General features: G+C 31.0%; 49 protein-coding genes (1 of these 49 running past the window's edge). 7 read left to right on the top strand and 42 right to left on the bottom strand.

From position 1 onward, the window contains the following. The 3 genes in view from AACQ14_RS12265 to AACQ14_RS12255 are tightly spaced (at most 34 nt apart) and all read right to left on the bottom strand, a layout consistent with a single transcriptional unit that may run on beyond the window. Window positions 1–694: the 5' portion of a TrmH family RNA methyltransferase gene (locus tag AACQ14_RS12265; protein ID WP_339363881.1), read on the bottom strand. The gene continues 92 nt to the left of window position 1, outside the view; 694 of the gene's 786 nt are visible here — the first part of the coding sequence; its start codon is at window positions 692–694; its stop codon lies beyond the left edge, outside the window. A gap of 11 nt (window positions 695–705) precedes the next feature. Continuing rightward, window positions 706–1,368: a potassium channel family protein gene (locus tag AACQ14_RS12260; protein WP_339363880.1), complete on the bottom strand. Its 663-nt coding sequence runs from the start codon at window positions 1,366–1,368 to the stop codon at window positions 706–708. Between the two features lie 34 nt (window positions 1,369–1,402). Then, on the bottom strand, window positions 1,403–2,785 hold the full coding sequence (locus AACQ14_RS12255; RefSeq protein WP_339363879.1) for a TrkH family potassium uptake protein: 1,383 nt from the start codon (window positions 2,783–2,785) through the stop codon (window positions 1,403–1,405). 372 nt (window positions 2,786–3,157) lie between these two features. Between AACQ14_RS12255 and AACQ14_RS12250 the strand changes: the two genes are divergently transcribed. After that, window positions 3,158–4,351, top strand: coding sequence for an FprA family A-type flavoprotein (locus tag AACQ14_RS12250; RefSeq protein WP_339363878.1), 1,194 nt, complete (start codon window positions 3,158–3,160; stop codon window positions 4,349–4,351). 50 nt (window positions 4,352–4,401) lie between these two features. On the opposite strand, the gene AACQ14_RS12245 is transcribed toward AACQ14_RS12250, so the two are convergent. Then, complete coding sequence (locus tag AACQ14_RS12245; protein WP_339363877.1) at window positions 4,402–5,040, bottom strand: CBS domain-containing protein; 639 nt, start codon at window positions 5,038–5,040, stop codon at window positions 4,402–4,404. Window positions 5,041–5,247: 207 nt separating this feature from the next. Here AACQ14_RS12245 and AACQ14_RS12240 point away from each other — a divergent pair, with 207 nt between their 5' ends. The 3 genes from AACQ14_RS12240 to AACQ14_RS12230 are packed head-to-tail and all read left to right on the top strand — an operon-like array spanning window position 5,248 to window position 7,061. Further along, window positions 5,248–5,607, top strand: a complete 360-nt coding sequence (locus tag AACQ14_RS12240) for a GntR family transcriptional regulator (protein ID WP_339363876.1) — start codon at window positions 5,248–5,250, stop codon at window positions 5,605–5,607. Next, window positions 5,608–6,297 carry an ABC transporter ATP-binding protein gene (locus AACQ14_RS12235; protein ID WP_339363875.1) on the top strand — a complete coding sequence of 230 codons (690 nt, stop codon included), beginning with the start codon at window positions 5,608–5,610 and terminating at the stop codon, window positions 6,295–6,297. Further along, complete coding sequence (locus tag AACQ14_RS12230; protein ID WP_339363874.1) at window positions 6,297–7,061, top strand: hypothetical protein; 765 nt, start codon at window positions 6,297–6,299, stop codon at window positions 7,059–7,061. Before AACQ14_RS12235 ends, AACQ14_RS12230 begins: the two co-directional genes overlap by 1 nt. 115 nt (window positions 7,062–7,176) lie before the next feature. On the opposite strand, the gene AACQ14_RS12225 is transcribed toward AACQ14_RS12230, so the two are convergent. The 22 genes from AACQ14_RS12225 to AACQ14_RS12120 all read right to left on the bottom strand — a co-directional run bounded on the left by AACQ14_RS12225 (window position 7,177) and on the right by AACQ14_RS12120 (window position 35,692). Next, window positions 7,177–8,196 carry a Gfo/Idh/MocA family protein gene (locus AACQ14_RS12225; RefSeq protein ID WP_339363873.1) on the bottom strand — a complete coding sequence of 340 codons (1,020 nt, stop codon included), beginning with the start codon at window positions 8,194–8,196 and terminating at the stop codon, window positions 7,177–7,179. A gap of 123 nt (window positions 8,197–8,319) precedes the next feature. Then, window positions 8,320–9,285, bottom strand: a complete 966-nt coding sequence (locus AACQ14_RS12220; RefSeq protein ID WP_339363872.1) for a sugar phosphate isomerase/epimerase family protein — start codon at window positions 9,283–9,285, stop codon at window positions 8,320–8,322. A gap of 31 nt (window positions 9,286–9,316) precedes the next feature. Then, window positions 9,317–10,399 (bottom strand): Gfo/Idh/MocA family protein, encoded by a 1,083-nt coding sequence (locus AACQ14_RS12215; RefSeq protein WP_339363871.1) that lies wholly within the window; start codon window positions 10,397–10,399, stop codon window positions 9,317–9,319. Window positions 10,400–10,478: 79 nt separating this feature from the next. After that, on the bottom strand, window positions 10,479–11,477 hold the full coding sequence (locus tag AACQ14_RS12210) for a LacI family DNA-binding transcriptional regulator (RefSeq protein ID WP_339363870.1): 999 nt from the start codon (window positions 11,475–11,477) through the stop codon (window positions 10,479–10,481). A 336-nt stretch (window positions 11,478–11,813) separates the two neighbouring features. Further along, window positions 11,814–12,791, bottom strand: a complete 978-nt coding sequence (pfkA, locus tag AACQ14_RS12205) for a 6-phosphofructokinase (RefSeq protein ID WP_339363869.1) — start codon at window positions 12,789–12,791, stop codon at window positions 11,814–11,816. A gap of 56 nt (window positions 12,792–12,847) precedes the next feature. Beyond that, the gene (locus tag AACQ14_RS12200; RefSeq protein WP_339363926.1) at window positions 12,848–16,309 is read right to left on the bottom strand and encodes a DNA polymerase III subunit alpha; all 3,462 of its coding nucleotides are present in this window, start codon (window positions 16,307–16,309) and stop codon (window positions 12,848–12,850) included. Between the two features lie 210 nt (window positions 16,310–16,519). Further along, the gene (locus tag AACQ14_RS12195; protein WP_339363868.1) at window positions 16,520–18,733 is read right to left on the bottom strand and encodes a methyl-accepting chemotaxis protein; all 2,214 of its coding nucleotides are present in this window, start codon (window positions 18,731–18,733) and stop codon (window positions 16,520–16,522) included. Between the two features lie 599 nt (window positions 18,734–19,332). After that, entirely contained in the window at window positions 19,333–21,051 is a 1,719-nt protein-coding gene (locus tag AACQ14_RS12190; protein ID WP_339363867.1) for a sigma 54-interacting transcriptional regulator, read from the bottom strand. A 193-nt stretch (window positions 21,052–21,244) separates the two neighbouring features. After that, on the bottom strand, window positions 21,245–21,883 hold the full coding sequence (gene dhaL / locus AACQ14_RS12185) for a dihydroxyacetone kinase subunit DhaL (protein WP_339363866.1): 639 nt from the start codon (window positions 21,881–21,883) through the stop codon (window positions 21,245–21,247). Between the two features lie 8 nt (window positions 21,884–21,891). Further along, window positions 21,892–22,875 (bottom strand): dihydroxyacetone kinase subunit DhaK, encoded by a 984-nt coding sequence (gene dhaK, locus AACQ14_RS12180; protein WP_339363865.1) that lies wholly within the window; start codon window positions 22,873–22,875, stop codon window positions 21,892–21,894. 14 nt (window positions 22,876–22,889) lie between these two features. After that, a complete protein-coding gene (locus AACQ14_RS12175) occupies window positions 22,890–23,360 on the bottom strand; it encodes an L-2-amino-thiazoline-4-carboxylic acid hydrolase (RefSeq protein WP_193774453.1) in 471 nt (156 codons plus the stop codon). Window positions 23,361–23,405: 45 nt separating this feature from the next. After that, on the bottom strand, window positions 23,406–24,113 hold the full coding sequence (locus tag AACQ14_RS12170) for an ABC transporter ATP-binding protein (RefSeq protein WP_339363864.1): 708 nt from the start codon (window positions 24,111–24,113) through the stop codon (window positions 23,406–23,408). A gap of 2 nt (window positions 24,114–24,115) precedes the next feature. Next, window positions 24,116–24,877: an ABC transporter ATP-binding protein gene (locus AACQ14_RS12165; RefSeq protein ID WP_339363863.1), complete on the bottom strand. Its 762-nt coding sequence runs from the start codon at window positions 24,875–24,877 to the stop codon at window positions 24,116–24,118. 1 nt (window position 24,878) lies between these two features. After that, complete coding sequence (locus AACQ14_RS12160) at window positions 24,879–25,934, bottom strand: branched-chain amino acid ABC transporter permease (protein WP_339363862.1); 1,056 nt, start codon at window positions 25,932–25,934, stop codon at window positions 24,879–24,881. 3 nt (window positions 25,935–25,937) lie between these two features. After that, window positions 25,938–26,813, bottom strand: a complete 876-nt coding sequence (locus tag AACQ14_RS12155; RefSeq protein WP_339363861.1) for a branched-chain amino acid ABC transporter permease — start codon at window positions 26,811–26,813, stop codon at window positions 25,938–25,940. 66 nt (window positions 26,814–26,879) lie between these two features. Beyond that, window positions 26,880–27,989 carry an ABC transporter substrate-binding protein gene (locus AACQ14_RS12150; RefSeq protein WP_339363860.1) on the bottom strand — a complete coding sequence of 370 codons (1,110 nt, stop codon included), beginning with the start codon at window positions 27,987–27,989 and terminating at the stop codon, window positions 26,880–26,882. Window positions 27,990–28,084: 95 nt separating this feature from the next. Continuing rightward, a complete protein-coding gene (locus AACQ14_RS12145; RefSeq protein WP_339363859.1) occupies window positions 28,085–29,365 on the bottom strand; it encodes an L-cysteine desulfidase family protein in 1,281 nt (426 codons plus the stop codon). 360 nt (window positions 29,366–29,725) lie between these two features. Beyond that, a complete protein-coding gene (locus AACQ14_RS12140; protein WP_339363858.1) occupies window positions 29,726–29,968 on the bottom strand; it encodes a hypothetical protein in 243 nt (80 codons plus the stop codon). Between the two features lie 313 nt (window positions 29,969–30,281). After that, a complete protein-coding gene (locus tag AACQ14_RS12135) occupies window positions 30,282–31,913 on the bottom strand; it encodes a glycoside hydrolase family 13 protein (protein WP_339363857.1) in 1,632 nt (543 codons plus the stop codon). 172 nt (window positions 31,914–32,085) lie between these two features. Then, the gene (locus AACQ14_RS12130) at window positions 32,086–32,979 is read right to left on the bottom strand and encodes a carbohydrate ABC transporter permease (protein ID WP_339363856.1); all 894 of its coding nucleotides are present in this window, start codon (window positions 32,977–32,979) and stop codon (window positions 32,086–32,088) included. A gap of 12 nt (window positions 32,980–32,991) precedes the next feature. Continuing rightward, entirely contained in the window at window positions 32,992–33,903 is a 912-nt protein-coding gene (locus tag AACQ14_RS12125) for an ABC transporter permease (protein ID WP_339363855.1), read from the bottom strand. A gap of 91 nt (window positions 33,904–33,994) precedes the next feature. Then, complete coding sequence (locus AACQ14_RS12120; RefSeq protein WP_339363854.1) at window positions 33,995–35,692, bottom strand: type 2 periplasmic-binding domain-containing protein; 1,698 nt, start codon at window positions 35,690–35,692, stop codon at window positions 33,995–33,997. Between the two features lie 260 nt (window positions 35,693–35,952). Between AACQ14_RS12120 and AACQ14_RS12115 the strand changes: the two genes are divergently transcribed. Both AACQ14_RS12115 and AACQ14_RS12110 read left to right on the top strand, forming a co-directional pair. Next, window positions 35,953–37,485 (top strand): response regulator transcription factor, encoded by a 1,533-nt coding sequence (locus AACQ14_RS12115; protein ID WP_339363853.1) that lies wholly within the window; start codon window positions 35,953–35,955, stop codon window positions 37,483–37,485. 15 nt (window positions 37,486–37,500) lie between these two features. Further along, on the top strand, window positions 37,501–39,216 hold the full coding sequence (locus AACQ14_RS12110) for a sensor histidine kinase (RefSeq protein ID WP_339363852.1): 1,716 nt from the start codon (window positions 37,501–37,503) through the stop codon (window positions 39,214–39,216). Between the two features lie 144 nt (window positions 39,217–39,360). On the opposite strand, the gene AACQ14_RS12105 is transcribed toward AACQ14_RS12110, so the two are convergent. The 4 genes from AACQ14_RS12105 to AACQ14_RS12090 form a co-directional block, all read right to left on the bottom strand. Then, a complete protein-coding gene (locus tag AACQ14_RS12105; RefSeq protein WP_339363851.1) occupies window positions 39,361–41,112 on the bottom strand; it encodes a class I mannose-6-phosphate isomerase in 1,752 nt (583 codons plus the stop codon). A 69-nt stretch (window positions 41,113–41,181) separates the two neighbouring features. Further along, window positions 41,182–42,120, bottom strand: coding sequence for an ROK family protein (locus tag AACQ14_RS12100; RefSeq protein ID WP_339363850.1), 939 nt, complete (start codon window positions 42,118–42,120; stop codon window positions 41,182–41,184). A gap of 106 nt (window positions 42,121–42,226) precedes the next feature. After that, the gene (locus tag AACQ14_RS12095; RefSeq protein ID WP_339363849.1) at window positions 42,227–43,384 is read right to left on the bottom strand and encodes an ROK family protein; all 1,158 of its coding nucleotides are present in this window, start codon (window positions 43,382–43,384) and stop codon (window positions 42,227–42,229) included. A gap of 337 nt (window positions 43,385–43,721) precedes the next feature. Then, the gene (locus AACQ14_RS12090) at window positions 43,722–45,314 is read right to left on the bottom strand and encodes a hypothetical protein (protein WP_339363848.1); all 1,593 of its coding nucleotides are present in this window, start codon (window positions 45,312–45,314) and stop codon (window positions 43,722–43,724) included. Between the two features lie 242 nt (window positions 45,315–45,556). Here AACQ14_RS12090 and AACQ14_RS12085 point away from each other — a divergent pair, with 242 nt between their 5' ends. Then, a complete protein-coding gene (locus AACQ14_RS12085; RefSeq protein ID WP_459112799.1) occupies window positions 45,557–46,111 on the top strand; it encodes a cupin domain-containing protein in 555 nt (184 codons plus the stop codon). Window positions 46,112–46,210: 99 nt separating this feature from the next. Here AACQ14_RS12085 and AACQ14_RS12080 read toward each other — a convergent pair whose 3' ends face one another. The 12 genes from AACQ14_RS12080 to AACQ14_RS12025 all read right to left on the bottom strand — a co-directional run. Then, window positions 46,211–49,135, bottom strand: a complete 2,925-nt coding sequence (locus tag AACQ14_RS12080; RefSeq protein WP_339363847.1) for an SH3 domain-containing protein — start codon at window positions 49,133–49,135, stop codon at window positions 46,211–46,213. 489 nt (window positions 49,136–49,624) lie between these two features. After that, the gene (locus AACQ14_RS12075; RefSeq protein ID WP_339363846.1) at window positions 49,625–49,753 is read right to left on the bottom strand and encodes a hypothetical protein; all 129 of its coding nucleotides are present in this window, start codon (window positions 49,751–49,753) and stop codon (window positions 49,625–49,627) included. 163 nt (window positions 49,754–49,916) lie between these two features. Beyond that, the gene (locus AACQ14_RS12070; RefSeq protein ID WP_339363845.1) at window positions 49,917–50,249 is read right to left on the bottom strand and encodes an SH3 domain-containing protein; all 333 of its coding nucleotides are present in this window, start codon (window positions 50,247–50,249) and stop codon (window positions 49,917–49,919) included. A 137-nt stretch (window positions 50,250–50,386) separates the two neighbouring features. Beyond that, window positions 50,387–50,767, bottom strand: a complete 381-nt coding sequence (locus tag AACQ14_RS12065; RefSeq protein WP_339363844.1) for a hypothetical protein — start codon at window positions 50,765–50,767, stop codon at window positions 50,387–50,389. Window positions 50,768–51,348: 581 nt separating this feature from the next. Continuing rightward, window positions 51,349–51,741: a 30S ribosomal protein S9 gene (rpsI, locus tag AACQ14_RS12060; RefSeq protein ID WP_113672502.1), complete on the bottom strand. Its 393-nt coding sequence runs from the start codon at window positions 51,739–51,741 to the stop codon at window positions 51,349–51,351. A 28-nt stretch (window positions 51,742–51,769) separates the two neighbouring features. After that, the gene (rplM, locus tag AACQ14_RS12055; RefSeq protein ID WP_113672503.1) at window positions 51,770–52,204 is read right to left on the bottom strand and encodes a 50S ribosomal protein L13; all 435 of its coding nucleotides are present in this window, start codon (window positions 52,202–52,204) and stop codon (window positions 51,770–51,772) included. A 221-nt stretch (window positions 52,205–52,425) separates the two neighbouring features. Beyond that, window positions 52,426–53,571, bottom strand: a complete 1,146-nt coding sequence (locus AACQ14_RS12050; protein WP_339363843.1) for a YibE/F family protein — start codon at window positions 53,569–53,571, stop codon at window positions 52,426–52,428. Between the two features lie 22 nt (window positions 53,572–53,593). Next, window positions 53,594–54,331 (bottom strand): tRNA pseudouridine(38-40) synthase TruA, encoded by a 738-nt coding sequence (gene truA / locus AACQ14_RS12045; RefSeq protein WP_339363842.1) that lies wholly within the window; start codon window positions 54,329–54,331, stop codon window positions 53,594–53,596. Between the two features lie 42 nt (window positions 54,332–54,373). Next, the gene (locus tag AACQ14_RS12040; protein ID WP_339363841.1) at window positions 54,374–55,165 is read right to left on the bottom strand and encodes an energy-coupling factor transporter transmembrane component T family protein; all 792 of its coding nucleotides are present in this window, start codon (window positions 55,163–55,165) and stop codon (window positions 54,374–54,376) included. Further along, window positions 55,162–56,022, bottom strand: coding sequence for an energy-coupling factor transporter ATPase (locus tag AACQ14_RS12035; protein WP_339363840.1), 861 nt, complete (start codon window positions 56,020–56,022; stop codon window positions 55,162–55,164). Before AACQ14_RS12035 ends, AACQ14_RS12040 begins: the two co-directional genes overlap by 4 nt. Further along, window positions 56,007–56,858: an energy-coupling factor transporter ATPase gene (locus AACQ14_RS12030; RefSeq protein ID WP_339363839.1), complete on the bottom strand. Its 852-nt coding sequence runs from the start codon at window positions 56,856–56,858 to the stop codon at window positions 56,007–56,009. Before AACQ14_RS12030 ends, AACQ14_RS12035 begins: the two co-directional genes overlap by 16 nt. Before the next feature lie 363 nt (window positions 56,859–57,221). After that, the coding region (locus tag AACQ14_RS12025; protein WP_339363837.1) for a bL17 family ribosomal protein at window positions 57,222–57,671 on the bottom strand (450 nt) is incomplete at its 5' end.

Below are 57,671 nucleotides of genomic sequence, written 5' to 3'. Positions count from 1 at the left end.
TCTTGATATTCTTATGAGCAAGCTCAGTTATGTTCTTTGACAGACCATTACCTTCATTGCCAATCAATATACCGACACCATGTGTTAAATCGCAATCATATATATTACTACTCCCTTGTAAATGAGAAGCTAGAATCTCAATACCTCTTTTTCTGAGAGTATTAATATCTTCTATCAAATTACTTTCTGATATGATAGGTACTCTGAATATAGACCCCATGGTTGCTCTAACAACCTTTGGGTTATAAACGTCCACAGAGCCTTTTGAAATTATTATACCGCTAGCACCAACTGCATCAGCTGTCCTAATAATAGTTCCAAGATTGCCTGGGTCTTGTATATTTTCTAATATTATTATTAGAGGCTTTTTATCCATTAAAATATTTAGTTCCATAGGAACTATCTTGATAATACCAAGTATACCTTGAGGTGTAACTGATCCAGATATATGTTTCATTATAGAATCACTGACTATCTCAATTCTAATATTTTCTTCAATCAATTCATTTACATAAGTACATTGATTCTCATAATATGTTTCAGTAACAAAAATTTCACTAATACGGTTCTTATCTATTTCACTAATTATTTTTTTGCCTTCAACAATAAATAAACCTTCTTTTTTTCTTGTTTTAGACTTATTAAGTAACTGTATTATTTTTTTCACTTTAGTATTCTGCATACTAGTAATCATATATTTCATTCCTAATGCTTTATTATATTTATTTTCTTAAGGTCTTTATTACTTCCAATTACAACTAGTACATCCCCTTCTTTTAGGGTTACATCAGGACCTGGTGTAATACTGATATTAGCGCCCTGTCTAATAGCCATAACATTAATTCCATATTTCGCTCTCATGTCAAGTTCTTTTAAACTTTTGCCTATCCATTCGTCTAATATGGAAACCTCTACTATACTATAGTCTTCTGATAATTCAATGTAATCCACAAAGTTTTCTGAGATTAGATTATTAGCTATTCTAACACCTATTTCTCTTTCTGGGAAAACAACTTTGTCTGCACCAACTTTTTCAAGAACTTTCTTGTGGATTTCATTTTGTGCTTTTGCAAGTACATAAGGAACTCCTAATTCTTTTACTAATATTGTTGCCATAATACTTGACTGCATATCATTTGATATAGCAATTATAGCTGCATCAAAATTTCTTACTCCCAAAGCACTTAATGCATCTTGGTCTGTAACATCTGCCTGTACAGCATGAGTTACCGTAGATGCTATATCTTGAATAATTTCTTCATTTTTATCAATTGCCAGAACATCGCAACCATTCATACTAAGTGTTTGTGCAACACTTTGTCCAAATTTCCCTAATCCAAATACTACAAAATCTCTTTTCTTAGCCATTAACATTTACCTTCCTTTCAATCTATATAATTATTTATCCAACCATTACTTTTTCATCTGGCTTTTTCATACTAGCTTTTGATTTAGCTCTCATTGAAAGAGCAACTGCCATTGTAAGTGGTCCAAGCCTACCAATAAACATAGTAATACAGATAACAATCTTTCCTATAGTTGTCAAACTTCCTGTTATTCCTAGAGTTAATCCAACTGTGGCAAAAGCTGATACAGTTTCAAAAAATATGTCCATAAAGCTTCCTGTTTCAGTTACAGATAATATCATAGTTACTGTAATAACAACAGTTATACCTATAGTAATTACAGCTAATGCTCTTTTTATTATATCTTCAGGTATAGTTCTCTCGAAAGCTTCTGTTCTTTCTTTTCCTCTAATACCTGATATAACTGTCAATATGATAACACCCATAGTTACTGTTTTTACACCACCTGCAGTACCTGCTGGAGAACCACCGATAAACATTAATATGATAGTCATGAATTTGGAACCATGGGTCATATCCCCTAGTGGCATAGTGTTAAATCCAGCTGTTCTTGGTGTAACTGCCTGGAACAGCGAACCTAATATTTTATTTTTCATTGATAGATTACCAAGAGTATCAGGATTAGTTGTTTCTAATACGAAGAAAAATACAAATCCTATTACTATTAATGAAAATGTTAAAATCAATACTATCTTAGTGTGTAATGTAAATTTTCTAAATGTGCTTTTTAAATTCCATTTATTCTCGAATTTCTGTTTTAGAACTCTAAGTATGTCAATCCATACAGTGAATCCAAGTCCACCTAATATTATTAGTAACATTATGGTTATATTGATTATAATATCACCAATAAAAGGACTTAAACTACTATCACCTACAATATCAAAACCTGCATTACAAAATGCTGATATAGAATGGAATATGGCTTTAAATATACCATATGGCCCATCCTTGGGAACAAATCTTATTGATAATAGTACAGCTCCGATTCCTTCTATTAATAGAGTACCTAATAATACATTCTTAGTCAGCCTTACCATACCAGATAGTGAATATTGATTTAATGCTTCTTGTATGATAAGTCTCTCTTTTAATCTTATTTTTCTTCCCATTATTATAAAGAACGTAGTAGCAAAAGTCATAAATCCAAGTCCACCGATTTGAATTAATATTATGATTACAATCTTACCAAACATACTCCAATATTCCAAAGTATTGACAACAACAAGTCCTGTTACGCATACAGCAGAAGTTGATGTAAACAGAGCATCTATAAATCCAATGCTATTCCCATCATTAGTAGCTATAGGTAGATTCAATAATATTGCTCCGACTATTATTAGAAATAAAAACCCGAGTACAAGTATTTGTGTAGGTTTTAAATCAATTTTAAATTTACTTATTCCCTTCTCATTCATTAGTTTATCCTCCGCTATGTTATTAAGATAAGATACGTAAAGCGTTCTTAATTAATTCATTATAACATAATATTCATTATGCACAAAGATAATTTTTAACCTGCTCACATGATTAATTATGATTTTATTGTACTTTTTTATTAAAATTTAAGTATTATACAGTAAAAAAATAATTATATTAAATATTTATATTAATGTTTAACTCATATTGACTTTAATCAGAAGCTGTGTTAATCTACTACTAAGTAATATTAATTATCAACTAACTATTAGTAAACAGAAAACAACTTTCTTAAACTTAAAATTAAAAGTATAACTTCTGTAAAAGTAAAAATACTATACATAGGATGTAATATATGAAAGGAGATTATTATGAATAAAGCTAAAGAAATAAACAAGGGAATTTACTGGGTTGGAGCACTTGATTATGATATACGTTTATTTGATGTAGTAATGTATACAGAGTATGGTACTACATATAATTCATATTTGGTTAAAGGCTCTAATAAAACAGCCTTATTTGAAACTGTTAAAGTCAAGTTTTTTGATGAATTCTTAGAAAGGTTAAATGAAGTCTCATCAGTAGATGAAATAGATTATATTGTTGTTAATCATACAGAACCAGACCATGTGGGTTCTATCGCTAAGATTTTGGATATTAATCCTGATGTAACAATAGTAGGAACAGCAATGGCAATAAAATTCTTGAAAGAGATTACTAATAAATCTTTTAAATCAATTATTACAAAAGAAGGCTCTACTCTTGAATTAGGCGACAGGACTGTAGAATTTATCATGGCACCATTTCTTCACTGGCCAGATACAATGTACTCTTATATAAAAGAAGAGAACACTTTAATTACTTGTGACTCTTTTGGATGTCATTACTGTGATGAAAAATTATTCAATGATAAAATTGAAGGCGACTTCTTAGACAGTTACAAATATTATTTTGATGTTATCATAGGTCCTTTCAAACCTTATGTACTACAAGCTCTTAAGAAAATCAGTAATATAGATATTGATATCATATGTCCTGGTCATGGTCCAATCCTTAGAAAAGATCTTGATAAATATCTGGAACTATATAAAACTTGGGCAACTGAAGAAAAAAGAGAAAAACCAAGCGTTGTTATAGCTTATGTATCAGCTTACGGATATACAGAAAAGATTGCACAGAAAATTGCAGAAGGCGTAAAATCTGTTGAAGGTCTTGACGTATTACTATATGATCTTGTAGAGACCAAAAAAGATGAAGTCATGAATGAAATCAATCTTGCAAAAGGATTATTACTTGGTTCTCCTACAATCGTATCTGATGCTCTACCACCAATATGGGATATCCTAACTTCCCTTAATCCAATAATCCATAAAGGGAAATTAGCTGGAGCATTTGGTTCATACGGCTGGAGTGGTGAAGCTGTTTCCAATATAGAAGGCCGTTTCAAGCAGCTTCGTTTTAAAATACCTGTAGAAGGTCTAAAAATTAAATTCAATCCTTCTGATGAACAATTAAAAGATGCTTATGAATTTGGTAAAAATTTTGGTGAATCTGTTATAGGTTAAAGAGTATTAAGGGGACTGTATCGTTATATAGTCCCCTATTAATTATATATTTAATTATTTTCACTGAATTCTCTTACTTCGAATCCATGACTGTTCAAACTTTTAACAACCTTACGTATATCGTTAGCTTTTACCCTTAATGTTATCTCTTGTAAACCTAATACTTCTGTATCAGCTTGAACAATATTTCTAATATTGCCCCCAGCTTTTGCAATTATATCAGTTATCTTAGCAAGTTTTCCTTTAAAGTCATATATGTAAATAACTAGTCTAGGTTCATTCATACCGTATATGAATCTAAACCTTTCCAATATAGCTTTTTTAGTTATTATTCCTAATAATTCTTCATCTTCATTAACAACTGGTATAAATCTTAATTTATTATTAGCAAAAAACATTGCAGCAGCTTCTTCAACCAGCATCTTAAGATCATTAACGGATGGAACTTTTGTTTTCATGAATTCTTTTACTTTTCTTTCTAGGAATTCCTTCTTATCTCCACCGTCTTCCTTAAAATAAGTTTCATATACATACTGTCTTGATAGTATACCTATGAATTTCTTTCCTTCCACTACAGGTAGAGAAAGCAGGTCATTCTCTTCAATAATCTTAAGTCCTTTTCCTAAAGTATCATCGGTTGAGATAGTATTCAGTTCTTCTGCTTTTTTAATAATTGTACCGATATTCATATAATCACCTCTTTTTATTATCTTATACTTATAATAGCTATTACTATATACTATAGTATTCTTTATTATCTATTATAAACCTTTTTTTATAAGATATATTTTCTTTTTTCTTTATTAAACAAAAAGGTGTTGACAAATATAATTTAATAGTGTACTATATACCTAGTGCACTAGTTATTACATGAAGTTTTTTATGGAGGTGGATAAGTGGATTTTAATAATAGTATTCCTATATATATGCAAATAATAAATGAGCTGAAAAAAGACATTATTACTGGGAAACTATCACCTGGAGAAAAACTCCCCTCAACAAGAGAGTTAGCAATAAAATATAGTATCAATCCTAATACTTCTGGAAGAATATATAAAGAGATGGAAAGGGAAGAAATCACTTTTACCAAGAGAGGTTTAGGGACTTTTGTTACAGAATCAGAGTCCAAAATAGAACAAATACGAAATGATATGGCAAAAGATTTGATTAACGATTTCGTGAAAGGTATGACAGAGCTGGGTTATACCAACGAAATGCTAATATCAATAATAAAAAAAGAAAGCGAGGAAAAATAGATGTTACTTGAAATTAAGAATCTATCAAAAGGTTATCTGTCAAAGAAAGCAGTTAAGAACATTTCATTAACTGTAGAGCAAGGTAAAATATATGGTTTTTTAGGTCCTAACGGTAGTGGTAAAACTACATTCATGAAAATGGTAGCAGGTTTGTTGAATCCATCTTCCGGAGAAATTTTGGTTGAAGGAAATAATGTTGGTGTGAAATCCAAGGAATTGACTGCTTATATGTCTACTGAGAATTTTATATATCCATATATGAAAATTAAAACTGTAGGTGAATTTTATAAGGATTTCTATAAAGACTTTAATATGGAAAGATACAAAGAATTAATTGCTTATATGGATCTTGAAATGGATATGAAAGTATCTTCCTTATCTTCTGGAATGGCTTCAAAGATGAAAATTGCTGTAACTCTTTCAAGAGATTCTAAATTGATTATGTTGGATGAACCACTGAATGGTATTGATTTAGTTGCTAGGGAAAAAATATTGAATACCATAGTTAAATGTGCTAATGATGATAATACAATTATTGTATCCAGTCATTTAGTTGATGAAATGGAAAAAATATTAGACCAAGTTATCTTCATTAAAAATGGTGAATTAGTACTCATGGGAGATGCTGAAACCGTTAGAGAAGAAAGAGGTAAATCTATTGTAGATCTTTATAAGGAGGTATACGCATAATGTTTAGATTAATGAAATATGAAGCACTGAAGAAAGCAAAATTAATTGTTATAGCCTTAGTTATGTTCGGTTTAATTGAATTAGCAATACTTTTTACTATCTATAAAGGCGGAATAGCCCTTGTATTCACTGTAATCTTAATATTTTTACTTGGTTTTGGAGGTCTGATATTCTTACTTATAGACAGTATCAATATGTACTCATCCGACTTATATAAAAAGCCCGGATACATGTTGTTTCTAACTCCAACCAATTCCTATCAGATAATTGGTTCTAAATTATTTATTAGTTTGATAGAAGCGACTATCGGACTAGCTATGTATATTGGATTTATGGCACTTAATTATAACATAGTCTATAATAAGTATTTAAATGATCCAGGTAGTAATGCACGAATGATAATGGATTTCTTCGAGAGTTTCTCTGCTTTACCTTCACCAGGTGAAATTGTACTTGGTATTGTATCATTTGTTATTGGCTGGTTTGCTTTTATCTTAACTATTTATCTAGCTATAACAATAAGAAAAACACTATTATCCAATGTTAAACTAGGAGGATTTTTCAGTTTTATATTCTTCTTGATTCTACAAACTATAATTACTTATGTACAATATAAATTAATTGGAAATGTTGATAATGGCATAACTGTAGGAAAAAACATGACAATAAATTATACCACTACCTCACTAATATACAGTTTAGTTGTTAGTGCAATCATGTATGTGTCATCATCTACATTATTATCTAAAGGTGTAGATTTATAAGAATTAAAAAGATGTTATTGATAGATTTTATCAGTTCAATACTTAATAATAAAACTTTCCTGTATTAATTAAAGGGGGTGTCTCAGCGACATCCCCTTATATTTGTATTATTATATTAAAATATTATTCTTTTTTGCTCTTTTCCACCATCATAGATTGCACAAATCATTTTTTGAGTCTTATATGCTTCTTCACCTGTTATCTCTGGTTTAGTACCATTAGTAAGGCTATGATAGTAATTCTTGATTTGTTTTACGTGGCTTACGCCCCAATAGCTTTTTACGTTACCATAATTGAATACTTCATTAGGGTCTTGGTCAGCTATTAAAGTTCTACCATCCTTGAATTTAATAGTTGCCTTATCTGCTACCATGCTGGCGATTCCGTTTTCACAATAAATCTCTATCTCTACAGGTGCATCATAACCATAATAATTAATAGCGTAGAATCCTGTATATATACCATTTTTGTATTTTATAACGCCTTCAGCTGAATCTTCAACTTCAATAATCTCGTGAGCTCTATTACTTATATTGGCATCTACATATTCAATTTCGCTGTCTATGAACCAACGCATCAAATCCATAGTGTGAATAGCTTGGTCAATAATAACTCCGCCACCTTCTTTGTCCCAAGTTCCTTTCCAATCACTGTTAGTATAATATTCATCTGATCTATCCCAAGTAACAGATAGTTTTCCAGTGATTATCTTACCTAATTCACCTGATTCCAAAGTCTTTTTAATAAGCTGTGAGCCTTTATTATATCTATTTTGGAAAATTACACCAAGAGTTACATTATTATCTTTTGCAGCATTGATCATATTCTCAGCGTCTTCTAGTTTAATTGACATTGGTTTTTCAGTTAATACACTTACCTTTTTTTCTGCTGCATAGATAGCTATTAATGGATGCATATAGTGTGGTGTACAAATATGTACAACATCTAAATTTTCTTTATCAATCATTTCTTTATAGTCTGTATAATATTTACAACCTAATTCCTGTGCCTTTGCCTTAGCTCTATCTTCTTTGATGTCACATACTGCAACTAGCTCTGTACAGCTAAGTTCATTAACAGGATATGCATGCATTGGAAAAATATTTCCACATCCTACAATCCCAACTCTAAACATTGTCATTCATCTCCATCATTAATATAAATTATTTTATTGAATTTTTTGTTGCTTTTTATCACACTATAAACTATTTTATCATATTAATCAAGTGCTACTTGGCAATGAAATATAATTATGACATTATGCCCACCACATACCACCTGTATTTTCAAAAGTCATGACTTCTTTTAAGAATGTTACAGCTTTTGTCAAACCTTCATTTACTGACATTAATGAATCTTCATGCTCTATACTTATGGCATAGTCATATCCAACCATTCTAAGTGCACTGATTATATCTTTCCATGTAGCATAATCAGTACCATATCCAACTGATCTAAAAATCCAAGAACGATTGATTTCATCTGAATAGTGTCTTGTATCAAGAACACCATTTACACCACAATTAATTGCATCTATCTTAGTATCTTTTGCATGGAAATGGAAGATACAATCTTTTAATTCCCTGATTGCCGCTACTGGATTGATTCCTTGCCAGAATAGATGACTAGGATCAAAGTTAGCTCCAATCTCTTCTCCAACTGCATTACGAAGTTTTAATAATGTGTATGGATTGTAGACACAGAATCCTGGGTGCATTTCAAGTGCTATCATAGTGACACCATGCTCTTTAGCGAAAGCTACAGCCTTCTTCCAGTATGGAATCAATACTTCATTCCATTGATAATCTAATACTTCTGTAAAATCTTCTGGCCAAGGACATGTTACCCAGTTAGGTGTCTTATCTTCTTTTGAACCACCTGGACAACCTGAGAAAGTATTAATCTGTTTTAGTCCAAGTTTTTCAGCTAATAATATAGTCTTTTCAAAATCATCGTGGAATTTGGCAGCTATTTCTTTATTAGGATGTACTGGATTTCCATGACAGCTGAGTGCACTTATTTCCATATTATATTTTTTGATAGTATTCTTGAATTCTTCTAATTTTGCATCGTCATTAAGTAATATATCAGGATTAGCATGTGATGTTCCTGGATATCCTCCTGCTCCAATCTCTACCATAGTCACGCCTAATTTGCTTAAATAACTAAGTGCTTCATCTAGAGGCTGATTGTTTAGTAATGGTGTAAAAACTCCTAATTTCATATTTATTTACTCCTTTCGTACTCTATTACTATTAGTCTAATATAATTTCTTTTCCTAATTCTGCTGATTTATAGATTGCTTCTAATATCTTAGTAACTACTAGAGCCTGCTCTGGTTTTACTACTGGTTCTGTATCATTGATTATACAGTCAACAAAACTTTTTGCTTCCACTTCTGCTGGATTATTGCTGTCACCTTCATAGAAATCAACTCCATCAGCACTAAGTCCAGGTTTCTTCACATATAATTTACCAAGATCAGCTCCATTGATTCTAAGTCCGTCTTTCATATCAGCTCCTGCTTTTGTTCCACAAAGAGTTGTCTTAGCTTCACCTGTTTCAAGAGTATTCAATGCCCAGCTTGATTCTAATATTATAGTTGCACCATTTTCCATAGTAACAAATCCAAAAGCAGAATCTTCTACTGTAAATTCATCTTGGTTCCAGTCTCCCCAAGCATTACCTGTATCTTTTTGATCGCCTAATTTCTTATATGTAGTACCTACAACTCTTTTTGGCTTATAGTTGTCCATACACCATAATGTTAAGTCAAGAGCGTGTGTTCCAATATCAATTAATGGACCTCCGCCTTGTTCTTCTTCGTTAAGGAATACTCCCCAAGTTGGTACTGCTCTTCTTCTGATAGCGTGAGCTTTAGCAAAATACACATCACCAAGATCTCCTCTTTCACAAGATTTCTTTAGGTACTGTGAATCTGCTCTAAATCTATTTTGATAACCTATTGTTAGTTTTTTGCCTGTTCTCTTAGCAGCCTCTAACATTTCTTCTGCTTCTTTTACTGTCTTAGCCATTGGTTTTTCACACATAACATGACATCCTGCTTCAAGAGCATCGATTGTAATGAAACTATGTTCTCTATTAGGAGTACAAACATATACTACATCTAAATTATTATCTGATAACATTTTCTTATAGTCTGTATAGTATTTTGCATTTTCAGTTCCAAATTTTTTGCTTGCTTCTATTGCTCTTTCTTCAATAATGTCACAAAAAGCAACCATTTCAATTTGTTCTACTTTTTTGATACTTGGCATATGCTTTCCATTAGCTATACCTCCACACCCTATAATTCCTGCTTTTAATTTGTCACTCATCATAATTCCTCCTAAAATATATTTAATATTATTTTATCTTCAACAGCATGGTTAGTGTTTTATTATATTGATAAACTTATTAATCAATTGACGGTAATGTTGATTCTCTAATAATAAGATCATGCTCTAGTTTTACTATATAATTATTATTTCCACTACCTTTAATCCTTTGCAACATGATTTCCATTGTTTTTTTACCAATATCATATCTAGGCTGAGCAATAGTAGTGATAGATGGATCATACATAGGTGCAATACTATTATTGTCAAATCCTACTATCGCTACATCATTAGGAACTCTAAGTCCCTTACTCTTCAATTCTTTAATGGCTCCCACTGCTATTAAGTCTGATATACAAAATACAGCTGTAGGTGGGTCATCTAATTCAAATAATTGTTTGATTCCTCTCATTCCACCTTTATATGAAAATGTATGATAAACAATGTAATCATCGTTAACTTCTAAACCTGCTTCTTCAATAGCTCTCATATAACCTTTCATTCTATCATATGATGAGCCTACATTATTAACGGATATCATTCCAATCTTTTTATGTCCCAGCTTTATAAGATGAGATGTTGCTTCATAACCTGCAATTTCATTATCAATAGTTACAATAGGAGCTTTTATGTCCTTATTATACTCATTACATAATACAACAGGATAGTTTTTAGCTAATTTATTGAATTCTGCGGTAACCATGGCAGTACAAGTGAAGATAACTCCATCTACCAGCTTGTTTTTAAGGAAATCCAAATATATGCTTTCCAGATCGATATCTGTATTAGTGTTACAGATCAATACATTATAGCCATTTTCATGAGCTGTATCTTCCATACCTTTTACTATCTTAGAATAAAATGGATTGGAAATATTTTGTAGTAATACTAATATCATTCTAGTCTCTGATCTTCTTAGGTTTCTTCCTAATAGATTAGGTTGGTAGTTAAGTTCGTCAATTACTGCTTGAACTTTTTTTCTAGTATTGGATGAGACTGGTCCATTATCATTCAATACTCTAGAAACTGTAGCCACAGATACTCCTGCTTTTTTAGCCACCTCTTGTATAGTTGGCATATCTAACCTCCTAATAATCATTGTAATTGTTTACATATATTATATATTTTATAAGATGTAACCTTGTGTAAAGTCTTATGTAATCCGTTACATTTAATTTACAACAAATCGCTATAAATGTCAATATAATTTTGTAATAAAATTCTCAATAAATACTAATGCAAAAAATAATCGGCTCATACATTACAAAACATATATTGATAGTTTACCTTATATAACGCAGTCGTTAGAATAATTCCTTTACATATATTAAAATGTTTTTTAAAAAGTATCATTTTCATAAAAAAGCAGAGAAATAAATTCTCTGCTTAGATGTTTCTGTATATTATTTATATTTTATATTGATAGAATCTTACTTAAATCGTATCTTTTTTCGCTAATTGATTTTTGCATTTCTAATGCTTCGTTGATATCATAATCTAGGTACTTGCCTTCTTTGTAAGCTACTACTCTGTTGCTTTTGCCTTCACATAGTAAGTCAACTGCAATTGAACCCATCATGGATGCATGCATTCTATCTACAGCACTAGGACTTCCTCCTCTTTGTAGGTGACCTAGTATAGTTGCTCTTGTTGATATTCCTGTTACTTCTTCAATCTTCTTAGCTAGTTTAACTGAGTCTTCGGAAGATCCTTCAGCATTAATGATTAAGTTATGTCTCTTACCTTTGTTTCTGTTTTCTATTATCATTCTAATTAATTCTTCTTGGGACATATTTTTCTTTTCTGGTAAGAGTACTGCTTCTGCACCATTAGTGATTCCACACCATAATGCAATATATCCAGCATCTCTTCCCATAACTTCAACAACTGAACATCTTTCATGGGAAGTAGAAGTATCTCTTACTTTGTCTATTGCTTCCATCGCTGTATTAACGGCTGTATCAAAACCAATTGTATAATCTGTACATGCGATATCCAAGTCAATTGTTCCTGGTACACCGATAGTATTGATTCCAAGTCCTGCTAGTTTTTCAGCTCCTTTGAAGGAACCGTCTCCACCAATGACTACTAATCCATCAATACCGAATACTTTACACATCTCTGCTCCACGTTTTTGTCCTTCAGGTTTGATGAATTCCAGACAACGTGCTGTATGAAGTATTGTTCCACCTCTTTGAATGATGTCTGATACATCTTTTGAACCCATTTCGTGGATATCTCCAGAAATCAATCCATTATAACCTCTTTTTATACCTACAACTTTTTTACCTTTTGATAGTGCAGTCCTTACAACAGCTCTTATTGTTGCATTCATTCCTGGTGCATCTCCACCACTAGTAAGTACTCCAATTGTGTTAATTTGTTTAGCCATATATTTACCTCCATGTCACATGTATTTAAAGTTTTATTTAATTTTTTATTAGTTTTTTAATTTAATATTCTCTTTACCTTAACACATTCTTGCCCTAAAATCAATTTTAATTTTGTCAATAATTCGTTATTTATATTGACGTTATAGTTATTTTGTAATTTTTTAATTGTTTTTTCTTTCTCTAGATATATAATTACTTTATCTTCACCTTTGTATTCAGATATAGGTTTAACAATCTGCCCATATAATTCTTTGTAGGTCTTGAAATCTTTGACTTTGATATATAGATTGTTTTTTACATTTTCAAAAGGTATTATCCTTTGAAGGATAATCTTTGAGTCTTGTTCATCAACTATACTTACTCTACCTTTTACAAATATCTTTTCATCTTCATTTATTATGTTCTTATTCTTCTCATAATCATTAGGGAATATTATGATTTCAACCATTCCATAAAGATCTTCTAGAGTTATGAATGCCATCATTTTATTATTTCTTGTTGATTTTACTGTCTTGTATGTAATCATTCCACCTATGACTACTTCTTGTCCATCATATAACTTGCTGATTACCTGTTCATCTTCTGAATAAACAAAATCACTACTGCGTACATTGGTCAAGCTATTGATTTCTTCTTTGTATTTTTCTAATGGATGACCACTTAGATATATTCCCAACACTTCTTTTTCATTAGCCAATAATGCTTCTTCTGGAAACTCTCCAACATCAGGTAATTGCTCATCAAATTGATTCTTACCTGTTTCTTCATCAGTAGCAAAATCAAATAAATTGATTTGACCTTCAATGCTTCTTTTTTTAGTTTGGATTATGCCATCCATTATTGCTTTATATGAGTGCATATATTGTTTCCTTGTTCCTTTTAATGAATCAAAAGCACCAGCTTTTATTAAACTCTCAATCATCCTTTTATTGAGGTCATTACCTGCTAATCTTTCGCAGAAATTAGTTATACTAATGTAGTCACCATTTTCTTTTCTTTCAGCCACAAGAGATTTTATGGCAGATTTCCCTACATTTTTAATGGCTGCAAGCCCATATCTTATTTTGCCATCTGATACTGAGAAGTCTGCGTATCCTTCATTGACATCTGGTGGGAGTAACTGTATTCCCATATTCCTGCAAGTTCCTATATATTCAGATACTTTGGCTGAATTATACATAACAGAGGTAAGTAATGCCGCCATAAATTCAACAGGATAATATTTTTTTAACCATGCTGTTTGATAAGCTACTACAGCGTAAGCTGCTGCATGGGATTTATTAAAAGCGTATTTTGCAAAGTCAATCATTTCATCAAAGATTTTACCCGCAACTTTTTCAGGAATACCGTTATTGATACAGCCTTTCACATTTTCTTTTTCATTACCATAGATAAAGTTCTGTCGTTCTTTTTCCATGACTTTGGCTTTTTTCTTAGACATAGCTCTACGAACCAAGTCACTTCTGCCTAATGTATATCCTGCTAGGTCTCTAACAATCTGCATAACTTGTTCTTGATATACTATACAACCATATGTAGGCTGTAAGATAGGTTCAAGTTCAGCACAAGTATATTCTATTTTTTCAGGATTATGTTTACCTTTTATGTATTTTGGTATGAAATCCATTGGACCTGGTCTATATAGAGAGATTCCAGCTATAATATCTTCTAGACTCTCAGGTCTTAGCTCCTTCATAAAGCTTTTCATGCCGGCACTTTCCAATTGGAAGATACCTTCGGTTTTTCCTGAACCTATAAGTTCATAGACTTCTTTGTCATTATAATCTATATCTTCTACAGTTATATCAATTCCTCTATAAGTTATCTGTTTAAAGGCATTCTGGATTACTGTTAATGTCCTAAGTCCCAAGAAATCCATTTTTAGAAGTCCTAATTCTTCTAGAGTTGTCATAGTGAATTGGGTTGTAATAGCACCATCATTAGCATTAAGAGGTACGTATTCCATAACAGGTTCCTGACATATAACTACACCAGCTGCATGAGTCGAACTATGTCTTGGCAACCCTTCTAATCTCATAGACATATCAATCAAGTATTTGGTTTCTTCATCTTCTTCATATAGATCACTTAGTTCACTATTAATTTTCAGCGCTCTCTTAATATTGATTCCTAATTCTGATGGAATCATCTTAGCTACTTTATCAACTTGTGCATATGGAAGGTCAAGTGCTCTACCTACATCTCTAATAACTGCTCTAGCTGCCATTGTACCAAATGTAATAATCTGAGCCACTTTCTCTTCCCCATATTTTTCTACAACATAATCAATTACCTCTTGTCTTCTTTCATAACAAAAGTCAATATCAATATCAGGCATGCTGACACGTTCTGGATTGAGGAATCTCTCAAAAATCAGATTATATTTGATAGGGTCAATATCAGTAATTCTTAGAGTGTACGATACAATACTTCCAGCTGCTGATCCTCTACCTGGACCTACCATAATTTCATTATCTTTTGCATATCTTATGAAATCCCAAACTATCAAGAAATAATCTACATAACCCATTTGTTCAATTACTGAAAGCTCATAATCAAGCCTTTCCTGTAATTCCTTGGAAGGTTCTTTATATCTTGTTATGAGACCATCTTGACAAAGTTTTCTTAGATAAGATTTTGCATCATATTCTTTTGGTACATCAAATTTTGGTAATTTGGTGTTACCGAATTCAAATTCAACGTTACATCTTTTTGCTATCTCATATGTATTTTGAAGGGCTTCCTTGGCATAAGGGAACAGTTCATACATTTCTTCTGGAGACTTCAAATAGAATTGTCCGCCTTTATACCTCATTCTATCTTCATCATTAACTTTTTTGTTAGTTTGGATACATAACAATATATCATGTGCTTTACTATCTTCTTTGAAAGTATAATGGACATCATTACTTGCAATAAGAGGTATTCCTGTTTCTTTGCTAAGTCTGATGAGCTCTTGATTAACCTGTTTCTGCTCTTTGTATCCATGATCTTGTAATTCTAAATAAAAATTACCTTGTCCTAGTATTTCATTATATCTAAGTGCTATCTCTTTAGCCTTATCATAAGATACATTTAATATAGCTGACTGCACTTGTCCACCTAGACAGGCACTTGTTCCAATTATCCCTTCACTATACTTTTCAAGTATTTCCAGATCTATTCTTGGTTTATAATAAAAACCTTCTACAAAAGCTTTTGATACTAGCTTCATCAAATTTTTATATCCTACTTGGTTTTCGGCTAATAGAACAAGATGATAGAATGTGGAATCAAGATGGGAGTCTTTATCTGTTCTTTTTCTAGCAGCTACATACACTTCACAACCAATTATGGGCTTGATTCCTTCACTTTTTGCAGCTCTGTAAAAATCTATAACACCATACATTACACCATGGTCCGTTATAGCTATACTATCCATACCTAATTCTTTTGTTCTAGCTATAAGTTCTTGTATCTTACTAGAGCCATCCAGTAAGCTATATTCTGTATGGACATGGAGATGTGTAAAATTCATTTTATTTTGTACAACCATATAAAATCACACCCTAACTACTCTAAATAAATTAACAATCTATACTCATGGTTGATCTACAATCAACAGTTTATATTAGTCTAATATGTATAATATTTATAAATATTTCATGTTAACTAATTTTATCATATAATGTGGAAAGGAACAATATTATGATACAAAAAAGGAGCCATAGACAAGGCTCCATTTTTGTTAATCTATTTTAAATTCATCTAGACTGCTATTCATCTCTTCAATAACCTTAGCTAAATCACCTGACATATTAACAAGCTGTTCTGCTGAGGATGTTTGTTCTTCTCCAGTAGCTAATACTTCTTCTATGGCTGCTGCTGATTCTTGAGCTATAGATGCTATACTAGTTATGGAAGTTATTGCCTCATCTTGGATTTCATCAAATCCTGCTAACATTTCAAATACTTGATCCACTTTAATTTTTATTTGATCCATATTCTTAACGATAATACTAAATGCATCATCTGTTTTATTAACTGCTTCCTGCTGTCTTACAAAAATATTTCCGCCTTCTTCTATCATTTTTGCTGTTTCGCTAGTGGCAGTATGTACTTTTCCAACTATCAATGATATATCTTTTGCAGCATCTTTTGATTGTACAGCAAGCTTTCTTACTTCATCAGCAACAACTGCGAATCCTTTTCCTGCTTCTCCTGCCCTCGCTGCTTCAATAGCTGCATTAAGTGCAAGAAGATTTGATTGTTCACTGATTCCATCAATAAGTCCAATTATATTTAATATCTCTTTGAATTTATCCACTAAACTTAAAATATCTTTTCTAAAATTATTAGATAATTTTGTTGCATCTAATGTACTATCATTCAATTCTTTAATTATATTTGTAGCTTGTACACTTGTTTCTTTTGTATCTTCCGTAGCCTCAACAACTTTATTGAAGTAATCTTCTGTTTCATTGAACTTGTCAATAAACTTCTTAACAATATTTGCTGCCTTTTCTGCATCTCTTGCTTGTTCCATTGCACCTTGTGAAACAGATTCAACAGCTATAGTAACTTCTCTTGAACCAGCAGCAGAATGTCTAGCTATTTCTGCAACCTGATCCGAATTATCTGATACTACCTTGGTTAAATCTCTATTATTATTAATGAGGTTCTTAGTACTTTGCAGCATCATGTTATAACTATGAGATAACTGACCCATATCGTATTTACCTTTTATATTAGATACCGCTGTAAGGTCACCATCTTCTACTAATTTCATTTTATTTCTGATGTATTTAATAGGATAACTGATGTTCAATGATACTATGCTGGATAATATAATGGCAAGAACACTTATCCCAAGGCAAAGCCATATAATTATACTTTTAGTTTCATCTACAATTCCTAAAAATTCTTTATTAGATATTTGTTCCACAAAGAACCAATTATTACTACATCTTATGTACGAAGTCATCTTACCATAGAGGTTAAAATTGTCACTAACTACTTCCTCTTCTCCATTTATTCTTTTTGTTATATCTTCAAACTCTTCGAAAGGTTGTCCTAACTTCCCTGCGTCAGCATTATATACAATAACTCCATTCTCATCGATAATGAATTCATCTGTTTTATCCTCAGCATTTTCAAAGACTTCTGTTAGATATGATTTCTTGACTTCAATTATCAATACACCAATTTCATGTGCAGTTGATATTCTAGTCAATTTCCTCATTAAATAAATGCTTTCTGGATTATCATAGACATTGCTTAACCATACCGCCCTGCCTCTAGCTTCACTTACCGTTTTATAAATGTCACTATCAAAGAAACCTTCTGATATCTTACCATGAGTAGCTCTACATTCTATGGTTTCATCTTTCTTAACAATTATAATGTTTTGAATGCTTGTATTGGAATACTGTATAGAGAATAGTTTCTCATTGATTAACGAATCTCTTTCTTTTAACATATCAAATAGGTTTTCATAATCATCCTTGCTCTTGGACACTGTCTTAACAAGAGAATCATCGCTCATGATAACCATTGACGTATTCTCTATTTCTTTTAATTTCATATTTATATTTTCGTTTATGCTATTAATTAATTTTGCATTATTACTCTTTACTTGGCTTATCATTGTATCTTTAACTAATCCTAAGATAACTAATGATATTATCAATATAGGTAGTATTGCTGCAAGAGTATGTGAAATTGTTAACTTCAGCTTTAATGGAAATCGTTCTCTTATCGCTTTATTATAGGTTTTGATACTTTTCACTTTTTCTTGTTCTTTTACTTTTTTATTTTTAATTTTTTCATTAATAGATTTATTAGTTACCACCTTAGACCGTTTAGCTTTTTTAGAGAATTTTATTTTATTATTTCTCTTAAGTTTCACAAAATCACCCATCCCATCTAGTTTGTCATTTGTTAAAATTTCCATATTTTTCATATATCAATATTATACTATCATATACTATATAATGCAATTATATTGTTATTTTTAAGTATATTTCATCTATTTTTGTAACATATTGTATAATTTATATTCAAATATTAATTAACAAATGCCATAGATATTGGATAATCATTAAGTAGTTATAGTAATATTTACTATAAATAATTTATTTTTTTGACTAATTAGTTAAATTTATTAAAAATTATATTTATAACAAAAATATAATTTAAGTCTTTAGTCCTACTAGCATAAATTACAATACCTACACTCCAATATGCCATTTTTATTACTATAATAATTTATTAATATACTTTTTATTGCATAAATTGTCATAATTATATTATCTACAACAAAATTTGACAAACAGTTAATTTTATTGTATAATAATATAATCCTTTAGTAATTTAATAAACAGTATTTTGCGATAGTTTCCCTTAGTACTATCGTATTTTTTTACGCAAGAAAAGTGACAACGTCACGTCTTCCGTAGGAAGTTTCCTATAACAATAAAGGGCTATCTCATAATATATTCATTTAGCTTACAGCTATAAAAATATATTATGAAACAGCCCATTTTTTCTTTAGTTATAAAATTAATTAAGCTCATATTTTTTCAATTTTCTATATAGTGTTGCTCTACCTATACCCATAGCTTCTGCTACTTGGTTTTTGGATTTATATTTTTTCATCATCTTTATTATTAGTTCTTTTTCCATATCTTCTACATTCATTATTTCTTTATTGCTATCACTTGCAAAATTCAAGTGTTTTACATCTTCTGATGTTATTACATCAGAATCACTGTTACAAATGATTCTCTCCATTACCTTTTCTATTTCACGAACATTATTGGGCCAACTATAATTATACATCATATCCAATACTTCTTCTTGTATCAGTAGATTTTTCTTCATATACTTGTTTTTAAGTTTATTCAATGTATTATCTACTATGATTTTTATATCACCTTTACGTTCTTCAAGGGATGGTATAGTTATAGTATTTTTTGAAATCCTATAATAAAGTTCCTCGTCGAAACTTCCTTGTTTTACAAGAGAAGTCAAATCTTGACTTGTATCAAAAATCATTCTGATATCTAGGTTAAATCCTTTGTATGTTCCTAATTTTATTTGCTTGGTCTTTATTACTTCAACTAATCTTTTTTGTAGATACAAAGGCATTTCAGAGATATTTTTAAAGAATATAGTACCTTTATGTGCCATTCTAAGTTTACCAATACTAGGGTTAAGAACTGTAGTTTCATTTTCACTACCAAAAATCTCATGTTCCAAAAGTTCATAAGGGATGTTTTCACAATCCACATATAAAAAATATTGGTTCGACCTATCAGAAAAATTATGGATAGCCCTTGATAAAACAGACTTTCCTAGACCCGGATTACCACATATCAATATATTTTCAGATGTTACAGACAACTGTTTTGCCTTATTAATCTGATCTACAAAAACAGGGTCATTACCTAATAGGGTATCAAATGATATATTAACTTTATTATCCATTATTTCATTCAGAGCGTTATATACTTTTCCAATACTTTTAAATGTTAAAAGCATTCCATGATCAATACCATTTATTATGATATTCCTACTGGATATAAATCCATAAAAACTGTTGTTTCCTTTATCATAAGAAAAAACTTTGTATGAGAAATCTTCTCTGAATATCATCGTCTCATGGATTAGTTGATGGTCAATTATTTGTTCAATGTTATCACCTGTGATGTCTTTTTCTATCTTAAAATATTTCTCGAACTGTTGATTATAATGAACAACCTCTTTTTTGTTATTAATAAGAACTAAGGCATCTTCTATCATATTAATGATGATTTCCCGCTCTTTTTTTATAACATTAAGCTTATTATAATTATCTATACTATTAAGTTTTGAACTAAGCAAGTCCGACATTCTTTCAAGAAATTCTATAGAGTTTTGTAGATTTTCAAAAACAGGACTAGTCTTATTAACAGGTACCAACAGTGCAATGGCACCGACTACTTTATTTTCAAAGAAAATAGGTACACTGACAAGACCAGATATAGCACATTTCTTCAAATCCGGACAGTTCTTACAATGTTTATAAGTAGATTTATCGCTAACTGCAACTACTTTACCAGTATGCATAACCTCACCTAGCATAGAATATCTACTTATAGGTGTTGGTTCATCGGTGTAATAGAACGTATTACCAATCATATTATATTTATCATCAACAATAATTACATCAATATTAAGAATCTTAGATATAGTTTCAGCAAACTTGGAAGCTATTTCTTTTAATTCAACAAGATACATAAAAATACCTCCTAAGAAAAGAGGCTACGCCTCATTCAGCAAAGCAATTTGTCCATTAGTAAGTCTTCTTTACACATTGTTAAAAGTTAATTTTAATGTGCTTAAACAATGGAGTTTCTTATAAGGAAAAAATAGGGTAGAAACTACCCTATAATAAATCATAATTTGCTATATTTTAGTAACATTATACTACTTATTTACACAAATAGTCAACTAGTACTTCAAGCTGATAACACATGGTAACAGCTCCTGGATCCAGATGTCCAACCCCTTTGTTAGGCTGGTAGCAAGCACGTCCTCTAACTGCTTCCATATCTTTTGTACTATTCATTCCATCAATAGCACCCTGCTTCATTGCTTGTAATGCATCATAATCGTCAAGCTTCTTATCAAGAGCATCTTTCAATGCGTTAACTGCTGGATACATACTGTCAATCATAGTTTTGAAGTTTGGTTTTGCATTACCTCTCTCCATAATTGCATTAAGTTCAGCTTCTAAGACATCACATAATAGATTGATGTCCATTTCTTCTTTGTCACCAATAGTTTTTGCAGCACTTATAAACGCACTACCATATAAAACTCCTGATGAACCTCCAACAGTACTCATAATCAGCATACCGATTTTTTTGAACATGTCACCAAGCTTCAATGATAATAATAGTTCCTTATTCTCAACTAGTTTCTGGAAACCCATGTTAATATTAACCCAATGGTCACCGTCACCAGTTATGGAATCAAGCTTAGTTATATAGTCTTTGTTCTCTTCTATTTTCTTAGTTACCAACTCAATATATTCTACATATTCTTTAGAAGTTATTTTAATATTCATATTATCACCTAAACTTTCAAAGCTGGGGTATCACAAGGAGCGTCCAGCAAATTAATTAATTCCTCGTCAAGTTTTAATAATGTTATTGAGCATCCTGACATTTCAAGTGCTGTCATATAATTACCTACTAAAGCTTTGTGTATCTTAATATTTTTCTCTGATAGAATTTTTTCAACTTCGTTATTAAGTATATATAGTTCCATTAAAGGTGTAGCTCCAAGACCGTTAACCATCACAGCAACTTCACTGTTACTATAATCATAGTCTTCAAGAATCCTATTGCATAGAATTTCAGCAAGCTCAGCTGCAGTTTTCACAGTTGTTCTTTCAACTCCAGGTTCGCCATGTATTCCCATACCAATCTCTATTTCATTATCACCTAATGAGAAACCAGGTACACCTACACCAGGAAGGATACATGAAGTCATAGCCATACCCATACTACGTATATTAGCAATGGTCTTCTCTGCAACTTTTTTCACTTCATCAAGGCTTCCACCTGCTGCCGCTTTGGCTCCAGCTAGCTTATGAACGAATACTGTACCAGCAATCCCTCTGCGCCCAGTTGAATAAGTACTGTCTTTTACTGCAACATCATCTTTTACTACAACCATCTCAACTTTTATATCTTCCATCTCAGCCAAATCTTTTGCCATAGAGAAATTCATGATATCTCCTGAGTAGTTTTTGATGATAAGTAGAACACCTTCACCTGCATCTGCTTCTTGTATTCCTTTTAATATCCTGTCTGGTGATGGAGATGCAAAAACATTTCCAGCTACAGCAGCATCAAGCATTCCTTTTCCTACATAACCTGCATGTGCAGGTTCATGTCCACTTCCGCCACCTGATACAAGGCCTACTTTGTTTTCTTTATCTATCTTAGATACTACTTCCAAATCTTTGGAATATTGAAGCTGAGGATTAGCTTTTACCAAACCTTGAAGCATTTCACTTACGACTTCGTCAGGATTGTTTATAATCTTTTTCATCAGCACCTAGCCTCCTATTTTTTAGTAATTACCATTTCACAGCAATCTTCACATCTAGAAAGTAGTTGTTTAAATTCAAGATTCAACTCTGGGAAAACTCCTACCATACCATAATCACCATAACATGCAAGGTCACATAAATGTGCTACTTCTTCTTTTGAACATCCTAGCTTTTTCCAAGCTTCAACAAGTGCACAATGATGGAACTTGATAATACTCTCTTCTTCATCAATCTTAACTGGTTCCATTGCGAAAGCTTCTCTTGGGTGTCCTGTCAAAATAGCTTTTGCAAAATCAGCTGGAGTCTTACATTCGCCTATAGCTTCACCTTTAGCGATTCCAAATTCAGTTATTGCCTTTTCAGCTATTTTATCAAAGCCTTCATCTGTATATTTTGATAATAGATAAAACCATTTTGCTCTGTCCTCAATAGCACTTCTAAATGCATCTGTTAATTCCTGTTGTGTATATTTTTTTTCACTCATTTTTAATTCCTCCATTTTTTTTGATTTTTGATATATTATTAAATTTTAAACGCTACCAAGATATGCTTTTCGTACTGCTTCATTGTTACATAGAATCTGAGCATCGTCTGTCATAGTAACTTTTCCTGTTTCTAAGACATAACCTCTATCAGCAATGGATAATGCCATATTAGCATTTTGCTCAACTAGTAAAACTGTGACACCTTGTTTATTTATTGATTCTATTAGATCAAATATCAATAGTACTAAATTAGGTGCAAGTCCAAGTGAAGGTTCATCTAGTATAAGAAGTTGGGGCATGGACATCAGTGCCCTTCCGATTGCCAACATCTGTTGTTCTCCACCTGATAATGTTCCTGCTATCTGTTTTTTTCTTTCAAGAAGTCTTGGAAACAGGTCATATACTCTATCATAGGAATCATTTATCTCTTTTTTGTTAGTACGAGTGAATGCTCCTAGTTTCAAGTTCTCTTCTACTGATAATGCTGGAAAAACCTCACGTCCTTCAGGAGAAAGACTAATTCCTTTTTTTACTATTTCAGATGGTGCTATATTAGTAATGTTTTCTCCTTTGAACCAAACCTCTCCAGAAGTAGCTTTTAGCAAGCCAGTTATTGTGGCCATTGTTGTACTTTTGCCAGCTCCATTACTTCCTATAAGAGTTACAATCTCTCCTTGTTTAACTTCAAGGTCAATACCTTTTAAAGCGTGAATATTACCATAATGTGTATTTATACCTTTTACTTCCAGCACTGTTATTCACTCCTTCCCAGATATGCCTCTATAACGCGTTTATTATTAGCTATTTCAGCTGGCAGACCTTCAGCAATCTTTTTACCATAATCAATAACATAAATTCTATCAGAGATATTCATAACAACATTCATATCATGTTCGATTAGTATTATGGTATAACCTTTATCTCTTAGACTCTTGATAAAATTCAACAATTCTTCTGATTCCTGAGGATTCATACCTGCTGCCGGCTCATCTAGAAGCAGTATTTTAGCATTGGTGGATATAGCTCTAGCTATCTCCAGTTTTCTCTGTTCACCATAAGGCAGATTACTGGCATAATGGTGTACCTTATCTTTCAATCCAATTGAATCCAAGATTTCTATTGCTTTTTGATGTTTTTCTTTTTCTACTTCTCTATATTTTTTTGTTCTGAAAAGTAGATCTAGAAAACTGTATTTTGTGTTTATATGCATTCCTATCAAAACATTTTCAATAACCCTCATATCTCCAAACAATCTAATATTCTGAAATGTTCTTGCTAATCCAGCTTTGACAATTTCTTGAGGTTTTTTGTTATGGATAGGTTTGCCTTCAAATATGATTTCTCCTTCTGTCAACTGATTAACCCCTGTAAGCAAATTGAAAAGTGTAGTTTTGCCGGCACCATTAGGTCCGATGATACTAATTATCTCACCTTCATTTACTTCAAAGTTAACTTTATTAACAGCTATCAAACCACCAAAATGTTTAGATATATTTTTCACTTCCATGAGTGCCATATCACATACCACCCTTCCCTGTAGAAATAACTTTATTAGGTATGTCAAGTACAACCCCTTTGGGAAGCTTATACTTAGTCTTTCTCTGTCCTCCAAGAATACCTTGTGGACGGAATCTCATCATAAGTACTAGAATGACACCATACATTACAAATCTATATTCTTGTAAGAATCGAAGTACTTCTGGGAATGTAACCAACAACATTGAACCTAAGAACATTCCTCCAATAGTACCCATACCACCTAGAATAACTATACTTAGTATCATTATTGAAGTATCAAAAGTAAATGTATTAGGGTCTATATACCTTATCATGTGAGCATAAAACGCTCCTGCAAGACCTGAGAAAAATGATGATAATACAAAAGCGATAGCTTTATAATAGGTTGTTTTTATCCCCATCATTGTAGCTGCCATTTCATCTTCTCTGATAGCCATTAATGCTCGACCCATTCTAGAACGAACGATACCGACTATACAAAATGTTGTTATTATGACAAACACAAGGATCAAGTAATACAAACCTCCATTTGAAGTAGATAATTCTATTCCAAAAAATGATGGCTTAGGTATTCTTGTAACACCCAATGGTCCATTTGTTACACTTTGCCAGTTCAACAATACCATTCTTACAACTTCCATGAATCCTAATGTGGTAATAGCCAAATATGTTCCTGACAGTCTGAATGTAGGCAATCCCAACAGAAGTCCACATATTGCAGCTAATATGGCAGCTATAGGAGCAGTTATAAAGAAGTTAAGGCCATAGTTGACACTAAGCAAAGCTGATGCATAGGCACCAATAGCATAAAATGATGCGTGTCCTAATGAAATCTGTCCAGTATAACCTGTAACGAGTCCCAGTGATAATGATAAAATGCTATATACTCCTATCATTATTACTATTCTAAGAATATACTGAGAACTGATTATAAAAGGAAGCACCGCTAATAGTACAGCAATAACAGGATAAACTATCTTTTTATTGCGATCAGTAAATTCTTTTAGATCTACCATATAATTTGTAATTTTTTCATAAAATTTTATTTTTCCCATAATCTACACCTTTGTAATACCTTTCTTGCCGAATAAACCTGTTGGCTTAATTAGCAGTACAATAATTAGTATTATAAAAGCTGTGGCATCTCTATAGCCACCACCTATATATGTTGCAGCAAAACTTTCTGAAACTCCTATTACCAAACCACCTAAAATAGAACCATGTAATATTCCAATACCACCTAATACCGCGGCAGAGAAAGCTTTCAGTCCTGCAAGATATCCCATACCAGGGTAAACCATTTGATAATAACCACTAATCAATGTTCCAGCTATAGCAGCTGAAGCACCACCAAGGAAAAATGTAAATGTTACTATAAAATTTACGTTTATTCCCATTAAACTAGCAGCTTTTTGATTTTGTTCTACTGCTCTCATTCCTAGGCCTATTTTAGTACCCTTGATAATGTAGGTCAGTAGTCCAAGCAATATAACGGATACTAAGAAAATGAATATTTGAGTAGTACCAATCTTAACTCCAAACATGTTTATGGTTCCATAATCAAATAGTTTCGGGAAAAACTTTGTTTGGCTACCAAATATAGTCATCAACAGGTTCTGTATTATATAAGAAATACCAATTGTTGTAATAAGTGCTGCAATACCCTTTGATTTTTTGGCACGAAGTGGAGCTAATGCTACTTTATCAATAGTTATCCCTAATAATCCTGTTGCTACAATACTTATTAACAAAGCTGGTACAATTCCAAATCTATACCCTACAAAAACCATGGTAATATGTGCTCCAAATGCATAAACTGAACCGTGTGAAAAGTTTACAAGTCTCAAAATACCAAATACCAAAGAATATCCTACTGCAATTAATGCATAAACCATACCTAAAGTTAACCCATTGGCCAATTCTTGTAATATCAAGTTTACACCTCCTTGTTTCTATGAAGCTTAAATCAATCATTTTCATAACTCATGATATTATCTTAATTATTTAACTTCTACAAATTTACCATCTTCAACTTTAACTTTAGTAAATACTTTCATTGCATCACCGATAGAATCAAATTTAGTTTCTCCAGTAACACCTGGGTAATTAATCTTAGCTAATTCTTCTTTTATAGCTTTTCTATCTGCTTTTCCAGCACTTTCAATTGATGTTAAAATCATTCCCGCACTGTCATATGCTTGAGCTGTTAAACTACTTGGCATTGAACCATATTTGTCTTTGTAAGAATTAACAAAATTGGAAACAGTCTCGTCAGTACTTCCGTGGAAGAAAATAGTTGGGAAGTGAATATTTTCAGCACTTTCTTTTGCAAGGTCAATCAATTGCTGACTATAAGCATTAGAGAAGCCTACGAATTCAATATCAGGATTGATAGCTTTGTATTGAGATGCGAATGGAGCAAGAGCATTATACATTGCAGCTACGATTATTACTTCTGCACCAGCATCGTTTAATTTAGAAATGTTAGGACTATAATCAATTGTTCCATCAACAACTTCTTGATAATCAACCACAGTTCCTCCTGCTTCTTCTACAAGAGATTTTGTGATTTCTGCAGTTTTTATACCCCAGTCTGTCTTAACTGCCAAGATTCCCACTTTTTTCTTACCTATAGTTTCAACTGCTAAATCAACTGCTTGTTTTGCCTCAACGTTGATGACAGTATTATTTCTAAAGATAAATTCTCCTTCTTTTGTATAATCAGGATGTGAAGCTGATGGTGATATCTCTACAATACCTGCTTCTTGGTATTTAGGAGATGCAGCCATACATACACCACTCGCAAAATGACCAACAACTGCTTTTATAGATTTGTCAGAAACTATTTTTTCTGCGATTGTAGCAGCTTCTTCACCATTGTTTTTGTCATCGTATACAACTAATTCAACTTCTTTTCCAAGAACTCCACCTTTTTCGTTCCATTCATCAACTTGAAGTTGTACAGCGTTCTTAAATCCTGTACCATATTCTGCAAAGTCACCAGTTAATGGACCAACAACTGCAATCTTAACCTTGTCTGAACCTTTACAACCTGTAAATAAACCCATAATAAGAATTATAACTAATAAAACAGATACTTTTAATTTCATAAATATTTCCTCCTTTTATTATTTATAAAGTTACTTAAGTACTTCCTCTTTTCATATATTACATATGAAAATCAGACTGGGTAAACACCAAGGTATTATTTATTAAGCATTATTTTGAGGATTTCCACGTCTGTTTCTTTCATACCTTCACGCCCAAGTCTACCCATAGCAGAAATAGTGTTTTCCACTGTTTCTTTTACAATCCCTGTTTCAGCCTCATAAGCATTGCCTTTCATGGCAAGGAAATGAGCCATTATTGCTGCATCCAGACTAGATGCAATCTTTGCTGCACATGATGCTTTTGCTCCATCACATACAATACCAGAAACATTTGCTAGAGTGTTAGTTATTGTTTTTTCGATTTGTTCTAAGCTTCCATTTTCAAGATAAGTCAAACCAGCTCCACTACCACAAGCTGCATTAACTGCTCCACAATATGCTGATAGTCTGCCTAAATTAGTTTTTTGATGAATTGTAATTAGATTGGCTAATACTAAAGCCCTGTACATCTTTTCTTTGTCATATCCTTTTTCCTGTGCATAGATGATAACAGGTAAAGATGTTGCCATTCCTTGATTTCCACTACCAGAATTGGTTACAACTGGTAAACTGCATCCACTCATTCTAGCTTCTGATCCAGCAGCTGCATATGCTCTAACTTTAGTAATTATGTTATCCCCAAAACACTCCATAAGCATATTACCTATATTGATACCATAGTTACTTTTTAGTCCTTCATTAGCTATTGCTAGATTATACTCAACCTGATTATCCAAGAATTCTTTTACATCTTCCAGCTTCACTGATTTAGCGAATTCGTAGATATCTTTTACATTTAATATATTTCTATCTGATAATGATTCGTTAAAATTATCTTTGGTATATGACTTTTCAAATAATACTTCTCCATTTTTCTCGATCTTAGTGATATTCACGTGTGTATGTACAATCTCCACCAACGAGTATTCATCTTTGAACTTGGCTTCTACAATAATGTGTAGGTTCGCATCGTTCTTAATCATTTCGATTTCGCACATATCTGTATTCATTAAATCTTTTATCTTTTCTATGTCCGAATCTGTTAGATTATTTAACAACTGCATTTCTTTACTAGAATCTCCTACTATAAGTCCTGCGTAGACACTTGCTTTAATACCTTTTAAGTTACCAGTATTAGGAACTATAACAGATTTTGCGTTTTTTATAATATTACCACTACATTTAATAATTACTTCATTTGGGAAATTCCCAAGTACTTCTCGTGATTTAGCTGCTGCATAAGCTATAGCAATTGGCTCTGTACAACCTAACGCTGGAACAAGTTCCTGTTTTAGAATATCGATATAGCCTTCATATATTACTTTATCTAAATTCACCTATCTTGCACCCTCCAATCCTTTGTGTATCATTTTGATACTATAGTCTCGTTTTTGTTTCATGTACTTATAATACACACTTATTTGACATTTGTCAACATAAATTTTATTATTATTTTAATATTTTTATGCATTTTAATTATAATTTAGGCTATATCCAACTTTTGGTATTTCTGTACAGAGTTATTGTTTTAGTATTAATGTATCATTTTGATACGTTTATGAGACACAATTAGATACATAGATTTATTAATGGGTACAAAATATATCTACATACATATTGAACTAACTTGAGGATAGATATATTAGAGCATTAAAAAACACCACCAGATTTAATCTGATGATGCTCAATATAATATATTAGATATTTTTCATTTTTTTACTAAATGAGTATGAAGCTAGCATAAGTATTATGACAGCATATCCAATGACCCACCATATATGAGGAAAAATTTCTGCATATTCACCTGCCAGTGCTGCTTTACCAGCATCTACTGCATGAACAAAAGGTAATAAATATGCTATCTTCTGAAATGCTCCACCAACTAAATTCAAATCAAACCATGTACCAGAAAGCCAAGCTGTAAGGTTTGTCAGTAACACACCACAAATTCCACCAACTTGTTTGTCATTAAGTAAACTTCCAGTATAAAAAAAGATTATCTCTTATACGTTTTTCTATACCTTATACGATAAAATACGTTTAGCGATAAACCAAATGTGTCTAGTAGTTATATATATATATTATACATACCCTATCACCTTAATTTCACTAAACATAATTTATCTGGGGCTAATAAAATGTATCATGAGATAATCTTAATTTTATATTTTTTTATAATGCGATTAACGGTTATATCAACCTTATAAATAATGATATTTACACTTTTAATTTCTTTCAATATTGCTTATAGATTTATTTCATTAGATAAATTCTTGCTTCATATGGTTGTAATACTTCTTCACTGACTGATTGTTTATAGTTACAAAGTATTAATTCCTTGTCTTTTTTGTATTGTTCAGGAATCATACATTCAATAGTTTCACCGTAAAAATTACAAATAACCAATAATTCAGTATCTTCAAGTGTTCTTGTATAAGCGAAGATATTAGGGTCTTCTTCTAGAAGTAATTCAAACTTACCATCAATAATTACAGGATATTGTTTACGCAGCGCAATCAATTTTTTATAATAATTAAATATTGAGTTATCATCTTTTAATGCTAGTTCTGCATTGATCTCAGTATAATTAGGATTTACTTTTATCCAAGGTTCCCCTTTTGTAAAACCAGCGTTATCTGTACTATCCCATTGCATTGGTGTTCTTGCATTATCTCTACCTTTAGCATAGATTGATTTCATTACTTCTTCTTTAGTATAACCTTTTTGAATACGTTCTTCATATATGTTCAAAGTTTCTATATCACGATATTCATCAACCTGATATTTTACATTGGTCATACCTAATTCTTCACCTTGATATATGTAAGGTGTTCCTTGCATACAATGAAGAACTGTTGCCAGCATCTTAGCAGATTCTACTCTATATTCCTTATCATTTCCCCAACGAGAAACAATTCTTGGTAAATCATGATTATTCCAGAATAAACTATTCCATCCACAACCATGTAATGCAACCTGCCATTTAGATAAAACTTTTTTCATTTTTATAAAGTCTAGAGGGGCTAAATCCCATTTTTCTTTGCCTTCTTCTTGGTCTAAACCAATATGTTCAAATTGGAAAACCATAGAGAATTCACTATTGTCTGGATTACTGTATAGTTTGGCAAGTGAAGGCGTTGATCCCCATGCTTCTCCTACCGTAATAAGATCTCCTTTTTGGAAAGTTTCTCTACTCATTTCCCTAATATAATCATGTAGTTTAGGTCCATTATTAGTAATCTTAAGGTCAGGTTCTTTTGCTATCTGATCGATAACATCTAAACGGAATCCTCCTACTCCTTTGTCCATCCACCAATTAATCATATTATAGATTTCTTCTCTAACTTTTGGATTATCCCAATTCAAGTCAGGTTGTTTTATAGAGAATTGATGAAAATAATATTGACCTAATTCTTCAACCCATTCCCAACAAGAACCTCCAAAACAAGCTTTCATATCATTAGGAAGCTCTCCTTTTACTCCATCTCTCCATACATAATAGTCATGATATTTATTATCTTTACTCTTCTTTGCTTCCACAAACCATGAATGCTCGTCAGAAGAATGGTTCAACACCAAATCCAATATTATCTTTATATTATGCTCATTAGCTCTAGCAATAAGATTCTCCATGTCTTTTATACTTCCAAACATTGGGTCTATGTCCATATAATCGGAAATATCATAACCATTATCATCTTGAGGTGATTTACAAACTGGCGATAACCAAATAGCATCAATTCCAAGCTCTTCCAGATAGTCTAATCTATCTATAATCCCTTGTAGATCTCCTATCCCATCACCATTACTATCCTGAAAACTACGAGGATATATCTGATATACTACTGAGTTTTTCCACCATGGCTGCTGGTTATTGTTTTGCATTTTTTCCATCCTTTCTATTGTATATGATAACTTATTTTACATTTCTATATACATATTGTCAATATATTCATAAGTCTTACAACAAACATACTAATTATCTTACATATATCCTTTTTTTCTTAAGACTTTCCCTTGATCAAAGCCTTCCTTAAAGATGCACTAACTCTTTGCCTTACTCTTTTACCGAACCCATCACAATTCCCGTAATTAGATATCTTTGTAATATAGGATAAATCATCAATAATGGAATTACTGCTACTACGATTTTGGCTGCATTTAAGTTCTGGTTGGATACTTCCATAACGTTACTCAATGCAGTTGCACTCTTTCCAGCTCTTAACAATTCTTCAATACTAACGCTTAAGGATTGAATATAGGTCATAAGTGGATAATTCTTTATTTTTGTTATATAAATCAATCCACTGTAAAAATCATTCCATGATCCCACAATACTAAACAAAGCAACTGTTGCAATGGATGGAACTGCACAAGGGATATATACTTTAAATAATACCTGAAGTGGTTTTGCTCCATCAATGATTGCTGCTTCCTCTAATGATTTTGGAATACCAATAAAAAAATTCATAACCAAAATCACACTAAAAATAGGTACTGCACAAGGGAGGATTAAAGACCATATGGAATTTAAAAGTCCCAGTTTTTTTACCACTAAATAGGTAGGAATCATCCCACCATTAAAAAGCATGGCAAAGATTAATAAACCTATATAGATATTTCTTCCACGAAACTCCCTTTTTGTTTTAGAAAGAGGATATGCCATTAAAACTATTAACAATATGTTCAAACCTAATGCTATTATAACTCGAATTACAGATATACCAAAAGATCTCCAAAACTGGACATCGTCCATAATTTTTTGATATGCAGCCGTTGTAAATTGTACAGGTATCAAACCTACCCTATTTGCTGAAACAGCTGCGCTACTGCTAAAAGAGATCGCAACAATATTCCATAAAGGAAGTAAACATAATAATGCCAAACTAATAACAATAATATATATTAGTAAAGTTCTCATTCGAGCTTTAATACTTCTATTTTGTATCATCAATTTTACCTCCTAAAATATTTTTCTATCAGTATATTTTTTTGCAAGTCCGTTAGCAGTTAACATTAGAATCATACCAATAACAGACTTAAATAATCCAACCGCCGTAGCAAAGCTATACTGACGTCCTACAAGACCAATACGGTATACATAGGTATCCAATACATCTCCTGTCTCATATACCATTGGTGTATACAGATTATAGATTTGGTCAAAACCAGCACTCAAAATACTAGTAAGACTCATCGCAGCCATTAGTAAAATAATAGGTAACATTCCAGGTATGGTAATATTTATAACTCTTCTCCACCAGCTTGCACCATCTATTGCAGCTGCTTCGTGAAGCCCTGGATCAATAGCTGTAATCGCCGCTAGATATACAACAGAATTATAACCAAATTCTTTCCAAACATCTGTACCAATTATTAAGGGTCTAAACCAGCTATTGCTTCCCATAAAATTAATTTTATCAAGTCCAAATGAAACTAATATCTGATTAATAGTCCCATCAAGATTAAACATATTTACAACAACAGCTGCCAAGACAACCCAAGACAAAAAATGGGGCATATAAACAATGGTTTGAACTGTCTTCTTTAAGAACTTCTTGCTAATTTCATTAAGCAAAATTGAAAAAGCAATTGCCATAAAAGTTCCTAAAAGAATTTTTCCAACTGCAATTATCAAAGTATTTTTAACTATCTGAGCAATATCAGGTAAAGATATCATATACATAAAATGTTCTAAACCAACAAAACTAGAACCGAAAATACCCTTTGCAGGAACATAATCCTGAAACGCCATAATGATTCCAAACATGGGTATATAACTAAAAATCAGCAAAAAAATTATACCAGGAATCATCATCATTTGATACATGGCTTCTGATTTTGCTATATTAACATTTTTAATTAGTGTCTTCATAGAAACCTCCTTTTATCCAAGATAAATTAAATCAATTTATCTATGAAATATAAGGGACTGCTTCAACAGTCCCCTTTATCTTGTTTATTTTTTACTTTAATGTTTCTTGAATTTCTTTAATAATTTGAGCACCACCTTGTTTGTTCCAATCATTTACAAAGGCGTCAAATTCATCTAATGATGTAGCTCCTATTATAATTTTGATAAACATTTCTTCTTCTAATTTTTCTAGATTCGCCCAATTAGTTTTCATTGTGTCTGTTGTTCCCCAAAATACTGGGTTAACCCAATTGAAGGTTCCTTCATTTGTTAACTTTTCAATTAGAGCAACACCTTTCATTCTAGAATGATATTTTGCCCAATCAGTCACATTAGAGTTTTCGTAATCTTTCAAATATTTAGTTACGTTCTCAATAATAACTCTAGATTCTACAGTACGTGCTTCCTCAATTGGAATTTCACCATTAACGCCTCTTCTAATATCCGAGTAATCATCAAGTAATGATGTATATTTATTAATCTCAATATTAAATGGTCTGGTAGCACCATCAACTGCATCTACGTGGTATTTTGACACCTCAGGTGCATCTGTTGCAAGAGTTTTGCTGTTTGCAAATTCATCATAGAATATATTAGCAATCTTAATTGCTAATTCAGGATATTCATACCCCTTTCTTACTACAATAAAACCATTAGATGCATTATTATGGAATACATTAGCTTTACCATTTTCATCTTCAATCACGTAAGCAGAAAATACAGCATTATTATCCATTGCTCTTATATTATTAAGTAACCAGTCAGGAATATGCCAGGCACCGAAAACAATTCCACTTTGTCCGTTTATGAGAAGAGCAGTAATATCATCCCATGTTCTCGTACCGAATTGAGGATCAAGAATTCCTTCTTGATACCATTTTTTTACTACACCCAAAGCTTCTTTTGTTTCCTTGGTAGTAGAACCATAATAAATATTTCCACCTTCATCTTGCAGCCATAATTTTGGGTAAGCTCCAAAAGCATTAGCGATACCTGTCATACAGTGATTAGAACCACCATAATCATTTGAATTTAACCAATAAGCTAAAGGAATACCTATGGGATTACCACTATTCCCTGGGTCTTTTTCTCTAAATGTTTTGGCTACCATTTCTAATTCTTCAATTGTAATACATCCATTTCCATCTTCATCTATTATAATATCTAGTTTATCTAGCCAATCTTGTCTAATCCATACCTCTGAAGGCGCACTATCAACATTGGTTCCTGGTAAAGCCATTAGTTTGCCATCATACATTGCAGTATCTAAAGCTCTACCATCATAAGAATCATATATAGATTTTAGATAATCGCTTCCATAAGTATCATAAACTTCTGTTAAATCAGCTATCAAATCATTTTCAACTAATTCATCCAATATATTTTTATCTCCCACACGCATCATATCAGGTAAGTCTCCTGAGCTAATTGCTAAAGATACCTGTCTATCATAATCTTCGCCATTTGCTTCAAATGCATCTACACATACTGCATTCAGCTTTTCTTTTACATAGCGGGTATATGCATTATTCTCATATGTATCACCTTCAGGTAGTTTAGAGTTTTGTACTGTTAGACGACCTAAAGTATAAGTAATTTCTTCAGTATACTTACCATGAGCATTTTCTCCTACTTCAGTACTTTCTGTAACTTTTGAAGAATCTTTATCATTACATGCTACTAACGAAAAGCTTATTATGCTTATCAACATTAAAACTGTGATCTGTTTTACAATAGAATTATTATTCATAATTACCTCCCAATTATTTGAATAATCGATTTCATATTATTTTTTAATTTTAATCTTCATTATTTGAATTCATCTCAAACTTAATCAGCGGCCGTTTAATATAAGTTGTTTTTAGTATAACACCCTCACCATATTGAGTAAACGCAAGAAAATCCTGATTTATAACACTTTTTCTTGAACATTTAGCTATACCGTACCACACATTGCAAAACCATATTATAAATGCTATAATTTATAGCAAATTATGAAGGAGGTTCATTATGTATCGTATATTAATTGTTGATGACGAAAGTGATGAACGTCAAGTCATCCGATTTCTTTTAGATAGATATAATTTTGATTTGAATATTCTAGAAGCATCTAACGGAAAAGAAGCATTAACAAAATTAAAAGATTGTCCTTCTGATATTTTATTTACCGATGTTAAAATGCCTTTTATGGATGGTATAAAATTAGCTTCTAGCGCAAAGGAACTTTTCCCTAATATCCAGATTATTTTTTTTAGCGGACATGACGATTTCGAATATATTAAAAAGGCATTGTCGTTAAGAGCTGTTGATTATATTTTGAAACCTATAAACCCTTGTGAATTTCAAAAAACCATTTCATTGGTTCTGCAAAGAACAGAACAATTACAAAAAGAAATAGCTGACAAAAAAAAACATGATCTTTATCTAAAAAATCATATTTTATATCGTTTAATTAATAAAACATGTTTGGAAACTCTAATAAAAGAATATCCCACTATTAATCTTTCATATTTAATGGATTATTCTAGGTTATTTCTTCTAGAATTTGATGAACCATTATTTGATAATTTACAGAGTGAAGGTTTTCATTCTTATAACGATAAAATACATAGAATTATTGATATGCACTTTGATTTTATTAATTTGAACCCTTTTCAAAGTCTCCTTTTATTCAAGAGCAAAAATAAACCACCCATATACTATAGAGAATTAGCGATTAAAATACAAAATTATATTTCTACTATATATGAAAGAAAGTGTTTCATTTCGATTAGTAATGAAATCACCCAACCCAATGATATTTCAAAAGCTTACGAGGAAGCAGAAGGTTATTTGGAAAATCGCTTCTTTTTTTCCGATACTTATGTTTATTCTATAGAGACTTCTTTTATCAATAACGAACATAATAGTGAGCAAGATAATTATTTGCTTCAAGCCATACAAAAAGATATACAATTAAAAGATATCTACAGTCTTAAACAAGATATAAATACAATGTTCCAAAAATACCGAAATAAGCAGTCTTTGTCACACATATATATCCGTTTTCTTTGTTCTAATTTGTTACAGATACTCTATAAAGAACTTCCTGAATACAAAGAAAGCGAATTCACTAAAAACATAACAAACATTTATTCCAGTCACAGTTTTGAAGAAATTCAAGAATTTTTATATGATATTTTAGATAAAGTCATTGAGAAGTTTGAAACTGAACAGCTATCACCAAAACATGCTATTCATCTTATAAAACAATATATTCATACACATTATGGTGAAAACTTAAATCTTAATGTTTTGGCTGATAAGGTTTTTCTAACCCCAAGATATTTGAGTACCTTATTTATTCAAGAAATAGGCTATGGTATTAATAGGTACATTAAAAATCTAAGGATGGATAAAGCTAAAGAGCTACTCATAAATACAAATATAAAAATAACCGATATCTGCAAAACCGTAGGATATTCCAATGTTTCATATTTTTGTAAAAGCTTTCAAGAAAACTTTGGTATAACTCCCGAAAAATATCGGCAAAAACACATATAAATGATGGAGGAAAATATGTATAAATTTAGAATATGGTTTAAAAATCTTAAATTTAGAAATAAAATTACTCTAACCTGTTTAGTCGTTAGCTTAGTACCTATTATTATGCTTGGTAGTTTTTCTTATCTTCAAATTCGCAACTTACTAATTAATCGCGAAAAGGAAGTATTGGTAGAATCTCTAAGTCAAGCACATAATTCTTTAGAGCATATGACAGCATCTTATTGTGATGTCATGAGTTATATTATATGGGACAATAATTTAACAATTGCACTTAATTCTAGCTATAACAATAATTTTGAGATGTATTTAGCTTATAAAGAAGTTATTGATCCCTTATTTTCAACTGTACGTTCTCTTCATAATGAAATAGAAGCTATTACCGTCTATAGCAATAATAATATTAATCCTCATGGAAATATATTACGTCCTTTATCAGATATTGAAGATTCAAATTGGTTTAATCCTATATTAGATACAACTGTACCTCACTTTATTGTTTCTTCTGATAAGCATCAATTAGCTATAATATGTCAGTTATTAGATTCTACTAGACAGTATACTAACATTATTAAAATGAGTATTAACTATACTGAAACTTTTGCTCCATTGTCCACTCTTTTTGATAATTCATATGGTATTGTTATTATAGATAATGATGGTAACCCAGTTTATGAATATGAAAATTTTTATGATAAAGAAGCTGTTTATAGTATGTCTCACAATCAATTATTATCAAAATTAAATGAAGGCAGCTTAGATAAAGATTACGTCTTTGAGGTCAAATATTTACCAACTTCTAATTGGACTGTTTATCTATATCGACCTATTAGCACCGTTTCTGCTGCTGCAAGTCAGATAACTATTACTATATTCTTCATCATCATTATATGTATACTTTTCTTGCTATTTGCTAGTTATTCACTTTCAAAAGTAATAGTACGTCCATTAGAAGAGCTTACAGACAACATGGAGCAAGTTGAATCCGGTAATTTATCCGTAACTGTCACTCAAGAGTCAACTGATGAAATCGGTATTTTGATTCAACGTTTTGGATATATGGTAAATCGCATAAAATATATGATTGATGAAGTATACAAAAGTAAGATTCTTCAACAAGAATATGAAATGAAAGCCTTGCAGGCACAGATTAGCCCTCACTTTTTCTATAATAGTCTCTCTCTTATAAATAGTAAAGCAATATTGGCAGGTCATGAAGACATAAGCCATATGGCTCAGTTTCTTTCATCTTTTTATCGTACTACATTAAATAAAGGTAAAAATACAATTTTAGTAAAAGATGAATTTAAAAACGTGACAAGCTATATCCAAATTCAATTGATGATGCATAGTTATACATTTGATGTATCTTATGATATTGATGATGATATTCTTAATTATACCATGTTAAATTTACTTTTACAGCCCCTTGTAGAAAATGCCATTGTCCATGGGATAGATCACAAAGAAAGTGTAGGACATGGTTTATTAACCATTATTGGTAAGCAATCCAACAATAATCTAGTGTTTACTATTACAGATAATGGTTGTGGTATTACTACTCATGTTCTAGAATCAATCTTAACTACAAAAACAAAAGGATATGGTATTCAAAATGTTCATCACCGTGTTCAGCTTTATTACGGTAAAGAATATGGTTTATCTTATGAGAGTAAACTTAGAAAAGGAACAATAGTATGCCTTACTATTCCTAAAAATATATCGTGTTAATATAATAGTTGATTGTTTTAACAATAACAAGTTTAATATAAGTAAAATGCCTCTTTTAAATATAGGTGATTGACTTATTATAAAAGGATAAGGACATTTTACTTATGTTTATAATAATTAAATATCATCTTTTGAAGCTACTATTTATCGCACATAAATTTTCATTATTCCTAATTCCTTACCTTCACTTTCTCCATATGGTTTTATGGTATAAGCACCAACACTAGCAGGAACTATAAATGTTTCAGCATAATGTACAACAAATGGTTGGAATCTATTTTCAGGACTTTCTACAATGGCTTCTCTTCCTTCCACTAGATTCAATACATTCACTCCACCTTCAGTATTAAGTGATACTTTTTCGCTAAACCAATATCTCCTGGTTTCAATGAATTCTCTTTCGTGAAGTCCTGTACGTTCTTCTCTCCATCCGTTACCCTCATCAACTGGCTCAACTCTATTAATAAGATTCTTTTTAACCCAGTCAGTATCTCTGTCCCACTGAATTACTTGTTCACCATGATTAATATGCACTGGACGAGGTTTTCCATCAAGTCCTAGTCTTTCCCAGTCCCATAATTTGAATGTAAATATATATGGAGTAGCACTAATCTCCAAAACCATACAATCATTACCTGAACAATGAATTGTTCCTGCTGGTATTAAGAAATGATCATGTTTTTTGGCACCAAATTTGTTTACATATTTTTCATCAGGGAATGTTATATTGCCTTTTTCAGCTTCTTTCAGGTCATTAATGAGCGCTTCCTTGTCCACATTTTTCTGTACTCCAAGATATACATTGGCATTTTCCTTGGCATCAAGCATATAGTAACTCTCATCCTGAGTATAGTGCATACCAAACTTTTCTTGAATGTATTCAGTTAATGGATGTACTTGAAGGCTCAGATTCTGTCCTCCCATTGTATCTAGCATATCAACTCTTATAGGAAATTCTGTACCAAATCTCGAATGAACTTTTTCTCCTAATAATTGATGTGGATAGAAAAACACAACATTGATTGAAGGTGTCTCCACAATTGTATCACCATATTTTAAGTACAGGCTATTCTCTTCTGGTACACAGTCAAAACACCATGCAAAATTTTCAGAATCCTTATCTAGGTCGCAAACTTCTTTCATCCATTGTCCACCCCATACCCCTTTGTCAAAGTATGGAACAACTCTAAACGGACCATTAACAGTTTGTTCCAACCCTGCTGTAAATGCCTTTTTAGTTATCATTTTAGGAGAGTTGGATTTATTTGTATCTAGTATATAAGCTACATCCTTATACAGTTTTTTCTTTAATCTATCTGCCACTCTCCACTCTACGAAGAATCCTCTTTTATATTTTTTCAATAAGTCCTCGTCGTAATTTTCCATCTTCCAATTGGCTATTTCTTTTCTACGATAGCGTAATTGTATTTCCCATCTTGCCAGATCAGCATATACTAAGATATCTCCTGTATCTATTATAGAAGCTCCTGTACCGTATACGAGTACAACCCCTGTTTTAATTCCTTCTATCTTTTGTCTTGCTTTATCAACTAGTGTTTCATCAAAAAATTCGTCCATGGTTCTACAGCTTAGAACTCCAAAAACCCTATCATCTGTTAGTTCACGCTGAATCATATTAGTGATTGTATTTCCATCAAAACTATAATCATCAGCATCAATTAATAACTCTGGATTTAGTTTCTTTATAAAAGATGTTAATACTTCTTCTTTGTTCACACCAGGATAACATTCAATCGTTACAACCGTTTTACTTTTTCCATCAATAGTAATTTTTCTTAATATTTCCTGGGATATTTCTTCGTAGCCAGTAAAAATTTCGTCTTCATATCCTTTAATCTGCACTACTGGTCTTTTGTCATAATTTGATTTGTACATTTTTACCTCCATATTATCTTCCTTGTATGCTAAGCAACAGTTAGTCTTTTTTTATAAAATTAGCTTTACCTATACAAAATGGTCTAAACAAGCTGCTCCAATAATTCCTGCGTTATTTCCCAATCCTGATGCAGTGATTTTAGGTAATTCCATTGATTTACAATATATATTTTCCTTAACAATTTTACGGATAGGTTCTAATATAAATTCTCCTTGCTTACTGATACCTCCTCCTATGACAATTCCTTCAGGATCTAATATGTTGACAATGTCAACGATTCCTTGGGCAACATTGCTTATATACTTAACAAACACTTCATTAGCGGCTTTGTCACCATTATGTATTGCATCAAATATATTCCTACCATCTAATCTGCCAGAAGATTTCCTTTGTTTTTCTAATTCAGAATCAGGGTATTCGTCAGCCTTTTCATTAGCCATACGAATCAAAGCACTAACAGAACCATATGCTTCCCAGCACCCTTTTCGTCCACAAGTACATAATTCACCATTATCAGCCATCATTAAATGCCCTAAAATACTTGAGTTACCATTTTTACCACGATATAATGTATCGTCAATAATTATTCCTCCACCAATTCCAGTACCCAAGGTGACCATTACCATAGATGAATATTTTTTTCCTGCTCCAGCGATATATTCTCCTAAAGCAGCACAATTCGCATCATTTTCTAGGTATACTGGTATATGAAAGTATTTTTTCATGGCATCAATAAGATGTATATTTTCCCATCCAATATTATTGGAATACAGTACTATACCATTCTGTCTATCCAACATTCCTGGACATCCTATCCCAATATGCGTAATATTTTTAATATCAGCTTTTTCAATCAGTTCATTGACTAGATTTGCCATTCTCTGAATAAGTTTTTCTGGGGACTCTGAGCTATTTGTATCAATTTGGTTTCTATCAATGATTCTGTTATTCTCATCTACAATTCCTGCTGACATTGTTGTTCCACCTAAATCTATTCCTATTTTCATCTATATCAGCCTTTCAGTTACTTATATTTATGTTTAACATCATTAAATGTAATACGTACTTTTTATATCAACACGGATTATTTGTCATGCTTTCTATAAGCGTATATTAATAATTGGTTAAATTATTCTCCATAACCAAAGCTACTGTACCAATAAAAGAAGCACTTGCCATGAAAGTTGAAGGTTTTAATTGTACCTTATTCTTTCTCTCATTAAAAAATGAGGATTCCTGCATCTTATCCTTTAATCGGTCTATAACCATATCTTGATATGAATTCAAGTCACCACCAATAATAAAACAGTCTGTATCATAGGCACTTTGCATATTACAGATTGCAACTCCTAGGTAATCAGCCATTCTCTCGATAGCTTTTAAGCAAATCTTATCCCCTTTAGCTACTTTATTTAATAACTCAATCCAGGATAAGTCTCCGCCTCCCTGTTCTTTGACCCATTTAGTCACAGCCCTAGTACTACTATATTTTTCAAGGCAACCTCTTTGTCCACATTCACAAGGAATTCCATTCATTTCTACAATACTGTGTCCAATGATACCTGCTAATCCAGAGGAACCGGTGAATAATTTTTTGTTGATTATTACACCTCCTCCTATACCAGAAGAGATTCCAATGTAGATAAAGTTATCAATTTGACGATTTTCACCAAAATATACTTCAGCTAGTGCTGCTACGCACATGTCATTTTGCAGATATACTGGAAGATTGTATCTATTCTTTAGAATTCCAACTATATTCAATTCATGAACATTATTAAAATCAGGAGGATTCAGGATAATACCATCACTGACTAATAAAGGTCCTGCACAAGATACACCAATTCCCCATATGTTATCTTTGTATCGACTTTGAATGAGCTTATCACTTAACATGAAAATACTATCTATTAACATTTCATTACTTTTAATTTCGTTCAAAGATATATTCTCTGTCTGTAATATCTGCCCTTTCAGATTAATAATACCAACTTGCAAAAAATCACGACCTATGTAAATACCCATTGTCAATAATGAATCATTGGAGACATCTAGATTAGTTCGTTTTCTACCTCCAGTAGATTTTGCTTCACTACATTCCCATATTATATCTTTTTTGATATACTCATTCACAATTGCAGTAACTGTCATTTTACTTAATCCAGTTGTCTTACTAAGCTCTATTCTTGAAATAGGACCTTTTGTTATTATATCTTTCAAGAGGACGTATTTATTGTTACTATTCATATCTTTATGATTTAAACCAGCCATATAATAGCTCCTTATAATATAATTAATATAAATTCTTTATACATTAATCCTTGTATATTCTTTTAATAATCATATTATAATATTGATTTCTATATGAGTCAATGACTTTTTAAATATTATTTACTAAGTTCAATAATTTAACTAGTAAATAAAAACTTCCTTGATATTATGATCAGTTTCTATTCATATATTAAAAAGTAGTAATTCATTCGAATATAAAAATGAACCTCTAATTTGTTATATTTTGAGGTTCATTAGGTAAATACAATTTATTTGTTAGTATAAAATTAAATCATTTAGTTTATTTGACATATATAGATTAACAATCTTTTTTTCATTAAATGTCTTCATCTGCATATTCAAGAAAAATGACCTTTTCAGGTATAATCACTGCATTTGCTTTCCAAATACTCTTATGTTTCAATTCATTTAACTGTGAAAGATTTTTAATTAATATAGTAGGATATACAATATTATCAGCTTTTGTAAAAACATTCTCTTTAGTATCAAATATAATATCCACATATTCATCTTGCCTTGATATATAACCTACATCTTCCCCATCTAATATTGCTTTATCAAATCTCAGCATTCTTATTTTATTACTATAACTATCATCTACACATATTATCTTATAATATCCATCTTGTAATGTAAAATTATAATCCATATTTTCACCGTCATCTATGTAGAAGCATTTCACAATCTTAAATATACTTTCAGCGTTAGCTGGTATAGGATTATCACCCCACAAACTAACCTTTACTATATTTTCATCAGATATAGTTTCATCGTCTGCCATACAATCGTAATTTTCAGTAAATCTGCTTATATAGTGAATCGTGTGATTAATGTAATTGATTCTCGCATTCCTTTGGAATTTCTGTCTATTTTCTATATAGTAGTCTATAACACCTTTTATATCACCTGCTTCTTCAATGACTTTTTCAAAAGTTTTTAGGGAATCATCATTGCCTACAATAAAATTATCTACCATAATCTTTGATAAATCGTTATCTGCGATTATTTCTTCTGTAGACTTATGCTCATTATTTTCTTCATCAAAATCATAGTGATATCTAGTATGTGTTATCAAATGCTCTTTCCCTGTTTCATCATAAAAGTATTTTATGTAGTCAGTGTCATATTTTTTGTATCCATCTATTTTATTTACTGTATTTATCACTTTGTATTTCATGTCAGGGTTAAGATCATAAGTTGATTCTATGATCTCATTACTAAAGCCACCATAAGTTCCTTTGATAAAATTTATATCTTCAATTGAAAAATTGACAGCTAGTTTACTATATCCATTTTGTTCTTCTATTACAAAACCATCCTCATAGGAGAATTTACTATCTTTAGTAGCTCTTAGATCAGTTAAATAATACTTGTAATCATTATTTTCCAACGTAACAAAAACAACTGTTCTATAATCATCTTCATCAGTATAAGTAACAATAATGGTATCAAGTTCATTATCACCAGTAAAATCTATATGATGCAAAACATAATTATCATAGTTAAAGTTTTCACCTTGCATTTCACAATAAGCCAAACCAAAGGTTTCATCATCTAGTAGATATTTTTTTATAGCATCAAAGTTTTTAAGTTTTTTATCTACTTGTTTTTGTACTGTCATTCCATTATTTTCGATCCATTTGGTTGACTCATTTGATGTATGTTTATCATTCTCTTTGGTTATATTCTGGTCTTTCTCCTCTTCAATACTATTTTTCTTTTTACTTGCTTCTTTATCATTAATATCTTGTTTTTTGTCAGGCTGTTCTGCTTTATCTTTATTTTCATCTTCTGAAGTTTGTTGTGATACCTGAACCTGAGCTTCTGATTTCAATTGTTCTTTTGCTGAACAACCAATTAAAACTAGCATTAAATTGAATATTAATAATAAGCATGATATTTTTTTCATATTTTCCTCCTATTACGTTGCACCAGAAATTTTATTTTCTGGTTTATCTTGTTTATAATCTGATTTTAACAGTTTTTACTTTATTTCTAGTATAAATGATGTAATTGGAAAAAACAACAAAAATATTACAATTGTAGTCTTTTTTTATTTTCTTTCTGTAGTTTAGATTTTCATAAGATTGAAGTACGTTCTAGAGAATTAAGGCATATTATATATTAAATCTATGTAAAAGGATAAGTACTATGTATCATTATTATAAAGAATATCCATGTCCTTACTGTGTTGATATACCAATTTATGATCCATATGATATGTTTTATGATAAGTATCCATATCCTTATTGGGATGATACTTCAATCTATACTTCAGAATTAGGATTCATTGAATTGAGAGATTATGGACCAGAACCATATGTAGTTGATATTGAGGAGGCTACTAGACAAAATGAAACTTATCGTACAGCTTTATGGACAGGCGACAATTTACAAGTAACTTTGATGAGTATTGATGTTAGGGATGATATAGGTTTAGAAGTCCATCCAGATGTCGATCAATTCATACGTATTGAAGAAGGTGAAGGACTTGTTAGAATGGGAGATAGTAAAGATAAGCTGGATTTTCAAAAAAGAGTTTATGATAATTATGCAATTATGATACCTGCAGGTAAATGGCATAATGTAATCAATACTGGTGACGAACCTCTTAAATTATATTCTATCTATGCACCACCTGAGCATCCATTCGGTACGGTTCATGAAACTAAGGAAGATGCAGAAGCTGAGGAAAGCTATAGCTAGGTATATACTCATAAAGATATCCAAAAATTAGTAAAACCCTCAAACATCGCTGTTTGAGGGTTTTTATATTAGTGATATATTAACTATATAACTTTTATTTTACCAAGAACCTCCACGATGATAATTATAATACAGCTCATTATCTTTAACCACAATTGATGTTACCAACCTAGTAGTCTTACCAATAAACTCACTTTCTCCAGTTTCTGTATTATACTTAATATATTCTACACAATTCTCTTCACTAGTAGGCATCATATAAACAATATATTTATCAAATACTTCATATCTATCATTAAAGGGGATTATGCTTCCTGTTGATATTTTCTCATTTACATTTTCACAACTTCTATATAGGCACGATTTTTGATCAATATAATAGATATGTTCATAATTAAAATGGTAACTAATATCTTGAAGTATTTCATTACAGTTATCTGCAATTTTAATTTTATTACCACTAATTATGTCAAATTTTATCAACTCATCATTTGTAGTTATATATAATATATAATCATTTAAGTTCTCAGCCTCTATGTCAACCAACATACAAAAAGGTGAAGTATTTGCGACATTATACATTTGACCTAATTTTACGTTATCAGCCAATTGTTCCTTTATATTTATATCATTTAAGCTAACCTTCATCAATCTGTTATCTGTAGTTATATAATATAATTCATTATTATATTCCCATAGTATTTCAGCACACTCAATAGAAATTAACTGTTCTTCTTTTGTAGTTATATTATATATTTTTAACTTATCGGTATCATCTACAAGAGTAACTATCCTTTCATAATCTACTACATTAAATATGAAATCATTAGGTACATTATTATAAATTCTTTGCTTTTCATGAGTTACCATATTACTTCTATATAAAGACATATCTGAACATTCTATTCCATAAACCCAGCAACCCCAAACCTTTGTTCCAGTATAATGAATATTATCGAATATCGGGGTAATGTTATCGTTATCCTTGTTATAAACGTATACTATTTCATCCCATCCTGTATAAGAGGTAAATATACCACACCTTTCATCATCATGAATCACTTTTCCTGGCAATTGTCCTGTAATCGGTTTTATTGATAAAAGGTTGGTAAAAGTCTTTGAATTACAATAATAAATATTTCCTTTTCCACTAAACATAAAGTCCATTTCACTAATGAGGCGTACGTATTTACCTTCTGTAATATCATTTGTTATTTTATATATAATATTATATCTATCATATTTTAAATAGTAATATATCTCATTATTAAGTTTAATTATTTGACCTACTTGTGTTTCTGAAAGTAAGACTATATTATTGCTACCAAATTTCATTCTATAAAAGCTATTAGTAGTATCCGCAAAATATATATACTCTCCAATAATTTCATATGTTTTTACACATTTATCCATCACTTGGCTGTGTTTAGATTTTTTATAGCAATATAAAATATCAGAATCTGGTACTTTATAATATATTTCATCGTCATTAAAAACTCTTACTTCACTTACCTTAAAGTCTGTAATACGTTTTTTAATACCATCTTCTCTACAAACAATATATACATAACGATCGTCTTCATTTATATAAGCAATTAACTTATCTGAATAGTCATATTGATAAACATTATCTTTTATACTACTTATTATTTTCTTTTCTTTACCAATTTTCTTTAAATTCATAAAGCTATTTACAAAATATCCAGAATCCATATAAATATTAGGCTCTATATATTCAGGATATCTATAATAATAAAATTCATCGCAATTTTCTAATGTGTTTTTATACATAATATGATTGTCATATATAGCCCAATCATCATATAAAAATATTGATACTTTATTAAACGGATATTGTTCCATTATTTCTTGTCCATTTATTAAATCATTTATCTCAATTGAAATGTTCACTGAATCATAATCGTAATCACATATGTAGTTTAAATGAGTATCAGTTATTTTTATAGAGGTTGCATTTTTTGCTATTACAGTGTTTTCACCAGTATTTTTATTGCATAATATTATATAATTATTATCATTTATGACTGGAAGTGCTAGAATAAGATATTCATTTATAACTTTATAGTCAATATAATTCATAGAACTTACAGTATCGTATATAACTTCGTAATCCATCCTTTCACAAGCTTTTCTATAGATTGAATTTTTACTTGAAAAGTAAATCCAATTATTCGTAAATCTATAGATTGGATTATCAATTACATCTTTAAAACTATTATCATCATAAATAACAATCGTACATCCTTGCTTATTTACCCATCCTTCTTGTTCATTATTTATAGTAATATGATACCAGACGTCACCCTCATCATCTTTTATAATATCTATTATTTTATATTCCTTATTTTTTTCTAACTGTCCAATTTCACCACTTGTTTTATCTAAAGAGCATCGTATAGATATTTGTTCTAATTCAGTCCTAACATAAATTCCTTGAAATTTTTGAATTGGTTCTAAATATTCACCGAATGCCCATCCTTCATATGTCTCACCATATGGTCCTCTTTCAAAAATATAATACCAATAATTTTCCTTTCCATTTACTTCAAATTTATCTTTTGTATGTCCAATTACATTGAGATAAGTATCCTTTATAAAAAAATCAACTGTTCCACGCTCTTCATCATATAATGAATGTTCTATGCTTTTTGCCTTGATATCAGGTTTTTTTCTAAACTTAACATTAGACGTTGCAATAACACTTTCGCTTTTAGCTATTACTTCATAACCATCAACTAAACATATTTCATTTTCTTTATCTATTGAAGAATATCCATCACTTTCATCTTCGCTATAAGTTGATATCATTTTTGAATCTATAGTTTTACTATATTCTTGTTTCAATTCTATATTTGCCGTATCATTTATATTAGTATCTCCTACAGATAAGTCTTCAGCAAACTCATTATCTATTTTGGCAATATTATCAGAATTATCCTTAGTTGTAGTAGAACATCCAGCTAAGAATAAAATCAAAAATATTATCATAAACAATCTTTTCATAGACATATCCCCCTTGTAATTACTATTTTTTATGCAGATATCAGTATCTCAGATTTATCTTTTCCCGATACCACAATATTAATATTACTATTTTTTAACTTATTTGTCTATGATACCAGCTAAATTAGCTTTACTAAAATTTAAATAATTTCACTCGTTTCCAATTACTTAAAAATCCCCCAAACACAAGTGTTTAAGGGATTGTAAGTTTTGAAATATTATCTTTTTGAGAATTTGTCATCCTTATTTTACTGCGTCTATCTAACTTTTGTTAGTACTTGTTAGTTATTAGTAAAGGGTTACACGCATTCAAAAGTATGATTTCTATCTGTGAATGTGTATCTTCGTATTCAAATAAATAATATTGATATGAGTTTGGTAGTTGTCTATCATTACAAACTGCCTACCTCTAAAATGTATTTGTATGTATAGATTAGTAGCTTTTTGGGAATTGTAGTACATCTTTTTATCCTTCTTTTTGCCTTGAATTCATAGTTGCTTGATGTCTAGTTCATTTACATGGCAATACAAAGGAATAAATATTCCATCTTTAACCATCTGATTTCTTCTCACATTATTTATGAATATAAGGGCATCAGTTATTCCTATATCCTCCACTAAGGTAATCCTCACATGCTTTTACTTTGTCCTTATACGAGTAAGGAGATCTGGACATAAAAATAATACCTCCAAAGTAGATTTTGTTATTTGCCGTGTCTACTTTAGAGGTATCATATCATTTAAGGCTCCTATGTACTAATCAGTATTTTATAATAGCCTATTACTTTTTTATTTTATAATATATCTGTGACCAACCTTTTGGTATTCTTCTATTTAAGTAAACAGTGATTATATCACCGTTATTTAGTTTTCCTATTATTTTACCATCAGTAGAAGGTTTAGCTCTAACATTTAAATGACTATCTTTATCTTTTAAAACAACTTCTGCTAGCCAACAATTCCCTCTATTGGGTTTTTCTTTCAAATACTTTGATGCAACATAAGCAACAACAGTCTTATATTCACTATTTTTTTCAATACTTGCTGCATATGTTGGTATAGTGGTTGTAATTATAGCAACCATAAGTATTACATAACATACTTTTTTCTTCATAAATCTTCCTCCTCTTAAATAATTAGTATATTGTATACAATACACCGATGAAATACGTTAATATATTGTTGTTAAATTTTTCTATGATATGACATATTTTTCTCAACAGATGTCCCTTGGATAATTGGTCTAAATAATTATAAACGAACCTTTTTAGATTCCTGGAGTTCATCATTTACATAATAATATATTTTTATGGTACGTGCCCCAGAATAAAGTTGATATCTTTCGATAAGGTAATTCGTATAATCATTTGCACTATAAGTACCAATACAGTCCCCATTGTAATCATAAACTACTACTTTAAATCGTAATTCTCTATATATGTGTTCTGCATTAGTTTTCATACGTACTATTAATCTACCTGTATCATGGTTAAAAGAATAATCATAAATCATATTATTGTCAATAGATCTTAGAACAAGGTCATTAAAATCATAGCTTTTAGCATAAGTGTTAAATGTAAATAAGGTCAATACAAGAGTCAAAGATAAAGCCATACTAAGTAATTTTTTCATTATTATTCCTCCTATTGTTTTAATTACTTCGATCGAAGTAATTAAATTATATCATAAATATTTTGATAATAATATATAATATTCTTAATAACAGTATACTTTTTATATATTTAATAAATATATAAAATATTCTTAAAATAATAATTTAATAGTACGTATATTTAATTAAATTAAAGTGCTATATTTGTTATCTTTTAATATTAGAGCAGTTTCAAACTCTAAATTTCAGTTACAGACAATAAGCCTTATAAATATGATAATTATTATAGGGATAATTTTAAGCCTATCATAGAACAACTTGGATTTAAAAACAAGGCATACCCTCTTGCTACATTAATAAGTAATGCTGGTGATGATACTATTGCTCTTCAAAAAATTATTGGTCACGAGAGTTATCAAACTACATATATACTCATAAAGATATTGCGGAATTAAAAAGAGCTATAGAGCTTATTTAATTTTTTATATTTTTTTGTTAGTTACCTGTTAGTTATAAGTAAAATTTTGTACGTTTTCACAAATTCTTATGCATACAAAAATCCCCCAAACACAAGTGTTTGAGGGATTGTAAGTTTGAAATATTATCTTTTTGAGAATTGAGGTGCACGTCTTGCAGCCTTTAATCCATATTTCTTTCTTTCTTTCATTCTTGGATCTCTTGTTAAGAAACCTGCTTTTTTAAGAGCTGGACGGAATTCATCGTCAGCTTTTAATAAAGCTCTTGAAATTCCGTGACGGATAGCACCAGCTTGTCCAGTGAATCCACCACCATGTACATTAACAATAACATCAAATTTATCTGTTGTATGAGTTAATTCTAATGGTTGGCGTACTGTAACTTTTAAAGTTTCAAGTCCACAGTAATTATCTATATCTCTTTTATTAATTGTAATTTTACCTGTTCCAGGTACTAAATATACTCTAGCAACACTATGCTTTCTACGACCTGTGCCATAATATTTTAATTGTGCCACTTGTATTCCTCCTTTCAGTACGAATCATTTAGTTTTTGATTTCTAATACTTCTGGTTTTTGAGCTTCATGTTTATGTTCTGAACCTCTGTATACACGTAGTTTTTTAAGCATTTTTCTTCCAAGTTTGTTCTTAGGAAGCATACCTTTTACTGCATGCATAACTACTTCTTCAGGTTTATTCTTCATCATATCTTTGTATTTTATTTCTTTTAAACCACCTGGATGTCCAGTATGATATCTGTATAATTTTTGGTCTAATTTCTTTCCTGTTAATACAACTTTATCTGCATTGATAACTACTACGTTATCACCAGTATCAACATGTGGTGTATAGATAGGCTTGTTTTTTCCAATAAGTACTCTTGCTATTTCAGATGATAAACGTCCTAAAGTTTGACCTTCAGCATCTACTATATACCATTTTCTCTCAACTGCTTCTGCTTTTGGCATAAAGGTTTTCATCGAGTTCCCTCCTTATTCAGTTCGATTTCTCATGTATTATCAAAATCCGGGGCTAATGGATTTTAATCTACAAACTCACGCTTCAATATTATAGTACATCCAACCTAGTGTGTCAAGTGCTTTAAAGAAATTATCCACATTTTTATACGTTTTTTTATATTTATCCACAATTCTTATATATTCATATTGGAAATTGTGGATAAAACATCATTTTATTGGGTTTATACTTTATTATAATCCCCTTTAGCCATAAGAGCTGCTACTATTGCTGTTATAGGAATAGATATAATTAGACCTATTGTACCAGCTAAAGCTCTAACTATTTCTGTCGAGATCAATTCCATATTAACTATATCAACTAAGGTCATGTCATTTACCATAAATAACAACATTAAACACATTGATGTACCTGCATAAGCTAAAATAAGGGTATTTGACATGGTACCCATTACGTCTTTACCTATATTCATTCCTGATTTAAATAGTTGTCCAACTGTCATTAAAGGATTGTTATCTTTTAACTCTTTTATTGATGAAGATATGGACATACAAACATCCATTACCGCACCTAGGGTACCAAGTAGAATACTTGCAAACAATATTCCTTTAAAATCAAGATGCATTGATTCTGTAGAGTACAAGAGCATCTGAGATTCTGATGTCTCAAGTCCAGATAGATTAGCATAATATCCAATTACAAGTGATATGGTACCTGCTATTATAACACCTGATAAAGTTCCTGCTATAGCCGCTATAGCTTTTTTATTAAACCCACCAATAACAAACATAGTTATAATCGTTACTACAATAGATACCAATATAGATGTAACAACGGGATTCTGACCGTTTATTATACCTCTCAGCATATAATAAACACCTACAATAGTAATACCTAATGTAAATAGTGTCTTAACACCTTTTATTCCACCCACAATAATGGTCAATAATATAAATGCTATAACCAGATAAATTAGATACTTGTCCCTCTTGACATTGGTTATATGACCTTGCAGTATATTTCCTTCTTCATCACGTTCAATACCAACATACAGCTCGTCTCCAACTTTTGCATCAAAACTATTAGCCATTATGCCGTCTACCGTATTGTATACTTCTATTAACTTTCCTTTTTCTTTACCTTTAGTAAGTTTTACCTTCAATACTTGTACTTTTTGTATGTAATCTCCACCTGATGTCTCTAAGGTTTCATATTCATCTTTTATAATTGCAATAACTTTACCCGGTATTACTTCTTCTTTATATACTTCCTCATCATATTCCTTGTTTGAGTCAGTTGCTTGTACACTACTTGTAAATAATCCAAAACAGAGTATCGTTGCTATTACAAATAATAATTTTTGTTTCACAGTAACTTCCTCCTTTCATCATCTAATCATAGTTAATCTTTATTAGAGTTAATCCTTTAGCTGGAGCAGTTGCCCCTGCTTTACTTCTATCTTTTGAGTCTATAATATCTATAATATAATCGGGCTCAATCTTTCCTCTTCCAACATCTATTAATGTTCCTGCAATAATTCTAACCATATTGTATAAAAAGCCATTGCCATTAATACTAATGGCAATCATTTCATCCTCAACGGTAACTTCACATTTATAGATTTCCCTGACAGTAGTTTTAACGCTACTTCCCGTTGAACAAAAAGCTTTAAAATCATGTTCACCTATAAAGTATTTGGCTGCTTTTTTCATCTTATCTATGTCTAAAGATTTATGATAAAAATGAGCATATCTATTGTGTTGTGGCAATGGAAATCTAGAGTTGTATATTCTATACTCATATGTTTTATTTTTTGCATTATATCTTGGATGGAAACTACTAGTAACCAATTTTGCATCCCTTATTACTATATCCTCGGGTAAATAAGCATTTATTGCATAAGGTATTTTATTTATAGGTATTGATGTTTCTACTTTTAATACAATAATTTGACCTAATGCATGAACACCTGTGTCGGTTCTGCTTGCACCGACTATTTTTATTTCCCGGGAAAACAATTTCTGACAAGCTTCATAAATCTTTTGTTCAATAGTAATTGCATTTTTTTGAACCTGCCATCCACAATATTTTGTTCCATCATAAGCTACTACTAGCATAATATTGCCCATTTATTTTCACCTTCAAGTTGTTTTATAAAATTACCATACTAATTAAAGAATAATAAGTATAGTAATGTAAACTACCAATACAATCAATGCGACTAGATCATATTTGGTATACTTTAGTTGTTTCATCCTTGTTCGTCCTTCTCCACCTCTATAACATCTAGCTTCCATAGCTAATGCTAGATCATCTGCTCTTCTAAACGCAGATATGAATAATGGTACAAGCAAGGGAATAAGACTTTTAGCTCTTTTTACAATACCACCTGATTCAAAATCAGCTCCTCTAGCCATCTGAGCCTTCATTATTTTATCAGTCTCTTCTAACAAAATAGGTATGAATCTTAATGCTATAGTCATCATCATAGCTATTTCATGAGCTGGTACCTTTATTTTTTTCAATGGATTCAATGAGTACTCTATACCATCTGTAAGTTGTATTGGTGAAGTAGTAAGGGTAAGTATTGAAGAACCAATTATTAGAAAAATAAGTCTGATAGCCATCAATGCTGCAAAATACAGTCCTTCCTTATATACTACAACACTTCCTATATTAAAAAGTTTCTCTTCTCCAGTGGTAAAAAACAAGTTCAATACAACTGTTAAAATAATTATAATAAATATTGCTTTCAACCCTTTTAACATAAATCTTAGAGGTACTTTTGATATAATTATTACTGCTCCTAGATATACAAATGCCACAATATATCCCCAAACATTACTAGCAATGAACAAGGAAATAATAAAAGCAAGGGTCCCTAATAATTTCATTCTTGGGTCTAATTTGTGTATATAAGAATTAGCAGGATAGTATTGACCAATAGTTATGTCTCGAATCATATTTTCACATCCTTACTAATAGCATTCATAATCTCATCGTATGCTTCTTGAATTGTAGTTACTTCGTTGGTAACAAGAAAACCTTTTTTCTTAAGTTCTTGCATCAAGTAGGTTACTTGAGGAACACCAAGTCCCATTGATTCTAATTCTTCAATATGATTAAATACTTTCTTTGGTATGTCATCGTATCTTACTTTGCCTTCATCCATTACTATAATACGTTCTACGTATTTTCCTACATCTTCCATGCTGTGAGATACTAGAATGACTGTTATACCTAGTTCTTCATGTAATTTAGATATCTCATCAAGTATTTCATCTCTACCTCTAGGATCAAGACCAGCTGTTGGTTCATCTAGAATTAGTACATCTGGTTTCATAGCTAGAACACCAGCTATAGCTACTCTTCTTTTTTGCCCTCCTGATAATTCAAAAGGTGATTTTTCATAGGTTTCTTCTCCTAATCCTACAATACTTATCGCTTCTTTAACTCTTTTATCAATTTCTTCTTTTTCCAGCCCCATGTTAGTAGGTCCAAAAGCCACATCTTTATATACACTCATTTCAAATAATTGATGTTCTGGGTATTGGAATACTAGTCCTACTTTTTGTCTTATTTCTCGCAAAGGCTTTTCTTTACTATGTATATCTATATTATTAACGTATACATTTCCACTAGCAGGTTTTAATAATCCATTGAAATGTTGAATTAATGTAGATTTACCAGAACCTGTATGTCCAATAAGACCTACAAATTCCCCCTCTTCTATTTCTAGAGATACATTATCAATAGCTTTTTTTTCAAAAGGTGTATTCTGACTATAAATATATGTTAAGTTATCTATTTTAATTGACATAGTGCATCAACCATTTCCTTTACATTAAGTATATTTGCCGGTATATTAATATTATTTTTTTTGAGCATATAAGTCAGTTCTGTTACTTGTGGAACATCAAGTCCTAATGTCTTCATCTGCTCTACCTGTGTAAAAACTTCATCTGGAGTTCCTTGTAATGCTATCTTACCTTCATCCATCACATATACTCTATCTGCTTCTATAGCCTCTTCCATGTAATGTGTAATAAGAATAATCGTTATATTTTCACGTTTGTTTAATTCCTGAACAGTTTCAATTACTTCTTTTCGTCCAGAAGGGTCTAGCATTGCAGTCGGTTCATCTAATATAATACATTCAGGTTTCATAGCTAAAACTCCAGCAATTGCTATTCTCTGCTTTTGTCCACCTGATAGTTTATTAGGTGAATGGGTACTATATGCTTGCATACCTACAGTATCCAATGCATTATCTACTCTTTTTCTTATTTCCCCTGGCTCTATTCCTAGATTCTCAGGTCCAAAGGCGACATCCTCTTCTACTACAGTAGCAATTATCTGATTATCAGGGTTCTGAAATACCATTCCTGCGGTTTGCCTTATATTCCATACATCGTCTTCTTTTTTTGTATCCATACCTTTTACCCATAGAGTACCCTCTGATGGGGTTAAAAGGGCATTTAAATGCTTAGCAATAGTAGATTTCCCTGAACCATTATGCCCTAGTATGGCTATGAATTCTCCTTTATGGATATCTATATCCACATGGTCAAGGGCTCTATTTAATTCTTCTATTTCACCCATATCATTATGGGTATGATATTCATATACCAAACCTTTAGATCTAATCATTTCCATTTGTCACACCACCTGTTGCTATATTATCATTGTCAAGTAATATAGACTATTATAAACATTAATCTCTTTTATATATTGAATGTAAACATCTATACACCTATTCAATAAGTTCAATATATTTACCTTGATTTTATAAATTGTACAGAACTAATTAGCTGGCTCTATAGCAATTATTCAATTCAACTTATATATCTCCTTAATACTCAGTATTATCGAAATATAATAGTATAGAAATTGAATACTTATAATAGTATATATTACCCTACCTTAAAACTCAACACAATTAATTTATTTATCTTTAATTACAAATAAGGGATTAAGTGCACATATGCCTTAATCCCTATATTATTTACTAATGCAAAATTACACTAATTCAATAATTACTTCTTCTGCACCGTCACCTCTACGAGGTCCTATTTTAATAATTCTTGTATATCCACCATTTCTATCAGAATACTTTGGAGCAATCTCATCAAATAACTTATCTACTAAGTTAACTTGTTTAGTATTTGCTTTTTTACCAGCATTCTTTACAGGCACTTCTTTTACTGGGTATAAAACCTTAAGCATTTGTCTACGTGCGTGTAATCTAGTAGCGCTATCTTTTTTAATTGTTTTTTCGATATTTTCAAATTCAGTAACTTTTTTACCATCTACTACTGTTTTCACTCTTTTTCCATCAGCAGTTTTCTTAGGTACTTTTTGAGTTACAGTTACTGTTTCATAATTATCTTTTTCCTTTACGGATAATGCTATTAATTTTTCAGTAATTCTACGAACTTCTTTAGCTTTACTAACTGTAGTTCTAATTTG

Origin of the sequence: Vallitalea maricola (assembly GCF_036985595.1) — a bacterium.
Taxonomy (GTDB): Bacteria; Bacillota; Clostridia; order Lachnospirales; family Vallitaleaceae; genus Vallitalea; species Vallitalea maricola.
Note: the sequence above shows the minus strand (reverse complement) of the source record. Positions and strands in the feature narration are given on the sequence as shown.

Coding starts and splice junctions, on each gene's coding strand:
- AACQ14_RS12160 (WP_339363862.1), bottom strand. CDS start 25,934: ATGGGAAAAATAAAATTTTATGAAAAAATTACAAATTATATGGTAGAT.
- AACQ14_RS12090 (WP_339363848.1), bottom strand. CDS start 45,314: ATGAAAAAAATATCATGCTTATTATTAATATTCAATTTAATGCTAGTT.
- AACQ14_RS12065 (WP_339363844.1), bottom strand. CDS start 50,767: ATGAAAAAATTACTTAGTATGGCTTTATCTTTGACTCTTGTATTGACC.
- AACQ14_RS12195 (WP_339363868.1), bottom strand. CDS start 18,733: ATGAAAAATATGGAAATTTTAACAAATGACAAACTAGATGGGATGGGT.
- AACQ14_RS12130 (WP_339363856.1), bottom strand. CDS start 32,979: ATGATACAAAATAGAAGTATTAAAGCTCGAATGAGAACTTTACTAATA.
- dhaK (WP_339363865.1), bottom strand. CDS start 22,875: ATGAAAAAGATTATAAACAATCCTGACGAAGTCGTAAGTGAAATGCTT.
- truA (WP_339363842.1), bottom strand. CDS start 54,331: ATGGGCAATATTATGCTAGTAGTAGCTTATGATGGAACAAAATATTGT.
- AACQ14_RS12250 (WP_339363878.1), top strand. CDS start 3,158: ATGAATAAAGCTAAAGAAATAAACAAGGGAATTTACTGGGTTGGAGCA.
- AACQ14_RS12230 (WP_339363874.1), top strand. CDS start 6,297: ATGTTTAGATTAATGAAATATGAAGCACTGAAGAAAGCAAAATTAATT.
- AACQ14_RS12110 (WP_339363852.1), top strand. CDS start 37,501: ATGTATAAATTTAGAATATGGTTTAAAAATCTTAAATTTAGAAATAAA.
- AACQ14_RS12105 (WP_339363851.1), bottom strand. CDS start 41,112: ATGTACAAATCAAATTATGACAAAAGACCAGTAGTGCAGATTAAAGGA.
- AACQ14_RS12135 (WP_339363857.1), bottom strand. CDS start 31,913: ATGCAAAACAATAACCAGCAGCCATGGTGGAAAAACTCAGTAGTATAT.
- AACQ14_RS12120 (WP_339363854.1), bottom strand. CDS start 35,692: ATGAATAATAATTCTATTGTAAAACAGATCACAGTTTTAATGTTGATA.
- AACQ14_RS12035 (WP_339363840.1), bottom strand. CDS start 56,022: ATGTCAATTAAAATAGATAACTTAACATATATTTATAGTCAGAATACA.
- rplM (WP_113672503.1), bottom strand. CDS start 52,204: ATGAAAACCTTTATGCCAAAAGCAGAAGCAGTTGAGAGAAAATGGTAT.
- AACQ14_RS12100 (WP_339363850.1), bottom strand. CDS start 42,120: ATGAAAATAGGAATAGATTTAGGTGGAACAACAATGTCAGCAGGAATT.
- AACQ14_RS12115 (WP_339363853.1), top strand. CDS start 35,953: ATGTATCGTATATTAATTGTTGATGACGAAAGTGATGAACGTCAAGTC.
- AACQ14_RS12235 (WP_339363875.1), top strand. CDS start 5,608: ATGTTACTTGAAATTAAGAATCTATCAAAAGGTTATCTGTCAAAGAAA.
- pfkA (WP_339363869.1), bottom strand. CDS start 12,791: ATGGCTAAACAAATTAACACAATTGGAGTACTTACTAGTGGTGGAGAT.
- AACQ14_RS12085 (WP_459112799.1), top strand. CDS start 45,557: ATGTATCATTATTATAAAGAATATCCATGTCCTTACTGTGTTGATATA.
- AACQ14_RS12220 (WP_339363872.1), bottom strand. CDS start 9,285: ATGAAATTAGGAGTTTTTACACCATTACTAAACAATCAGCCTCTAGAT.
- AACQ14_RS12260 (WP_339363880.1), bottom strand. CDS start 1,368: ATGGCTAAGAAAAGAGATTTTGTAGTATTTGGATTAGGGAAATTTGGA.
- AACQ14_RS12030 (WP_339363839.1), bottom strand. CDS start 56,858: ATGGAAATGATTAGATCTAAAGGTTTGGTATATGAATATCATACCCAT.
- AACQ14_RS12080 (WP_339363847.1), bottom strand. CDS start 49,135: ATGAAAAGATTGTTTATGATAATATTTTTGATTTTATTCTTAGCTGGA.
- AACQ14_RS12125 (WP_339363855.1), bottom strand. CDS start 33,903: ATGAAGACACTAATTAAAAATGTTAATATAGCAAAATCAGAAGCCATG.
- AACQ14_RS12070 (WP_339363845.1), bottom strand. CDS start 50,249: ATGAAGAAAAAAGTATGTTATGTAATACTTATGGTTGCTATAATTACA.
- AACQ14_RS12040 (WP_339363841.1), bottom strand. CDS start 55,165: ATGATTCGAGACATAACTATTGGTCAATACTATCCTGCTAATTCTTAT.
- AACQ14_RS12225 (WP_339363873.1), bottom strand. CDS start 8,196: ATGTTTAGAGTTGGGATTGTAGGATGTGGAAATATTTTTCCAATGCAT.
- AACQ14_RS12175 (WP_193774453.1), bottom strand. CDS start 23,360: ATGAGTGAAAAAAAATATACACAACAGGAATTAACAGATGCATTTAGA.
- AACQ14_RS12150 (WP_339363860.1), bottom strand. CDS start 27,989: ATGAAATTAAAAGTATCTGTTTTATTAGTTATAATTCTTATTATGGGT.
- AACQ14_RS12210 (WP_339363870.1), bottom strand. CDS start 11,477: ATGCCAACTATACAAGAGGTGGCTAAAAAAGCAGGAGTATCTGTGGCT.
- AACQ14_RS12165 (WP_339363863.1), bottom strand. CDS start 24,877: ATGGCACTCATGGAAGTGAAAAATATATCTAAACATTTTGGTGGTTTG.
- AACQ14_RS12255 (WP_339363879.1), bottom strand. CDS start 2,785: ATGAATGAGAAGGGAATAAGTAAATTTAAAATTGATTTAAAACCTACA.
- AACQ14_RS12190 (WP_339363867.1), bottom strand. CDS start 21,051: ATGTATCTTGTTGAATTAAAAGAAATAGCTTCCAAGTTTGCTGAAACT.
- AACQ14_RS12200 (WP_339363926.1), bottom strand. CDS start 16,309: ATGAATTTTACACATCTCCATGTCCATACAGAATATAGCTTACTGGAT.
- dhaL (WP_339363866.1), bottom strand. CDS start 21,883: ATGAATATTAAAATAACTTCTAAAGAATATGTAGAATATATTGAGTTG.
- AACQ14_RS12245 (WP_339363877.1), bottom strand. CDS start 5,040: ATGAATATCGGTACAATTATTAAAAAAGCAGAAGAACTGAATACTATC.
- AACQ14_RS12215 (WP_339363871.1), bottom strand. CDS start 10,399: ATGAGTGACAAATTAAAAGCAGGAATTATAGGGTGTGGAGGTATAGCT.
- AACQ14_RS12095 (WP_339363849.1), bottom strand. CDS start 43,384: ATGGCTGGTTTAAATCATAAAGATATGAATAGTAACAATAAATACGTC.